This is a genomic window from Amycolatopsis silviterrae, from assembly GCF_042684085.1.
Taxonomy (GTDB): domain Bacteria; phylum Actinomycetota; class Actinomycetes; order Mycobacteriales; family Pseudonocardiaceae; genus Amycolatopsis; species Amycolatopsis silviterrae.
Window position 1 is genome coordinate 56,114 of sequence record NZ_JBHUKS010000042.1, and the last position, 45,411, is coordinate 101,524.

40 protein-coding genes (1 of these 40 running past the window's edge) are annotated in these 45,411 nt (G+C 69.3%); 19 read left to right on the forward strand and 21 right to left on the reverse strand.

Translation table 11 applies throughout. The annotated features are described in order from the left end of the window. From ACFSVL_RS46335 to ACFSVL_RS46345, 3 genes are all read right to left on the reverse strand, one after another. On the reverse strand, positions 1-1,264 hold the 5' portion of the coding sequence (locus ACFSVL_RS46335; RefSeq protein ID WP_378314512.1) for a S53 family peptidase. 377 nt of this gene lie to the left of the window's left edge; only the first 1,264 of its 1,641 coding nucleotides appear in the window; it begins with the start codon at positions 1,262-1,264; the stop codon falls past the left edge of the window. Positions 1,265-1,981: 717 nt separating this feature from the next. Beyond that, positions 1,982-2,659: a copper homeostasis protein CutC gene (locus tag ACFSVL_RS46340; RefSeq protein ID WP_378314514.1), complete on the reverse strand. Its 678-nt coding sequence runs from the start codon at positions 2,657-2,659 to the stop codon at positions 1,982-1,984. Between the two features lie 3 nt (positions 2,660-2,662). Next, positions 2,663-5,314, reverse strand: a complete 2,652-nt coding sequence (locus ACFSVL_RS46345; RefSeq protein WP_378314515.1) for a sensor histidine kinase — start codon at positions 5,312-5,314, stop codon at positions 2,663-2,665. Positions 5,315-5,574: 260 nt separating this feature from the next. On the opposite strand from ACFSVL_RS46345, the gene ACFSVL_RS46350 reads away from it, so the two are divergent. Continuing rightward, positions 5,575-6,471 (forward strand): ABC transporter substrate-binding protein, encoded by an 897-nt coding sequence (locus tag ACFSVL_RS46350; RefSeq protein WP_378314601.1) that lies wholly within the window; start codon positions 5,575-5,577, stop codon positions 6,469-6,471. A gap of 3 nt (positions 6,472-6,474) precedes the next feature. Here the strand turns inward: ACFSVL_RS46350 and ACFSVL_RS46355 are convergent, their stop codons facing one another. Then, entirely contained in the window at positions 6,475-7,092 is a 618-nt protein-coding gene (locus ACFSVL_RS46355) for an LppU/SCO3897 family protein (RefSeq protein WP_378314517.1), read from the reverse strand. A 78-nt stretch (positions 7,093-7,170) separates the two neighbouring features. Between ACFSVL_RS46355 and ACFSVL_RS46360 the strand changes: the two genes are divergently transcribed. Then, the gene (locus ACFSVL_RS46360; protein WP_378314519.1) at positions 7,171-8,817 is read left to right on the forward strand and encodes a DNA repair helicase XPB; all 1,647 of its coding nucleotides are present in this window, start codon (positions 7,171-7,173) and stop codon (positions 8,815-8,817) included. Between the two features lies 1 nt (position 8,818). On the opposite strand, the gene ACFSVL_RS46365 is transcribed toward ACFSVL_RS46360, so the two are convergent. Together ACFSVL_RS46365 and ACFSVL_RS46370 are read right to left on the reverse strand one after the other, a co-directional pair. Beyond that, positions 8,819-9,463 (reverse strand): response regulator transcription factor, encoded by a 645-nt coding sequence (locus ACFSVL_RS46365; RefSeq protein WP_378314521.1) that lies wholly within the window; start codon positions 9,461-9,463, stop codon positions 8,819-8,821. After that, positions 9,454-10,569, reverse strand: a complete 1,116-nt coding sequence (locus ACFSVL_RS46370) for a sensor histidine kinase (RefSeq protein ID WP_378314523.1) — start codon at positions 10,567-10,569, stop codon at positions 9,454-9,456. Before ACFSVL_RS46370 ends, ACFSVL_RS46365 begins: the two co-directional genes overlap by 10 nt. Before the next feature lie 135 nt (positions 10,570-10,704). Here ACFSVL_RS46370 and ACFSVL_RS46375 point away from each other — a divergent pair, with 135 nt between their 5' ends. Beyond that, positions 10,705-11,346 carry a DedA family protein gene (locus ACFSVL_RS46375; protein ID WP_378314525.1) on the forward strand — a complete coding sequence of 214 codons (642 nt, stop codon included), beginning with the start codon at positions 10,705-10,707 and terminating at the stop codon, positions 11,344-11,346. Between the two features lie 34 nt (positions 11,347-11,380). Here the strand turns inward: ACFSVL_RS46375 and ACFSVL_RS46380 are convergent, their stop codons facing one another. Together ACFSVL_RS46380 and ACFSVL_RS46385 are read right to left on the reverse strand one after the other, a co-directional pair. Continuing rightward, on the reverse strand, positions 11,381-12,064 hold the full coding sequence (locus tag ACFSVL_RS46380) for an NUDIX hydrolase (protein ID WP_378314603.1): 684 nt from the start codon (positions 12,062-12,064) through the stop codon (positions 11,381-11,383). A 363-nt stretch (positions 12,065-12,427) separates the two neighbouring features. Next, positions 12,428-13,144 carry an NUDIX hydrolase gene (locus tag ACFSVL_RS46385; protein WP_378314527.1) on the reverse strand — a complete coding sequence of 239 codons (717 nt, stop codon included), beginning with the start codon at positions 13,142-13,144 and terminating at the stop codon, positions 12,428-12,430. 233 nt (positions 13,145-13,377) lie between these two features. Between ACFSVL_RS46385 and ACFSVL_RS46390 the strand changes: the two genes are divergently transcribed. The 3 genes from ACFSVL_RS46390 (at position 13,378) to ACFSVL_RS46400 (ending at position 17,081) form a co-directional block, all read left to right on the forward strand. Continuing rightward, on the forward strand, positions 13,378-14,436 hold the full coding sequence (locus tag ACFSVL_RS46390) for a 5'-methylthioadenosine/S-adenosylhomocysteine nucleosidase family protein (protein ID WP_378314529.1): 1,059 nt from the start codon (positions 13,378-13,380) through the stop codon (positions 14,434-14,436). Then, positions 14,433-16,004 (forward strand): hypothetical protein, encoded by a 1,572-nt coding sequence (locus ACFSVL_RS46395; RefSeq protein WP_378314530.1) that lies wholly within the window; start codon positions 14,433-14,435, stop codon positions 16,002-16,004. The genes ACFSVL_RS46390 and ACFSVL_RS46395 overlap by 4 nt, the downstream gene beginning before the upstream one ends. 315 nt (positions 16,005-16,319) lie before the next feature. Continuing rightward, positions 16,320-17,081 carry a DUF4253 domain-containing protein gene (locus ACFSVL_RS46400; protein ID WP_378314532.1) on the forward strand — a complete coding sequence of 254 codons (762 nt, stop codon included), beginning with the start codon at positions 16,320-16,322 and terminating at the stop codon, positions 17,079-17,081. Between the two features lie 775 nt (positions 17,082-17,856). On the opposite strand, the gene ACFSVL_RS46405 is transcribed toward ACFSVL_RS46400, so the two are convergent. Then, entirely contained in the window at positions 17,857-18,432 is a 576-nt protein-coding gene (locus tag ACFSVL_RS46405; RefSeq protein WP_378314534.1) for a TetR/AcrR family transcriptional regulator, read from the reverse strand. A gap of 84 nt (positions 18,433-18,516) precedes the next feature. Between ACFSVL_RS46405 and ACFSVL_RS46410 the strand changes: the two genes are divergently transcribed. After that, positions 18,517-19,398 (forward strand): SDR family oxidoreductase, encoded by an 882-nt coding sequence (locus ACFSVL_RS46410; protein ID WP_378314536.1) that lies wholly within the window; start codon positions 18,517-18,519, stop codon positions 19,396-19,398. 186 nt (positions 19,399-19,584) lie between these two features. Further along, the gene (locus tag ACFSVL_RS46415) at positions 19,585-20,355 is read left to right on the forward strand and encodes a DUF72 domain-containing protein (protein WP_378314538.1); all 771 of its coding nucleotides are present in this window, start codon (positions 19,585-19,587) and stop codon (positions 20,353-20,355) included. Positions 20,356-20,702: 347 nt separating this feature from the next. On the opposite strand, the gene ACFSVL_RS46420 is transcribed toward ACFSVL_RS46415, so the two are convergent. Then, entirely contained in the window at positions 20,703-23,489 is a 2,787-nt protein-coding gene (locus ACFSVL_RS46420) for an AfsR/SARP family transcriptional regulator (protein ID WP_378314540.1), read from the reverse strand. A 67-nt stretch (positions 23,490-23,556) separates the two neighbouring features. On the opposite strand from ACFSVL_RS46420, the gene ACFSVL_RS46425 reads away from it, so the two are divergent. Together ACFSVL_RS46425 and ACFSVL_RS46430 are read left to right on the forward strand one after the other, a co-directional pair. Continuing rightward, positions 23,557-24,495, forward strand: a complete 939-nt coding sequence (locus ACFSVL_RS46425) for an o-succinylbenzoate synthase (RefSeq protein ID WP_378314542.1) — start codon at positions 23,557-23,559, stop codon at positions 24,493-24,495. 85 nt (positions 24,496-24,580) lie between these two features. Further along, a complete protein-coding gene (locus ACFSVL_RS46430) occupies positions 24,581-24,790 on the forward strand; it encodes a PspC domain-containing protein (protein ID WP_037807882.1) in 210 nt (69 codons plus the stop codon). Between the two features lie 67 nt (positions 24,791-24,857). Here ACFSVL_RS46430 and groL read toward each other — a convergent pair whose 3' ends face one another. The 4 genes from groL to ACFSVL_RS46450 form a co-directional block, all read right to left on the reverse strand. Next, positions 24,858-26,486 carry a chaperonin GroEL gene (gene groL, locus ACFSVL_RS46435; RefSeq protein WP_043827278.1) on the reverse strand — a complete coding sequence of 543 codons (1,629 nt, stop codon included), beginning with the start codon at positions 26,484-26,486 and terminating at the stop codon, positions 24,858-24,860. Between the two features lie 266 nt (positions 26,487-26,752). Beyond that, positions 26,753-28,576 carry a serine/threonine-protein kinase gene (locus ACFSVL_RS46440; protein WP_449224413.1) on the reverse strand — a complete coding sequence of 608 codons (1,824 nt, stop codon included), beginning with the start codon at positions 28,574-28,576 and terminating at the stop codon, positions 26,753-26,755. An 83-nt stretch (positions 28,577-28,659) separates the two neighbouring features. Beyond that, positions 28,660-28,863, reverse strand: a complete 204-nt coding sequence (locus ACFSVL_RS46445) for a cold-shock protein (RefSeq protein WP_009083993.1) — start codon at positions 28,861-28,863, stop codon at positions 28,660-28,662. Positions 28,864-28,967: 104 nt separating this feature from the next. Continuing rightward, positions 28,968-29,579, reverse strand: coding sequence for an AIM24 family protein (locus ACFSVL_RS46450; RefSeq protein WP_378314547.1), 612 nt, complete (start codon positions 29,577-29,579; stop codon positions 28,968-28,970). 134 nt (positions 29,580-29,713) lie between these two features. Between ACFSVL_RS46450 and moeA the strand changes: the two genes are divergently transcribed. Further along, positions 29,714-30,907 carry a molybdopterin molybdotransferase MoeA gene (moeA, locus tag ACFSVL_RS46455; protein WP_378314549.1) on the forward strand — a complete coding sequence of 398 codons (1,194 nt, stop codon included), beginning with the start codon at positions 29,714-29,716 and terminating at the stop codon, positions 30,905-30,907. 928 nt (positions 30,908-31,835) lie between these two features. On the opposite strand, the gene ACFSVL_RS46460 is transcribed toward moeA, so the two are convergent. Then, the gene (locus ACFSVL_RS46460) at positions 31,836-33,095 is read right to left on the reverse strand and encodes an MFS transporter (protein ID WP_378314551.1); all 1,260 of its coding nucleotides are present in this window, start codon (positions 33,093-33,095) and stop codon (positions 31,836-31,838) included. Beyond that, positions 33,092-33,637, reverse strand: a complete 546-nt coding sequence (locus ACFSVL_RS46465) for an ArsR/SmtB family transcription factor (RefSeq protein WP_378314552.1) — start codon at positions 33,635-33,637, stop codon at positions 33,092-33,094. The genes ACFSVL_RS46460 and ACFSVL_RS46465 overlap by 4 nt, the downstream gene beginning before the upstream one ends. Before the next feature lie 59 nt (positions 33,638-33,696). On the opposite strand from ACFSVL_RS46465, the gene ACFSVL_RS46470 reads away from it, so the two are divergent. Beyond that, positions 33,697-33,987: a GlsB/YeaQ/YmgE family stress response membrane protein gene (locus tag ACFSVL_RS46470; protein ID WP_378314554.1), complete on the forward strand. Its 291-nt coding sequence runs from the start codon at positions 33,697-33,699 to the stop codon at positions 33,985-33,987. 39 nt (positions 33,988-34,026) lie between these two features. Here the strand turns inward: ACFSVL_RS46470 and ACFSVL_RS46475 are convergent, their stop codons facing one another. Next, on the reverse strand, positions 34,027-34,203 hold the full coding sequence (locus tag ACFSVL_RS46475) for a hypothetical protein (RefSeq protein WP_378314556.1): 177 nt from the start codon (positions 34,201-34,203) through the stop codon (positions 34,027-34,029). A 225-nt stretch (positions 34,204-34,428) separates the two neighbouring features. On the opposite strand from ACFSVL_RS46475, the gene ACFSVL_RS46480 reads away from it, so the two are divergent. Together ACFSVL_RS46480 and pssA are read left to right on the forward strand one after the other, a co-directional pair. After that, positions 34,429-35,142, forward strand: a complete 714-nt coding sequence (locus tag ACFSVL_RS46480; RefSeq protein WP_378314558.1) for a phosphatidylserine decarboxylase — start codon at positions 34,429-34,431, stop codon at positions 35,140-35,142. Positions 35,143-35,144: 2 nt separating this feature from the next. Further along, positions 35,145-36,122 (forward strand): CDP-diacylglycerol--serine O-phosphatidyltransferase, encoded by a 978-nt coding sequence (pssA, locus tag ACFSVL_RS46485; protein ID WP_378314559.1) that lies wholly within the window; start codon positions 35,145-35,147, stop codon positions 36,120-36,122. Positions 36,123-36,132: 10 nt separating this feature from the next. Here pssA and ACFSVL_RS46490 read toward each other — a convergent pair whose 3' ends face one another. After that, positions 36,133-36,759, reverse strand: coding sequence for a winged helix-turn-helix transcriptional regulator (locus tag ACFSVL_RS46490; protein ID WP_378314561.1), 627 nt, complete (start codon positions 36,757-36,759; stop codon positions 36,133-36,135). Between the two features lie 67 nt (positions 36,760-36,826). Here ACFSVL_RS46490 and ACFSVL_RS46495 point away from each other — a divergent pair, with 67 nt between their 5' ends. Further along, positions 36,827-37,702: an alpha/beta fold hydrolase gene (locus tag ACFSVL_RS46495; protein WP_378314563.1), complete on the forward strand. Its 876-nt coding sequence runs from the start codon at positions 36,827-36,829 to the stop codon at positions 37,700-37,702. A 1-nt stretch (position 37,703) separates the two neighbouring features. On the opposite strand, the gene ACFSVL_RS46500 is transcribed toward ACFSVL_RS46495, so the two are convergent. After that, on the reverse strand, positions 37,704-38,234 hold the full coding sequence (locus ACFSVL_RS46500) for a GNAT family N-acetyltransferase (protein WP_378314565.1): 531 nt from the start codon (positions 38,232-38,234) through the stop codon (positions 37,704-37,706). Positions 38,235-38,294: 60 nt separating this feature from the next. Here ACFSVL_RS46500 and ACFSVL_RS46505 point away from each other — a divergent pair, with 60 nt between their 5' ends. Next, complete coding sequence (locus ACFSVL_RS46505) at positions 38,295-40,586, forward strand: AAA family ATPase (RefSeq protein WP_378314567.1); 2,292 nt, start codon at positions 38,295-38,297, stop codon at positions 40,584-40,586. Between the two features lie 197 nt (positions 40,587-40,783). On the opposite strand, the gene ACFSVL_RS46510 is transcribed toward ACFSVL_RS46505, so the two are convergent. Together ACFSVL_RS46510 and ACFSVL_RS46515 are read right to left on the reverse strand one after the other, a co-directional pair. After that, positions 40,784-41,440 carry a LytR C-terminal domain-containing protein gene (locus ACFSVL_RS46510; RefSeq protein ID WP_378314569.1) on the reverse strand — a complete coding sequence of 219 codons (657 nt, stop codon included), beginning with the start codon at positions 41,438-41,440 and terminating at the stop codon, positions 40,784-40,786. Further along, entirely contained in the window at positions 41,437-41,745 is a 309-nt protein-coding gene (locus ACFSVL_RS46515) for a DUF3263 domain-containing protein (protein ID WP_378314571.1), read from the reverse strand. The genes ACFSVL_RS46510 and ACFSVL_RS46515 overlap by 4 nt, the downstream gene beginning before the upstream one ends. Positions 41,746-41,884: 139 nt before the next feature. Here ACFSVL_RS46515 and ACFSVL_RS46520 point away from each other — a divergent pair, with 139 nt between their 5' ends. The 3 genes from ACFSVL_RS46520 to thiD all read left to right on the forward strand — a co-directional run bounded on the left by ACFSVL_RS46520 (position 41,885) and on the right by thiD (position 45,315). Further along, complete coding sequence (locus ACFSVL_RS46520; RefSeq protein ID WP_378314573.1) at positions 41,885-42,451, forward strand: peptide deformylase; 567 nt, start codon at positions 41,885-41,887, stop codon at positions 42,449-42,451. A 390-nt stretch (positions 42,452-42,841) separates the two neighbouring features. Further along, positions 42,842-44,485 (forward strand): phosphomethylpyrimidine synthase ThiC, encoded by a 1,644-nt coding sequence (thiC, locus tag ACFSVL_RS46525; protein WP_378314575.1) that lies wholly within the window; start codon positions 42,842-42,844, stop codon positions 44,483-44,485. Continuing rightward, positions 44,482-45,315, forward strand: coding sequence for a bifunctional hydroxymethylpyrimidine kinase/phosphomethylpyrimidine kinase (gene thiD, locus ACFSVL_RS46530; RefSeq protein ID WP_378314577.1), 834 nt, complete (start codon positions 44,482-44,484; stop codon positions 45,313-45,315). Before thiC ends, thiD begins: the two co-directional genes overlap by 4 nt. The last annotated feature ends 96 nt before the right edge of the window (positions 45,316-45,411 follow it).

Genomic DNA, 45,411 nt, shown 5'->3' on the forward strand with positions numbered 1-45,411 from the left:
CGGCGAAGATGGTCGAGATGCCACCGCCGCCAGCACCGCCCGAGGCGCCGTCATTCCACGTCGTCTCGCTGCTGTAGCCGTTCGAGGAGTTGACCGTCAGCTGCGTGCCGCCGACGCCGGAGACGTTCGGGCTCGACGCCGGGAAGTCCACGGCCTGCGCCTTGCTGCCGGTCTGGCGGGCGCAGTCGGTGGTGCCGTCGTCGCCCGCGGCAGCGAAGTAGCTGATGCCCTCGGCAGTACCGGTCGCGAGCGCCTTGTCGACGCTGTTGGCCGCGGCCGAACCTTCCGCCGCCTCGCACGAGCCCCACGAGATCGAGACGACGCTGACCTTCTTGTCCGACGCGATCTTCTGGTACATCGCCAGCTCGCCCGCGTTGGAGTTCGGGGCCTCGTACACGTAGTCGTTCGCCGGCGCGGCCAGCGCGTGCACGACCTCGATGTCCAGGTCGACCTCGGTCTCGCCGTCGCCAGGGCTGGAGTCGTAGTTGGCTCCGTTCACCGAAACCGTGCTGACCGTGCCGCCCTTGAGGCCGTACTTCGTGTCGTACGCGGTGATGTCCGACTTCTTGTACCCGTCGAACTCCACGAAACCGACATTCACCCCCGCCCCGGTCGCGGACATTCCGCTGGTGCCGTAGGCGGTCTTGAGGATGGTCGGCGTCACCGGCTTGACCGTGCGCGGTGCCTTCGCCGGCTTGGCGTGCTGCTTCACCGCGTGGTTGTCGAGACCGACCACCGAATCGACCACCGCGGACACCGAAGCGGGCAATTCCGGCGCGGCGTCGTTCGCGTAGAACTTCCGGCCGGTGACGGTGTCGGTGTAATTGCCGAGGCGAGTATGGAAGGCGGATTCCAGCTGTCCGGCAGTCGCCGAGAAGGTGATCGCCTGACGGTTTCCGGAAACCTCAATACCCTGCGCGCCGCTGCGCTTGAGGAAATTCACCGCCTGGTCGGCCTCGGCCCGCGTCGGACCGAACGCGGCGGTGAACTGCTCCGGCGAGAGGAAGTGGTGGTACTGCGGCGAGGCCGGGTCCTGCACGTCGGAAAGGAAGCGGGCCAGCGCCTGCTGGTTGTGCAGTTTGAGGGACAGAGCGGCGGGAATCTGCTGCTCAGCGGCCACATCGCCGGACCGCGCGCTGGCGGCGAGCGGTGCGGCGTTGCCGGAAAGGGCGACCAGCGGATCGGCGTTCGCGACGCCGGCCACGGACAGGCACAGCAGCGCCGGCAACGGGACCGCGGCGGCGACAAGCTTGCGCAAGCGCATGAGAATTCCTCTCGAGAGGCGGGGACCGGGCCGGCTAAATCGCGGTACCGACCCGTATCTCTGACCCTAAAAAACCCCTCGAAACAAAGAAACCTACTTTTGGCTGACCTATCGCGGCCGGTTTGTTTTCCCCTTGCGCCATTGATGACTGATTCCCGCCGCGATGCCCCGCTAAATCCGGAAACCACCGGACGTCGGAAGGCGGAAGCCGGGGACATTCCGGACCGGTTGCGCTCAGCCGCGCACTGTGGGTGTCAAGCGAAGAAGGGAACCTTACCGGAATTGGAATTCCCGGCGAGGTTCCCTTGCCCGGCCGTTTCCGGAGGTCCGTGAAGGACTCCATGGGGGAATCTGATTCCGTGAAGGAACCCTTCACGGACGTTCGAGCCCAATGCCAGGGTCTCAAGGCGGCGCGGGCTGGGAGCTGGGTGTGTCGTCTGTGAGGGGCACCTTGAGGGAATCTGATTCCTTCAGGGTGCCCCTCACAGACTTGAATAAACAGGCATTCTGGCACCAATCGGGCATTTCGCTGACGTTGGTGTCCTTTGTGGACGGTCGGCAAGCTGAGGCCGCCCGGCTCAAGTACCCGGCATTGGCGGCTAGGCCTCGACGGGCAGGGTGACTGCGCCACTCCCGCAGAGGTCCGTGAAAGACTCCTTGAGGGAATCAGATTCCCTCAAGGAGCCCTTCACGGACCTTCGAGCCTGCGGACGAGCGTCAGCCCTTGACCAGCTCGGCCCACTCACGCACCGCCGCCGCGTCCACCGGAGCGTCCCAACCGGACGGACGCACCGCACCGCCCACATGGAACCCGCGCACGCCGCCAGCCCGCAGCAAATGCACCTGCTGCGCCCGCAGCCCACCGCCGACCAGCAGCGCCGGGCCGTCCGTCCGACGCGCGAGCTGCTGCAGCACCGACAGTCCAGAAGCGACCCCGTTCGCGTGCCCCGCCGCCAGCACGGTGTCGCAGCCAAGCTCGGCCAGCACGTCGTACGCGGCGATCGGGTTCCGCGAACGGTCGATGGCCCGGTGGAACGTCCAGGGCCGTCCGTCGATCTCCTTCAGCAGCGAGCGGCACGCGTCGGCGTCGACCTCGCCGTCCTCGGTCAGGAAGCCGAACACGAACTCCTGCGCGCCCGCAGCCACCAGCCGGGCCGCCGAAGCGCACACCTCGTCGATCGCGCGGGCGTCGAAAGTGTTCTCCGCGCGCAGCATCACGCGCACCGGCAGGTCAGTGGCCGCGAGCACCTCGCGGACCGTCGCCTCGCTCGGGGTGAGTCCGTCGCTGGCCATGTCGGCGACAAGTTCGAGCCGGTCCGCTCCGCCCTCCTGCGCCCGCTCCGCGTCGTGGGAGCCCAGCGCGATCACTTCCAGCAGGGCGGTGTTCGAACTCATGCCTCATCCGTTTCGATCCAGTGGCGGGGTGGTCTCGTCCCCCCTGGCGTGCCTGCCGCGCCGGAAGCCGCCTTGCAGGCTCCTCATCCGCGCGCGCACCGCGTCGGGGGAAAGCGAGAGTATCGGCCGCTCCTCTTCCGTCGCTGCGGGGCCGCCCGCCACGTCGGCGACCCGCAGGAACGGCCAGGTGTCCTCGGCCCCGTCCTCTTGTTCCAGATGCTCCGGCGTCGGCCATTCCGGGGCCGCCTCGTCCGGGTCGTCGGTCGGGAACTCCGGCTCGGGCGGCGCTTCGTACGCGTGCTTCGGTTCCAGCTCCGGTTCGAACGCGGGCACTTCCGGCATCGGCGCGACGACGCGCGGCTCGGGCACCGCCGGTTCCTCCGCCGGTGCCGAGAGATCGAACCAGCGCGACAGCACGTCGCGATAGGCAGGCATCCGGTCCGTCGGCGCGTCAATTTCCAGATGCGACCGGGCTGGCTCGATGGGCCACGACGGGGCCTCCTCGACCACCGGCGCGCGGCGCAGCGGACCGGCGTCGTCGAGGGTCGGCGCGACCAGCTCGGCGGGCTCCTCCGGCTCTTCGACCGGCGTCAACGGCGCGAGCGGAGCCAGCAGCTCCGGCTCCGGCGCGGGTTCCGGTTCGATCGGCGCGGGCGGCTGCGGCAGCGGCGGGGCTTCGGTGATCAACGCTGCCGGAACGACGACCGTCGCGGTCAGACCGCGGTCCTCGGCCGGGCGCAGCGCCACCGCGATCGCGTGTCGTTCGGCCAGCGTCGCGACCACGAACAAGCCCATCCGGCGCGACACCTCGACGTCGACCTCCGGCGGATGCGCCAGCCGCGCGTTGGTGCGGTCGATCTCCGCCTGCGGCATGCCGGCACCGCGGTCAGTGATCTCGATCCGCCACGCCCCGTCCGGCGTCCGCGCGCTCTCCACGGTGACCGCCGACTGCGGACCCGAGTACCGAGTGGCGTTCTCCAGCAGCTCGGACACCACGTGCACCAGGTCGTTGACCGCGTCGCCGCGCACCGCGAGCGCGGGGGCCGGGCCGACCTCGATCCGCTGGTAATCCTCCACTTCGGACAGTGCGGCCCCGATGATCTCGTCGGCCACCACCGGTCCGCTGTCCTCGCGCACCAGGTCGGTACCGGACAGCACGAGCAGGTTCTCGCTGTTGCGCCGCATCCGGGTGGCGAGGTGGTCCAGCTCGAACAGCCCGCCGAGGGTGTCCGGGTCCTGTTCGCCGGCTTCCATCCGGTCGAGCACGGACAGCTGCCGCTCCACCAGATCCTGGCTGCGCTGCGACAGGTTGACGAACATCGCGTTCACGTTCTCGCGCAGCATCGCCTGTTCGGCGGCGAGCCGGACCGCCTCGCCGTGCACCGCGTCGAACGCGCGCGCGACCTGCCCGACTTCCTCGCGGGTGAAGATCGGCACCGGCGCGACCGCCGCCCGGTGCCGCAGGTTTTCCGGCGCGGGATCGGGCTCGGTGAGCAACCGCTGGACGGCTTCGGGCAGCCGATGGTCGGCGACCTCCAGCGCGGTGCGGCGCAGGATCCGCAGCGGCCGCAGCAGCGAGCGGGCAATCACGACCGACAGCACACCGGCGACCAACAGGACACCGATGACGATTCCGCCGTCCCAGATCGTCGACGCGCGGGCGCTGGCGGCGCGGGCGTCCGTCTTGTCCTGAAGCTGGACGAGCAGCGCCTGCTGCACCTGGTGGGCGAGATTGACCGTGTACGTCGCCGCGGTGTCCCACTGGTCCGCGTCCAGCCCGGAGAGCGACTGGTTGTTCTCCGTACGCGTGAGCGCCGACTCGACCATGTCGTTGCCGATGTCGACGACGATGCCGATCACCGTGTCCGAGTACATCCGCTGCTCGTCCGGAGTGGCGAAGGTGCGGTAGTCGCTGCGCGCGGCCGCGAGTTCGGCTTCCGCGCCGAGCAGCGCGCGCGTCCGGTCGCGGTTGAGCGTGCCCTGCGCGATCGCCGCGGACATGACCGCGCGCTTGACTGACATCTGGTCCTTGATCCGCGAGAGCGCATTTCCGGCCAGCCGCAGCCGCGCCAGGTCGGGTTCGGTGACGTCCGCCGCCGCGGTGTCGCTGATGTCGAGCAGACCGGAGATCAGCTCGCTGTAGGAGCGGAGCACCGCGTCGGCCGGATACGCCGAGTGTTCGGCCGAATACCGAAGGCCGCCAAGCACGCGCAGCCGGTCGTCGCTCTGCTGCAGATCGCCCGCCGCGGACTCGTCGAGCCGCGCCTTGCTGTCGGCGAGCGACCGCTCGAACGCGCCGATCGCCAGGTCGACCCGGGTGCGCTGGCCGACGAGGACGTCGGTGGCCCCCTTCCGGTCGCCCGCGACGAACCGCACCGTGACGTCGCGTTCCCGCTGCAGCTGGTGCACCACCTCGGCGACCGTCGTGTCGACCCGGCAGCGCGCGGCGAACTCGGCGAGCTGGCGGGCGTCGCGCAGGTCGCTGTTGACCCGCAGGCCGACCAGCACGACCACGGCCAGCGCGGGGATCAGCAGGACGACGAAGAGCTTGGTGCGCAGCCGCCAGTTCCGCAGCCGCCACCTGCCGCCGACCGGGCGCGAGGCAGCCGGATCCGTCGCGTCACCCGAACGGGGACGGTCGTCGCGACGGGTCACCTGTGCTTCCTTTTCCACCGCGGGGACCTCTGCCCACGGACGTCATCGGGCTCCGGCCAGAAACTACCGCTTGGTAGCTTCCGGGCACAAAGATCGGGAAGCCACCCTGGCGGGGGCACAGCCCTGCGGGCGATCGTATGGGCAGCGGCCCATACGATCCAGCACGAGGCAGAGATTCTCCCGGCAGGGGATGGCGAGTGAAAGCGACCGGTCTGAGGTTTGCGCTGGTGGCGACGTTGTTCGCACTCAGCGGCTGCTCCATGTTCGGATCCAGTGACGCTGGACAAGCGCAACCACCGGAACGCGCGACGCTGCGGGTCGGCGTCGCGAGCCCGATCGACACCGCCCCGCTGCGGATCGCCGTCGCGGCCGGAAAGTTCCGCCAGGCCGGGCTGAACGTCCAACTGGTGGAACTCGGCTCGGGCGACGGCGTGGAAAAACTGAAAGCCGGGCAAATCGATGTGACGTTCGGCAGCGACGTGTCCCTGTTCCGCGCCGCGGGCTCCGGCACCGCACTGCAATTGCAAGGCGAGGCGTACACGTTCGGCCGCACCACGATCGCGCTCGTCACGCTGCCCGGCTCCGAATACACCGAACCGACCGCGAAGAAATCGCCGAAAATCGCGGTGGACTCCCCCGACGACGTCGGCACGCTCACCGCGCGGTCGGTCCTCGGCACCGCGGGCGTCGACAAGGCGAAGATCCAGTTCGTGTCCCGGCCGTTCGGGCAGATGCCCGCCGCGCTGCAAGCCGGCGACGCGGACGCGGCGCTGATGGTCGAGCCGTACATCACCCGCGCGGAGAAGGAGCTGGGGGCGCAGATCCTCGCCGACGGTTCGACCGGCGCGACCCTCGATTTCCCCGCCTCGGGCTACGCCGCGACCGGTCAGTTCGCCGCGGCGAACCCGCGCACGCTGACGGCCTTCCGGAACGTCCTCACCCAGGCCCAGCTGGCCGCGTCCGATTCGGCGAAGGTGCGCGACGCGCTGCCGACCTTCTCCGACATCGACCAGACCACCGCCGCGCTGATCTCGCTCGGCAGCTACCCGACGACACTGTCCGCGACCCGGCTGCAGCGCGTGGCCGATCTCATGCACAGCTCCGGGCAGCTCGCCAACCGCCTGGACGTGGCGGCGATGCTGCCTAACGCGTTGTAGACCTCAGATGCTTGCCCCGGTCGGCTCCAGGCAGATCGTGCGCACCGGCGGCCCCGCGTAGACCAGCGACAGGTCCTTGTCGTCGCAGCTGGACGCCGACCGCTCGCCGTCGTGCACGACTGCGCGGGCCTCCGCCTTGGGATCGTCGCAGGCGACCTTGCCGACCTTCGACTCGTCCGAAACGTCGCGCACGCATTCGCCGGACGCGACGTTCAGCGCGAGGCACAGCGTCTGGGTCGGCCGGGTGGTGCTGCGGGTGGACAAGTACAGCTCGAACTGCACGTAGTCCTCGCCGCGGCAGGAGCCCCGGCCCTTGACGACGGTGTCGACGCGGTAGGTGGCGGCCCGTTCGGAGCAGTCGGCTCCGGTGTAGGTCTGCGTCTCCGAGCCCAGCGAGGACAGGTAGAGGCAACTGCCCGCGACCGGCGGCCCGGACGCGCGCACGACCGCGGCGAACCCGAACGCGCCGAGCGTGCCGAGCCCGAGCGCCACGACGACGAGGGCGGCGAAGAGCGCCTTCTGCTTGCCCGACACCCGTTTCGGGCCGCCCGGCACCGGCTGCTGCGGGAGCGGCTGGTACGGGTTCGCGGCCGGCGGCACGCCGAACGGTGGTGTGGTCACTGGGTCCCCTCCCGCGGCTTCGTCCCGTCATCTTGGCATCCCCGGGCCGCGGTCCGGCAGGGAACGTATAAAGGAGAGGTGACTGATGGCCCCCTGATCGTCCAGTCCGACAAAACCGTGCTGCTCGAGGTCGACAATCCGCGCGCCAACGACGCGCGGATCGCCATCGCGCCGTTCGCCGAACTGGAACGAGCGCCCGAGCACGTGCACACCTACCGGATCACGCCGCTCGCGTTGTGGAACGCGCGCGCGGCGGGCCACGACGCGGAACAGGTGGTGGACGCGCTCACCACGTACTCGCGCTTCCCGGTGCCGCAGCCGCTCTTGATCGACGTCGTGGACGTGATGGGCCGGTTCGGCCGGCTGCAGATCGCCAACCACCCGGCGCACGGCCTGGTGATGACCACGACCGACCGCGCGGTGCTGGAAGAGGTCTCGCGCAACAAGAAGATCAGCCCGATGCTGGGCTCGCGGATCGACGACGACACGGTCATCGTGCATCCGTCCGAGCGCGGGCGGCTCAAGCAGGCGCTGCTGAAGGTCGGCTGGCCCGCCGAGGACCTCGCGGGGTACGTGGACGGCGAAGCGCATCCGATCGACCTCGACGAGGGCGACTGGCACCTGCGCGACTACCAGCGGCAGGCGGCGGAAGCGTTCTGGGCGGGCGGTTCCGGCGTCGTCGTGCTGCCGTGCGGCGCGGGCAAGACGCTGGTCGGCGCGGCCGCGATGGCGCACGCCAAGGCGACCACGCTGATCCTCGTCACCAACACCGTCGCCGGGCGGCAGTGGAAGCGCGAACTGGTCGCGCGCACGTCGCTCACCGAGGACGAGATCGGCGAGTACTCCGGGGAGAAGAAGGAGATCCGGCCGGTCACCATCGCGACGTATCAGGTGGTCACGCGCAAGACGAAGGGCGAGTACAAGCATCTCGACCTGTTCGATTCGCGCGACTGGGGCCTGGTCGTCTACGACGAGGTGCACCTGCTGCCCGCGCCGGTGTTCCGGATGACGGCGGACCTGCAGTCGCGGCGGCGGCTCGGGCTCACCGCCACGCTGGTGCGCGAGGACGGCCGCGAGGGCGACGTGTTCTCGCTGATCGGCCCGAAGCGCTACGACGTGCCGTGGCGCGACATCGAGGCGCAGGGCTGGATCGCGCCCGCGGAGTGCACCGAGGTGCGGGTCACGCTGACCGAGTCCGAACGCCTGCAGTACGCCACCGCGGACTCCGACGAGCGGTACAAGCTGGCCGCCACCGCGATGACGAAGATACCGGTGATCCGGTCCATTGTGGACAAGCATGCCGGCGAGCCGACGCTGGTGATCGGCGCGTACCTCGACCAGCTGGAGATGCTGGGCGCGGAGCTGGAGGCCCCGGTGATCCAGGGCGCGACGAAGAACAAGGAGCGCGAGGAGCTGTTCGACAAGTTCCGCCGCGGCGAACTGCGCACGCTGGTCGTGTCCAAGGTGGCGAACTTCTCGATCGACCTGCCGGAAGCGTCGGTGGCGATCCAGGTGTCGGGCACGTTCGGCTCGCGGCAGGAGGAAGCACAACGGCTCGGCAGGCTGTTGCGTCCCAAGGGCGACGGACGGCAGGCGCACTTCTACTCGATCGTCTCGCGGGACACAGTGGACACGGAGTACGCCGCGCACCGGCAGCGGTTCCTGGCCGAACAGGGCTACGCGTACCACATTGTCGACGCGGAGGACCTGCGACGGCCGCTGTGATTCACGAGCCGAGGTAACGGAGAACGGCCAGCACGCGTCGGCTGTACCCCTTCGCTTGCGGCAGGTCGAGCTTGTCGAAGATCGCGTTCGCGTGCTTTTCGACGGCGCTCTGCGAGACGAACAGCAGCGTCGCGATGTTCGCGTTCGTGTGGCCCTGCGCCATTTTCTCCAGCACGTCGCGCTCGCGCGGGGTCAGCCGGGCGAGCGCGTCCTCGTGCGAGGTGCGGGCGACCAGCCGGCGCACCACCTCCGGGTCGAAGGCCGCGCCACCGGCACCGACCCGGTCCAGCGCGTCGAGGAAGTCGCCGACCTGAGCCACGCGGTCCTTGAGCAGGTAGCCGACGCGGCCACCGTCACCGCCGATCAGCTTGGCGGCGTAGCGTTTCTCGACGTACTGGGACAGCACGAGCACCCCGGTGCCCGGCCAGCGCTCGCGGATTTCGAGCGCCGCACGCAGGCCTTCGTCGGTGTGGGTCGGCGGCATGCGGACGTCGGTGACGACCACGTCCGGCAGGTGTTCGGCGGTCGCTTCGAGAAGCTTTTCGCCGTCGCCGACCGCGGCGACTACCTCATGGCCTTCCTCGGCCAGCAGCCGGACGAGGCCTTCTCTGAGCAAAGTCGCGTCCTCGGCCAGGATCACTCGCACGGCAGCGTCACCCGCACTACGGTCGGCCCGTTTTCGGGGCTCTGTACGGAGAATTCGCCATCCATCGCCGCTACCCGCCTAGCCAACCCGGATAACCCACCGCTCGTGCCGACTTTCGCACCGCCGCAACCGTCGTCGGTGATCTCGATTTCTCCACGGCGGACGTCAATAATGACCTTACTGGCGTTGGCGTGTTTGACAGCGTTGGTGACGGATTCCGAGGCCACGAAATAGACCACAGTCGCCAGCTCAGGTGACGGCTCATCAAGCGCGTAACGGAGATCGACCGGGATCGTCGCCCGTTCAGCCAGCGACTCCAGCGCTGCTTCAAGACCACTTTCGTCGAGCGCGATCGGGTACACGCGCCAGCTCACCTCTCGCAGCTCGCGCAACGCTTCCTGCGACTCCTCGTGCGCCTGCCGGACCAGCTCCGCCGCCTTGTCCGCGTCTTGCGCCCGGCGCGCCCGACCGAGCAGAACCCCCAGCGCGACCAGCCGTTGCTGCACGCCGTCATGCAGGTCCCGCTCGATCCGGCGGCGTTCCCCGTTGACCGCTTCGACCACTTCGCTCCGCGTCGTCGCCAGCTCGGACACCCTGCGGCGTAACAGTTCCTGACTGCTCGGCCCGAAGAACCGCCGCGCCAGTCGCCGATCGAGCGCGGCTACGCCGATCAGTCCCTGTACACAAAGGAATACCGCGATCGCGGCGAGAACTACGATCAGCAGCCAGTCCGACAGAGTTCCGGTGCCTTGCCCGCCAGGCGCGCGTCCGGTGATCAACTGCTCGAAGTAGAGGGCCGCGGCCACGACACCCGCGCCGATGCACACCCACACGCCCAACGCGAGCAGGCCGGTCAAGCCACGCGGAACGAGGTACTGGAGGGCGCGACGGCCGTCGTAATCGTCGCCGTTCCTGGTGTCGAAGAACCGCTGCAGCCTCGCGCGCTCGACTTCGGCAAGCCTGCGCGCGCCGCGGAAAACCCGCGGCCGCACCGCGGGCACGACGAGGAACGGCGCGGCGAGGACCACGTACGGCACCTCGATGAGCGCCGTCAACGCGCCTAGGCCGACGCCCGCCGCCCGGCGCGGCACTCGCGATCTGATCACGTTCGCCAGGCTAGCCAGTCCGAGGGGCACGGCGTACTGCGGTTTTCCGCATTTTTCCGGGTGGCCGACAGCAATGTGTTGCGCGCCTTGGCTTTCTACCTTCGAGAACGTCACTCCCCACCGGAAAGGACTTCCGTGAACCTCACACTCGCCGCCCCCGCCGAACCCCTCACCGGCCTAGCGGGTTGGGCCGTCGGACTGATGGATTCGCTCGGCGGTGTCGGTGCCGCGATCGTCGTCGGCCTCGACAACCTGTTCCCGCCCATCCCCAGCGAACTCGTCCTCCCGCTAGCCGGATTCTCCGCGAGCCGCGGCACGTTCAGCCTGGCCGGAGCCCTCTTCTGGACAACCCTGGGCTCGCTGGCCGGAGCCGTGCTCGTCTACTGGCTAGGCGCCCTGCTCGGCCGAGACCGCTGCCGGGCCCTGCTCAGCCGCCTGCCACTGATGAACGCCGCCGACTTCGACCGCACCGAGGCGTGGTTCACCCGGCACGGCGGAAAGGCGGTGTTCCTCGGCCGGATGGTGCCGATCTTCCGCAGCCTGATCTCGCTGCCGGCAGGCGTCGAACGGATGCCCTTCGGCCGCTTCCTGCTCCTGACGACGGCGGGCAGCCTGCTGTGGAACACCGCCTTCGTCGTGGCCGGCTACCTGCTCGGCGAGAGCTGGTCACTGGTCGACCGGTACGCCTCGGTGTTCCAGTACGCCGTGCTGGCCGCAGTAGCGATCGCAGTGGGCCTGTTCGTGGCAGTCCGGGTGCGCCGCGTCTCCCGTCGCTGATTTCTTTCCGCAGAAGCGCGGTGTGCGCCAGCCGTCACGGCTCCTGGCGCGCACCGGGTTTCGAGTGGTGTTCGCGCAGCAACGCGGGATACAGCTGGGTCGCCGTTCCCGCACGGTAGAGGTTCGCGCGGCGCCCGCCATCACTGGCCGCCTTGGCTCCTGCCGGAACGAGAAACCCGTCGGCCCGGGTGACCTTCCGGTGGAAATTCGAAGGGTCCAGTTCGGTGCCCCACACGGTCTCGTAGACCTCCCTCAGCTGCGTCACGGTGAACTCCGGCGGGCAGAACGTCGTCGCGAGCGTGGTGTGGGACAGCATGTCCCTGGCGTGCTCGACCGCGTCGGACAAGATCCGGTGGTGGTCGAACGCCAGCACCGCCGGATCCTCCAACAGGCCCGCGACCGGTTCCCAGCGGGCGGCGCGGGCGTCCCCGCCCGCGGTCGGGATCGGCAGATCCGGCATCAGCGCAACGTAGGCAACGGATACGACCCGGCCGCGCGGGTCGCGATCAGGACCGCCGTAACCGCGGAACTGCCGGACGTGCACCTGCTCGGCGGCCAACCCAGTCTCCTCCGCCAGTTCCCGCTGCGCAGCCTCGTCGAGGTTCTCGCCGTCTTCCAGGAACCCGCCGGGCAACGCGAGACGGCCGAAGAACGGCGGCTTGGCCCGCTCGACCACCAGCACCTGCAGTGCGTGTTCCCGCACAGTCAGCACGACCATGTCGACTGCCACCGCTGACCGGAACCTGTCCTTCGTGCTCACGCACCCGTCTCCATTCCTGTCATCTTGACCTAAAGTACCACGTTCCGCTACTGTCCACACGACGGATAGTACTTGTCATGGTGACCTTAAGGTGACGCGATCGTCGGCCCGCGTGGCGTACCGGCGCGTGACCATCTCGCGGGAGGACGGACCCATGAAGATCTTGTGCACCGTACGAACTCTTGCCGCTCTCGTGTTCTGGTCAGCCGGAGTCGGCTTCGCCCTCGGCGTCATCGTCAGCCAGCTCGTCCCCGCTTGAACGGCGCGAAATGGAACATCGCCGACCACCGACGGACGAATCGCCGCACCCGGCCCGGACGACTACCCAGCCCATGGCGAACTTCCCGCGCTTCGCAGGATCGGCGGATGCATGAGCCGCGCGCCGCCAGGCCGGTAGAGCGCGGCGGGCCGCCCCCCGTCACGCTTGGTCCGCTCGCCGGTAGACACCAGAAATCCGTCGACACTGGTGATCTTGCGGTGGAAGTTGCGCGAGTCGAGCTTATGGCCCCATACGGTCTCGTACACGTGGCGCAGCTCGCTGATGGTGAACGGCGCGGCGCAGAACGCGGCGCCGAGGGTCGTGTATTCCAGTTTGCTGCGGGCGCGTTCGACCGCGTCGGCGATGATCTCCCGATGGTCGAACGCCATGGCCACCTCGCTGTTCAGCACGGCGTCGACAGGTGTCCACCGCGCGGCGCGCGCGTCTCCGCCCGGCACGGGCAAGGGGAGGTTTGGCACAACAGCGAGATAGCAGACAGTCAGGACCCGGCCGCGCGGATCCCGGTCGGGCGCGCCATACGTGCGCATCTGCTCAAGATGCAGTGGACGCGGCTCGAGCCCGGTTTCCTCAGCGAGTTCGCGCGCGGCGGCGACTTCGAGATCTTCCTCCTTCGACGCGAGGAATCCCCCAGGCAGGGCGAACATGCCCCGGAACGGCTTGATAGCGCGTTCGACCAGCAGGATCTGCAGTCTGTCGTTGCGAACGGTGAGCACGGCCAGGTCAACAGCCACCGCCACCCGGGGAATCTGCCAGGACATGGCCGAACCCTAGCTTCTCGTCAACTTGACGCCAAGTGCGCGAGCCTCTACCCTCCTCCGATATCGTCAGCCTGACGGAAAGGGGTCTCCCACGGAACCACTTATCGGTCAGCAGGTTCGCGAAGCGACCGCACACGAAGCGGCCGCTCCCGGACAGAGCCGCGCCGCCGGCGGGAAAACTCGCTTCGGCACCGCGTCCGGAATTCTTCCGACTCCGCCAGTTCCTGGTATTGGTGAGTAAAACAGTGGTGAATTCGACGCCGACCGTCGTTGTCCTGACGGCTATTCCGGTCGAGCACGAAGCAATGACGGAAACCATGGTCTCGCTCCGGCAGGAAACCCATTCCGCCGGAACGATCTTCCACGCGGGCCTCCTGCTGAACAGTCCATGGCGGGTGATGCTGACCCGGACCGGTCAGGGAAATCAGCAGGCCGCGGTCATCGCCGAACGCGCGATTTCGCACTACCGGCCAGATCTGGTGATGATGGTCGGCGTGGCAGGCGGGCTCCACACGGACCTCTCGCTCGGCGATGTCGTAGTGGCTGAAAAGGTTTATGCCGTGCACGGCGGCAAGGCGGTCGACGCCGGATTCCAGGCACGCCCGCGGGTGTGGTTCCCCCACCATGGACACGTCCAGCGGGCAGAACTGGTCGCCAGCGAGAACACCTGGCAGAACGCGCTCCCTGACCGGCCCGAAGCGAAAGCCGTCGTCCGGCCGATCGCTTCGGGCGAAGTCGTGCTCGACTCGCCCGATTCACCGTATGCGCGACATCTCAAAACGCACTACGGCGACGCGGCCGCGGTAGAAATGGAAGGTGCCGGAGTCGCGCTCGCCGGCCAGCTCAACGCATCAGTACCGACGGTTGTCGTGCGGGGCATCAGCGACCACGCTGACGGCCGAAAGGAACATGCCGACCGGGGCGGCGGACAGCGACGGGCAGCGCGCAACGCGGCGACGTTCGCCGTAGCGCTGCTCGCCGAACTCAACCCGCGCGGTCGCTCGTTGCGCGAACAGTTGCTGTACGGGACTTCCGATGAACAAAACGCGGCTGCCCGTCAACTGCATGGCAGCGGCAATCCGGACGTAGTCCCGTTGCTCGTAGAAGGTTTCTACGCAACTTTGGATCATGAAGTGAGCTGCCGGATCATCCGCGCGCTTGGCAGCACGGGAACCGCTCGCGCCAAAGCTGCCCTATTACAGCTGAATCCCCGGTACCACATCGAACAGCTCGAAATTCAGGACGCTCTCAACGTGCCGGGGGAACAATCAGAAGGAGACGAACTCCCGTGAGACGACAACAGTGGCCGCTATGGCCGGCGGCAGTCGTGCTGACGACAGCTGTCGCCGGGTGCACCTCTTCCCCGGGCACAGATCCGGCCGCCTCCGAAGCCGCGTGCGTTCGCGACAAGACGCCGTACTCGGTTAATGCCAGCAGATATGCGGACGTCGGCAAACTGGACAGCGCCAACGGCACTAGCCGGCCATTCGTGATTGTTCTCGACGAACAACACGCGTCGAGAGTCGGACAGGTCGAGATCGCCATCATGCTCAACCGCCTCTACCACCAGGACCACCTGCGCCGCCTCGCGCTCGAGGGCTCGGTCGTGGAGAAGAAGGCACCGGATGTCGGGTGGTTCACGTCCAAACCGGACGCCGGGACCCGGACGGCGGTCGCCTTGCAACTGCTCCGCGAGGGAGAGGTGAGCGCGGCCGACTTCGCCGCGATGGCGCTGCCCGGTTTCATCGAGCAGCCGATCGAAAAGTCCGACCAGTACGACGTCGAACTGTCGACGAAGGCCAACCAATCGCTGACCGGGTATCTGGTCGCCATTGCCGCGACGACGATGACATCCGACCAGAACCTCAAGGCCAACGATCTGCTCGACCAGAAAAAAGACGAAGAGGCCATCAAGTTCATCATCGGCACCAGCCCTTGGGCCAGTCAGCGGTACCAGGTGGTCAAACGCCTCACGCCGATCGTGACCAATGAGGAGATGCAACGCCTCGCCGCCGAACTGGAACAGAAGGCCACCGAGGTGAACGCCGATGTCACGGCCTATCGCGCTGATCTCCAAGAGGCCAAGAAGTTCTTCGACGTCACGGTGCAGCGCAGCAACGCGATGGCCGAGAACACGATAAAACTCGCCGCTGACAGCGTAGGCGAATGCGCGCCGATCGCCGTGGACATCGGTGCCGCCCACACCACTGAGGTCGCGGATTTCCTCCGCCGCAAGAATATGTCGTATGCGGCCGTCTCTCCGGCGTCTCTGTCGACGAATGCCAACAGCGGTGCCATCACCCGGGACGCCCTTCACCGCAAAGGCGACGGCAAGTCCGTCGACCCGGCGGGCGGCGTCGGGTCCTTCCTCGACGGCAGGCACAAGCCCCCGCCCGTCGTCGACCAGGACTGGTTCAAGGAGAAGGCCGACCTCGCGTACGCCTCGGTGGTGCTCGCCAGGGCGGCGGGCGGCGGCATGCAGCCCCCCTTCGGCCTCGACGAGGGCAAACTCGGCCTGGGCGGCGGTGCCATTCCGCCGAGCATCAAGATCGACTTGCCCAGCATTCAGCTCGTACCGCGCGACGACAAGTCGGGGACTGACGTGCTCTTCAAAGTCACCATGACGAAACAAAACCTGACCCTGTGGATGAAGGCCGGCGTCGTCGCGAAGCCGACAGACCCGTCCGGCCAGGAAAGCCTGGAGGCAGCTCTCAAACGCATGCGGGACGAACTCTCCAAGAAGGCCACGCCCGAGGAAGACCCGAAGGGCAAGGTAACGGTCTCCGGCTTGAGCGGCGATGTCAACGGCGCTGTCGGGAGGTCCAAGGAGGAGGTCTCAGCCACCAAGCTCGCGGGCTGAATGAGGGGCGAACTCACGCGGGCACAGGCAGTCGCGATGGAACAGCGGTGCACCAACGTCCCGCCGCGAAAAGACCATCAGGTCACCTCGCGACTGCCCCGCGTGCCACCCCGCTTAGTCGAACGCGGCCGGTACTGCCCGATCCATCGTCAATCCCGATCAGCACGACGTCGCCCAGCCGCGAACCGACCCACCGGCAGCCAGCGGCCGTCTGTCGTGCCACCCGAACGGATGAACGACCGGCACCTGGAAATTGTCGGCGATTCGAACTACTGTTCGATATGCAGGACCGAACACCAGTTCGAGGGGAAGCTCATGACGATCGCACCGTTCCGCCCCGGCGTCGGGGCACCGCCGGTCCAGACCTTGCCGCCAGGGCGCTGGCACGGGCGCATCTGGGTGTCGGAGGAGCCGCTCACGCGGCCGCAGCGGTACTTGAGCTGTGTCGCGGAGTTCGAGCGCTCGGGCCTGTGGCCGGTGCTGATCCCGCCCGACCAGCGCTTCACCGCCCGCGGCGAAGACTGGCTGGACGACCGCGGCCGCCTCGCCCCCGCCGGCCACCGCGTCGACAACGCCGACCCCGCCGAAGTCCTGGCCCGCTGGTGGGACGGCTCTTGTTGCGACGGTGCCTGCCTGCGCCCGTTCGGCACCCGCTTCCCCGGGCTGGCGAAACGCTCGCACCGCCGCTCGGACCCGCTGGCCGAGGCAGGCAACACCGGCTCGATCCTGGCCGCCCGCACCCCGCACCGCCTAGGCCTGGTGCAAGCCGACCGCCCCGCCGACGTCCCGGCCCTCATCGGCTGGACCGGGATGATCAAGGCGACAGATCAGGTCGCGGAACTGTCCGCGGTCCTGCGCAGCTGGGAAGACCGCTTCGGCGCGACCCTGGTGACGCTGGGCTTCGACACGCTCGAACTGTCGGTCTCGGCCCCACCCCGAACCCACGCCAGGGCACTGACGGTGGCGGCCGAGCACCGTGCTTTCAGCCTGCCCACGTACCTCGCCCAGCCAGGAAACCTGCGGGAGTACGCGACGTCGCTGGTACAGAGCCGCCGCTGGAGGTTCTCGTGGGCCTGAGGAGGTGAGGACCCGGGGCGGAGCCCGCCCAGGAGCGGGACGGATCACCCCGATACCGCAACGAATCTGGCGACTCCGGCGAAGCCGGGCAGTTCCAGCACGGCCCGGCGGGGTTCGGCGGAACTGCCAGGCTCGGCGCGGCCCAGCGGGGTTCGGCAGAACCTGACAGGTTCGCGCGACCCGAAAGGCTCGACGGAGCCTGGCGGACCCGGCGCGGCTCGGCGAGTTCGGCGCGGCCTGGCGAACCCGGCGCGGCCTGGCGAGTTCGGCACGGCTCGGCGAACCCGGCACGGCTCGGCGAGTTCGGCGCGGCCTGGCGAACCCGGCACGGCTCGGCGAACCCGGCGCGGCCTGGCGAACCGGCACGGCTCGGCGAACCCGGCGCGGCCTGGCGAACCGGCACGGCTCGGCGAACCCGGCGCGGCCTGGCGAACCGGCACGGCTCGGCGAACCCGGCGCGGCTCGGCGAGTTCGGCACAGCCTGATGGCTGCGACATGGCCCGCTGGATTCGCCGCGCCCCGAGTGATTCCGCACGGCTTAACTGCGGCGCGGCCTGGCCGATCCGGTGCGACCCGACGGGCGCGGCGCAGCCCACGGATCCCGCTGACCTCGCGGACCTGGCTGAACATCCCGGCTCAGCCTGGTTGATTCGCGCACTTCCCCGCGCCCGCCCGCTCTCCCCGAGCCGCATAGCCCCGCCCTCGGCACGACCACGCCTCCGACCCCGCGGGCACCGGCGGCAAGACGAAGCACACGCCCAGCTCATCGGCTTCGTCACTCCAGCGACGCCGCAGCCACCCGCAGCTCCCGCAGCGCAGCCAGCGCATGACGCGCAAGACCGTCCTCATCACCCTCAGCCTCGGACCACCGCGTATAGCCCCGCTTGAAAGCAAGCACCCCCAACTCAGCCGCAAGATGCGCGATCGGGTCAGCAACTCCCCGAGCGACCAGCGCGGCAGACATCGCCGCCGCGAGGCCGACGTTCTTGAGGGCGTCCCGTTCCTGCAGTTCGGTACTCGCCGCCACCGCGGCCTTAAGACGCGGGCCGAGTTCGCGGTTCGCCGGGCCCATGGCACCGGACGCGCGTTCGAGGCCAGCCGCGACCGCCTCCAGCGGGCTGCAAGAAGCGGGTGCCTCGGCGATGCCCTCGGCTAGCAGCCGGCTCAGCGTCTCCTGCCCGGCGACCAGCAACTCGCGCTTGTCGGAGAAGTGCCGGAAGAACGTGCTCTTGGTGACGCCCGCGCGTTCAGCGATCTGCGCGACGGTGGTCTCGTCGTACCCCTGCTCGGTGAACAGGTCGACAGCCGCCACGACCAGTCGTTGAGTCGTCTCCGGTTGCCATCGGGCCATGGGTCCATCTTAGGTGACGGGACAAGAGTCCCATCACTGTGTATGGTGACGGGACAAAGGTCTCATCACCATCGGGAGAGTCTCATGCAGGTTTTCGTCACCGGCGGCACGGGCACCATCGGTTCGCCGGTCGTGGCCCAGCTGCTCGCCAGCGGGCACACCGTTCTCGCGCTGGCTCGCTCGGACAAGTCCGCACAGGCCCTCACCGACGCCGGTGCGGAAGTGCTGCGCGGCCAGCTCGCGGATCTCGACGTCCTGCGAGCAGGTGCCGCGCAGTCCGACGGCGTGATCAGCCTGGCGTTCGGCAGCGACTACAGCACCGAGGAAGCGCTTGCCCGGTCGATCGCCGAGGAGAGCGCCGCCATGGCCGCGCTGGGAGAAGAACTGGTCGGCAGCGAACGGCCGATCGTCACCGTCTCGGGCACGCCGTGGGTGCCCGGCCGCGCTGCTACCGAAGCCGATCCGCTGCCGACCGACGGACCGGTGGGCGGCCGCGGCAGTTCGGTCAACGCGTTGCTGGCGCTGGCTTCCCGAGGCGTGCGCGCGACGGCGGTCCGCATGCCGCGCACGGTCCACAACGACGGCAAGGGCGGGTTCGCCGGGCTGCTCACCGAGCAGGCGCGCCGCACCGGTGTGGCCGGCTATCCCGGCGACGGCACCCAACGCTGGCCAGCCGTGCACGCACTCGACGCGGCGGTCTTGTTCCGTCTGGCGCTCGAGTCGGCACCGGCTGGAACGGCCTGGCACGCAGTCGCCGACGAGGGTGACGCCGTCCGTGACATCGCGGCCGTCATCGGCAGGAGGCTCGGCCTGCCGACCAATTCGGTGCCGCAGGAGGACTTCGGTCCGTTCGGTCCGATCTTCGCCATGGACCAGCCCGCTACCAGCGTCCGCACCCGCGAAGTCCTTGGCTGGCAGCCGAAGCACCCGAGCCTGCTTGAGGACCTGGAGCGCATCCAGCCGTGACCCCTCGGGCAACGAGGTCAACTAGTCGGGACACTGGTCCTAAGTTTTAGCCCGCTTGTCCGAAAAGTGTTTACCGCGACCGTCCGCGCGGGAACCCGTGAGCCGGTGAGCGAGGTCGGTCAGATCCGGGTGGGCACGTCCGGCTGGCGATATCCGCCGTGGCGTGGCGCGTTCTACCCGTCGGGTATGAGACAGCGGCGGGAACTTGAGTACCTCTCCCGCCGGACGAACGCCGTCGAGATCAACGGGTCCTTCTACTCGCTGCAGCGCCCGGAGCGATACCTCGGCTGGCACGCCGAAACCCCGGCCGGGTTTCTGTTCGCGGTGAAGGGCGGCCGGTTCATCACGCATCTCAAACAGTTGCGCGACGTCGAAACCGCGCTCGCCAACTTCTACGCGTCCGGCGTCCTGGCGCTCGCCGACAAGCTGGGGCCGTTCCTCTGGCAGCTCCCCGCGCGGCTGGTCTTCGACCCTGATCGCGTCGCCACCTTCCTCGGGCAGCTCCCGCGCAGCACCGGCGAGGCAGCCGCGCTCGGGGCGAAGCATGACGACAAGCTCAAGTCCCGAGCGTTTCTGGAATCTGGTCCAGACCGGCCGGTGCGGCACGCGCTGGAGGTGCGTCACCCCAGCTTCACCACGCACGAAGCACTTGATCTGCTCAAGAAACACCGGGTAGCGCTGGTGACCGCCGACGCCGCCGCGCCGTGGCCGTACCGGGAGGACCAGACCACTGACTTCAGTTACGTCCGGCTGCACGGCGCGGAAACCCTCTACACCAGCAATTACTCCGACGGGGCACTGCGCGACTGGGCCGCGAAGATCACCGAGTGGCACGACGGCGGCCGCCGAGACGTTCACGTCTACTTCGACAACGACAGCGAAGCCGCCGCCCCGCACAACGCCGTCGCACTCACCCGGTTGCTTGGCCTCGCGACCGAAACCGGCCCGGGACAGTGAGCGGACAGTGAGCGCACTTCGGTTGGGTGGCGGTAGGGCCGCCGGTGGTCTACGTGCTGCCGCTGGGGGTCGGCACGCGGACCACCGCGCCCGGCTGCCCGCGAAGTGACTGGCAGATGAACATTGCGCCAAACAGCCGAAGCTGGTCCCGCGCCAGGCTGACAGCCAGCGAACGCGCGACTAGCCCAGTCCGCACTGGATAGCGCGGTCAGCAGCCGAAGCTAGCCCGCGCCAAGCCGACAGCCCACCAACGCGCGACCAGCCCCGCCCAAAGCCGCCCGCACCGGATAGCGCGGTCAGCAGCCAAAACTGGCCCCACACCAAGCCGACAACCAGCGACCGCGCGACTACCCCCGCACCAAAGCCGCCAGTTGCGCCCGCACCCGGTCCACGTCGGGGTGGTCCAGCGTGGTCAGCAGGCGAACCGCGCGCAGCCAGCAGTCGCGGGCCGCGGCGGTGCGGCCGTAGCGCAGGTGTGCGGTGCCCAGTTCGGACAGCACATCCGCGGCCTCGTACTCCTCATCCATCGCGAAGAACATGTCGACGGCTTCGGACAGGCACTCGATTCCCTCCACGTGCCTGCCCAAACCCAGCAACGCACGCGCCCGCGCGGCCAGCGAAAACCGGCCCTGCGGCAGATCGTCCGGCGGCACCAAAGCCAGCGCCTCGTCGGCCAGCGACAGCGCCTGCGGGTAGTCGCCCATCATCGCGCACAGGTCGCCCAAAGCACGCAAAACGTTCGCCTCCACCGAGGTGAACCCCAGCTCCCGCGTGATTTCCAGCGCACGCAGGCCATGCCGGTAAGCCTCGGGGAAATCCTCGATGTCCTGCGCGGTCATCGCGAGGTTGTAACGCGCTCGCGCCTCGCCCGGCAGTGAGCCCAGTTCCAGCTGCACGGCCAGCGCCTGCTCCAGGTATTCGCGCGCCAGTACGTACCTCCTGGCGACCCCTTCGATCACGCCGAGTCCATTGAGGACCGCCGCCTCGCCGTGGCGTTCCCCGGAATTCCGCGCTGCCCGCAAGCCGATCTCGTAGACGTATCGCCATTCGTCGACCCGGGCGCGTCCGGCGAAATAGGTGAACAGCGACCACGCCAGCCGCCAGCACTGCGCGTATCGGCCGATCCGGAATGCCCACTGGATCGTCGAGATCAGGTTCCCGTGTTCCTCGCCGAACCACGCCAATGCCCGGTGAAAGTCCGCGAACTCCAGCGCACCGGCGGACGGCACCGGCCCGATTTCGTCCATCAGCTGCTGCGGCCGCATCGCCGTGGCCGCGTTCCGCGCGGACGAAATGAACCAGTCGAGCAGTCGCGCACTGGCCGCCGCGCGCTCGGCGTCGTCGTCCTCCTGCTCCGACAATTCGATCGCATAGGCGCGAATCAGATCGTGGAACTGGTATCGACCCGGCTTCGGCTGGGTGAGCAGGTGTGTGGACACGAGCGTGTCGAGCGCGCTGCGAGTGTCCGCTTCGGACCGTCCGTTGAGGGCGACCGCCATGCCCAGCGACAAATCCGGGCCGACCGACATTGCCAGCAAACGCAGCAGCCGTGCCGCAGCCGGGCACAAAACCCGGTAGGAGTACGAGAAAACCGTGCGGATATTGGTTTCGTCGCCGTCGCCGAGATCGAAGGTGCTCAACCGGCCGGCGTCCGAGGGCAGCGCTCTGACGAACTCGTCCAGCGGCAGTCGCGGGAACTGCGCCGCTCGCACGGCGAGAATCCGGATCGCCAACGGAAGCCCGCCGCAGTACTCGACAAAACGGCCCGCTGCCACCGGATCCTCGTGTACCCGCTCGACCCCGATCGCCGAGGCAAGCAGCTCCACCGCTTCCTCACTGTCCAATTCAGACAGTGCGATCCGCCGGGCACCGTGTGTCGCGACCAGCCCGCGCAGCTGCCATCGGCTCGTCACCACGACCAGACAGCCCGGGCCCGGCAGCAGCGAACGCACCTGCTCCGTGCTGTTCGCGTTGTCCAGCACCACCAGCAGCCGTCGGCCAGTGGTGTAGGTGCGCCAGGTCGCCGCGCGTTCGTCCAAACCGGACGGAATCCGGTCGGCGGGCACGCCAAGCGCGATCAGCATGGTCTCCAGCGCGGCGGTCGGCGACACCGGCGCACCCGGGCCGTAGCCACGCAGGTCGAGAAACACCTGGCCGCCGGTGAAACGGTCGGCGATCTGGTGTGCGAAGTGGACGGACAGCGTCGTTTTCCCTTGCCCGCCCATGCCTTCCACCGAGGCGATCGGCGTGGAGGTGCCGTCGTCCAGGGCTTCCGGCAGCAACGCGCGCAGGGCTTTCAAATCCGCCGCTCGACCGGCGAACGCCCCGAGGTCGGCCGGAAGCTGGTGCGGCACATGGGGTTCCAGCGGCGTCCGGAACCGGGGGCCTTCGTCGCCGCCCAGGACGAGCCGGTGCGCCCGCTGCAGTCCGGCACCAGGGTCCAAGCCCAGCTCCTCGGCCAGCAACGCGCTGATCCGCCGGTGCACTTCAAGCGCCTCAGCCTGCCGTCCGGAGCGGAGCAGCGCGTACATCAGCTGCTCGTGCGGCCGTTCCCGCAGCGGGTTTTCGCGGGTCAACCGCTCCAGTTCGGGCACGACGGTGTCGTACTCGCCGACGGTCAGCAGCGTCTCGGCCCACAGCTCACGCACCCGCGTGCGCTCCTCGGCGAGCTGGCCGACCTCGTCCCGGTGCAGCGCGTCCGACTCCACGTTCTGCAGCGCCGACCCCCGCCACTGCCCCAGCGCGTCCTCGAAGTACCCCGCCGCCCGCCGGTGTTCCCCGCGCTCCGCCGCGCTGCGCCCCCTGGCCGCGAGCTGCCGAAACCTGCCGAGGTCCACCGCGTTCTCGTCGACTTCCAACAGGTAGCCGCCGCGTTCGGTACGGATCGCCGCTCCGTCGCCGAGCGCCCGGCGCAGCCGCAGGACATACGTCTGCAGCGCGCCCTTCGACCGACGCTGGTCGTCGCCCCACAGCCAGTGGCTGAGCACGTCGACCGACACGAGCCGGTTGGCCCGCAGCAGCAGTCCGGCGAGCACGATCAGCGGGCGGCTGCCGCCCAGCGGCACCACCTGGTCCCCGGCCAGCACCTCGGCCGGGCCGAGCACCCGGAAGTCGAGGCCGTCCACACGTTCCATTGTGGCGTTGAGACGGCCCCCGCGGCACCTCGGTTCCGCCGCGGCCGCGATGGCATGATCGGCAGTCATGCAGGTTTACGCGCTCCCGCTGCACACCCAGTTCCGGGACATCACCGTCCGTGAAGGACTGTTGCTCCGCGGCCCCGCCGGCTGGGGCGAGTTCTGCCCGTTCGCTGACTATTCGGACATCGAGAGCGTGCCCTGGCTCTCCGCCGCGCTCGAAGCGAGCGAAGAAGGCTGGCCGGAGCCGGTCCGCGATCGCGTCGAGGTGAACGCGACCGTCCCGATCATGCCGCCGGAACGCGCGTATGAGCTGGTCCGCGCCTCCGGCTGCCGCACGGCGAAGGTGAAGGTCGCCGACAAACGCGCGACGCTGGCCGAGGACTGCGCCCGCATCGAAGCGGTGCGCGACGCGCTGGGTCCGTCCGGCGCGATCCGCGTCGACGCCAACACGGCATGGGATGTCGACACCGCGGTGCATGCGCTCGGCGAACTGGACCGCGCGGCCGGTGGACTGGAGTATGCCGAGCAGCCATGCCCCACGATCGACGACCTGGCCGCCGTCCGCCGCCGCGTGTCGGTGCGGATCGCGGCCGACGAGTCGATCCGCCGCGCTGAAGACCCGCTGAAGGTCGCGGTCGCCGGAGCCGCCGACATCGCCGTGCTCAAGGTCGCCCCGCTCGGCGGCGTGCGGCGCGCGCTGGAGGTCGCGGAGGCGTGCGGGCTGCCGTGCGTGGTGTCGTCGGCGGTCGAGACGAGCGTCGGGCTGGCCGCCGGGCTCGCGCTCGCCGGAGCCTTGCCGGAGCTGGACTTCGCCTGCGGGCTCGGCACGATGTCGTTGCTGCGGGGGGACGTCTGCACCGCCACGCTGTCCCCTGTGGACGGTTACCTTCCGGTGCCGCGACAGGCCCCGGAACCCGACGCCTACGCCGAGTTCGCCGCCTCGCCCGAGGTGACGGCGGCGTGGCTGGACCGGTTCGAGCGGGTCCGGAAGATCCGCGGCTAAGGGGCGGTTCAGGGTCGCGGCCCCGGGGCTATCTCCGGGGCGTTCCCGGATGTGCGGCGGGTCCCGGTCGCGGAGTATTGCTGGCATGACGGACAACGTGCAGGCCGCACCGGCCAAGAAGATCTTCCGCAGCCGCTCCGACCGCATGCTCACCGGCGTGTGCGGCGGCTGGGCCAACTACCTCAACGTCGACCCCTCGATGGTGCGCATCGCCGCGGTCGCCGGGGCCGTGCTCTCGGCCGGGGTGATCCTCCCGGTCTACGCCGCGGCCGCGGTCCTGACCCCGGAAGACTGAGCCCAGGAATGGGCGAAGCCCGGCCCACCGCGAGGGTGAACCGGGCTTCGCCGGAAAGCAGCCGAACTCAGAAGTCCATGCCACCCATGCCGCCGGACGGGTCGGCCGGAGCGGCAGCAGCCTTCTCCGGCTTGTCCGCGACGACAGCCTCGGTGGTCAGGAACAGCGCCGCGATCGAAGCGGCGTTCTGCAGCGCGGAGCGGGTGACCTTCGTCGGGTCCGGCACGCCGGCCGCGAGCAGGTCCTCGTACTCGCCGGTGGCGGCGTTCAGGCCGTGGCCCTGCGGCAGGCCCTTGACCTTCTCCGCCACGACGCCGCCCTCGAGACCGGCGTTGATCGCGATCTGCTTGAGCGGAGCCTCGACGGCGACCTTGACGATGTTCGCGCCAGTGGCCTCGTCACCGGTCAGCTTCAGGCCCGCGAAAGCGGCCTCGGCAGCCTGGATCAGGGCCACGCCGCCGCCGGCGACGATGCCCTCTTCCACGGCGGCCTTGGCGTTGCGCACCGCGTCCTCGATGCGGTGCTTGCGCTCCTTCAGCTCGACCTCGGTCGCGGCGCCGGCCTTGATGACGGCCACGCCGCCGGCCAGCTTCGCGAGCCGCTCCTGCAGCTTCTCGCGGTCGTAGTCCGAGTCGGAGTTCTCGATCTCCGCGCGGATCTGGTTGACGCGACCCTGGATCTGGTCGGCGTCGCCAGCGCCCTCGACGATGGTGGTCTCGTCGCGGGTGATGACGGCCTTGCGGGCACGGCCCAGCAGCGACAGGTCCGCGTTCTCCAGCTTGAGGCCGACGTCCTCGGAGATGACCTGGCCACCGGTCAGGATCGCGATGTCCTGCAGGATCGCCTTGCGGCGGTCACCGAAGCCAGGCGCCTTGACGGCGACGGACTTGAAGGTGCCACGGATCTTGTTGACCACCAGGGTCGCCAGGGCTTCGCCCTCGACGTCCTCGGCGATGATCAGCAGCGGCTTGCCGGACTGGATGACCTTCTCCAGCAGCGGCAGAACGTCCTTGACGTTCGAGATCTTGGAACCGAAGAGCAGGACGTACGGGTCCTCCAGCTCGGCTTCCTGGCGCTCCGGGTCGGTCACGAAGTAACCGGACACGTAGCCCTTGTCGAAGCGCATGCCCTCGGTCAGCTCAAGCTCGAGCCCGAAGGTATTGCTCTCCTCGACGGTGACGACGCCTTCCTTGCCGACCTTGTCCAGCGCCTCGGCGATCAGCTCGCCGATGGTGCGGTCAGCGGCCGAGATCGAGGCGGTAGCAGCGATCTGCTCCTTGGTCTCGATCTGGACGGCGGCCTTGTGCAGCTGCTCGGTGATGGCCTCGACGGCCGCCTCGATGCCGCGCTTCAGCGAGATCGGGTCGGCGCCGGCCGCGACGTTGCGCAGGCCCTCGCGCACGAGCGCCTGGGCGAGCACGGTCGCGGTGGTGGTGCCGTCACCCGCGACGTCGTCGGTCTTCTTGGCAACTTCCTTGACGAGCTCGGCCCCGATCTTCTCCCACGGGTCCTCGAGCTCGATCTCCTTGGCGATGGAGACACCGTCGTTGGTGATCGTCGGCGCGCCCCACTTCTTTTCGAGCACGACGTTCCGGCCCCGCGGGCCGAGGGTCACCTTGACGGCTTCGGCGAGGGTGTTCAAGCCGCGCTCAAGACCGCGGCGGGCGTCCTCGTCGAACGCGATCAGTTTGGCCATTGCGGTGTGGTCCTCCGGTATTGGGCGCTACCGCCGCGCTGTCTCCAGCGGCGGCAGCAGGACACGTCCTCGGCCAGGCTCGGTGCCCGCGACGGACGACTGACCGGTGGGTCAGCCTCACCGTCCCGACCTTCAGGCAGGCGGTCGGTGACCGCTCGCCTAGCACTCGACGGCGTCGAGTGCCAATGCCGTGTTTAGCACTCTCCGGGGTCGAGTGCAAGGAGCGCAGGTCAGCGTCGGTGCCCTGGTGGAGCGGCTCCGCCGGCTCAGCGGCTCGGCTGGATGTGAATCGACGACGGCGGCGGGCGCAGCGACGACGGACCGCCGCTCTGCGAGCCGCCCGGACCGACCGGGATGTTGGGCGCGGACGACGTCGGAGCGGTGCCGCCGCTGCCGCCGTCGTCGCCGCCGAAGAGGAAGATCGCGCCGACGACCAGCCCTGCCACGACGAGCACCCCGAGCGCGATCCACAGCCACTTCAGGCCGCCGCTCTTGGGCTGTGCTTCGAACGCGCCCGCGCCGCCCGCCGGGGACGGCGGACGGAGCCGCATCGGGTCGCCGAAGGCCTGCTGGTTCGGATGGCCCTGCTGCGGCGGCTGACCGGGGTAGCCGCCGGGCTGGTTCGGCTGGTTCGGGTAGCCGCTGTAGCCGGGCGGGGGGCCTTGCTGAGCTGGCTGGCCTGGCTGTCCGGGGCCGGGTTGGCCGGGCTGACCGGGGTAGCCGTAGCCGGGCGGGGGGCCTGCCGGGGCCTGGCCGGGATAGCCCTGTTGTCCAGGCTGCGGCTGACCGGGCTGGCCCGGCTGGCCCGCTTGCGGCTGGCCGGGGTGACCGGGCTGCGGCTGTCCCGGCTGCGGTTGGCCAGGCTGCGGTTGACCGGGCTGTGCTGGATAGCCGGGAGGAGGCTGGTTGCCGTAACCGGCGGGGCCGCCGTAGCCGCCCTGAGCGGCGTATCCGGCTTGGCCGGGCTGCTGACCGCCCCAAGCGCCAGGAGCACCCGGCGCACCGGCACCGGGAGCACCCGGTCCAGCCTGCGCGCCCTGCCCCGCAGCCCCAGGCCCTCCAGGCTGGCCGGGGCCACCAGGGCCGCCCTGCCCAGCCGGTCCACCAGCACCCGGGCCACCAGCACCAGGCCCGCCAGCTCCGACCGGACCACCGGCCGCTCCGCCAGGTCCCTGCTGTCCCTGCTGTCCTTGCTGCATGCCCGCTCCCTCCGGCAGTCCGTTCGGCCGGGCCGGACCCGGCGGGGTGTCCGAGGCCGCGAGCGGGCCGAGCGCCACCCGGGCCGCGGCGATCATCGCGACGCAGTTGGGGTAGCGGTCGTTCGGGCTTTTCGCCATGCCCTTGCGGATGACGTCGTCCACGGCGGCGGGGAGCGCGACCACGCTCGCCACCGACGGCGGTTCCCCGCCGAGGTGGCCCTTGATGACGGTGGGGACGTCGCCGCGGAACGGCGGGTTGCCGGTGAGGCAGGCGAACAGCACGCAGGTGAGCGCGTACTGGTCGGTGCGGCCGTCGAGCGGTTCGCCGCGCAGGTGCTCGGGCGCGGCGTAGGTGGGCGAGCCGAGGAAGTCGCCGCCGCGGGTGCGGTGGCCGGTGGCGCCGCGGCGGGTGAGGCCGAAGTCGGCGACGTAGACGTGCTCGCGGGACGTCTCGCGGCTGGTGACGAGCACGTTGGCCGGTTTGACGTCGAGGTGCACGAGGCCGTGGTTGTGCAGGGTGTCGAGGGCGTCGGCGACCTGGTCGAGCAGGGTGAGCGCGCGAGCGGGGCTGATCGGGCCCGCGGACATGATGCCGGCGAGATCGCCGCCGTCGACCATCCGCATGGCGATGTAGAGCATGCCGTCGAGTTCGCCGAAGTCGTACAGCGGGACGACGTTGGCGTGGTCGATCGCGGAGGTGTTGCGTGCCTCGTCGACGAACCGTTCGCGGAACTCGGCGTCCGCGCCGAGGTGGTCACCGATGACCTTCAGCGCCACCTTGCGGCCGAGCCGCGTGTCCGTGGCCTGGTAGGTCACGCTCATGCCGCCCTTGCCGAGCACCGAGTCGATGCGGTAGTGGCCCAGCTGGCGACCGGTGAGGTCCCCCGACACGTCGCCTGTCACGCAGCGCAGCTTAACGCGCCGGTATCCGCAGCCACTGCCGGTTCGCCCAACCGGTCAGCGGACTTGCCTCGCTAGACCTTGCGGACGTCCGCGGCCTGGCTTCGGCCGTCGCGGCCGGACTGGACTTCGAACTCCACCCGATCGCCCTCGTCGAGAGTGCGGAATCCGTCGGCTTGGATGGCCGAATAGTGGACGAACACGTCCGGTCCCTCGGGGGATTCGATGAACCCGTAGCCCTTTTCCGAGTTGAACCACTTGACGGTGCCGACTGCCACGGCGCCCTCCCTGGGGACAAGAAATCGCTGTCCATCAGCGTGCGAAGTGGAGTTCACGCTACCGGAATCAGCGCTCCCGGCAATGGGGTAATCGGCAGATTCCGTTACGCCTGCGCTACTCGCCGGTTGCGCGATTGGACGAGCACGGTTCCCGGTCCGGCGAAATCGAGGACGAGCCCTTCGCCGGTGCGCAGCGACTGCGGACCGCTCGGATCGAGCGCGCGCAGCCGGCATTGCAGGGTGTCGGGATAGGCGAGGAGATAGTCCGGGCGCACGGTCACGATCTCGCCGCGGCCGAGGTCGAACGAGTCCACCGGGCCGGGCGCGGTGAGCAGGAGCGGACCGCGGCCGCTGTAGTGCTCGAGGAACCCGGAATCGGCGCCGAACAGCTGCTGCAGCGGGGCCCAGTTCTGGTCGACGCGGACCGTGCTCGGCCGGGCGAGCACGCCTTCGCGGTGCACCGACCAGCCGGTGGACCCGGTGAGTTCGAGCGGGTAGACGTCGCCGGGGCCGAGCGGGGCCAGGTCGACCCAGCCGCCTTCGGGCGGCGCGGTGAACACCGAACGACCGCCCTTGCGGCCGCGGTTCTGGTTCGCCTCGGTGATGTTGAAGCTGCTGGCCAGCAACGATTCCGCGGCGGCCTGCACGGCTTCGCCGGGGGCGAGCAGCACGCGGGCGACGCCGAACCCTGGCGTGTGCCTGGTGTGGACGCGCATGTCAGCGGGGAGTCGCGAGCGCGGCGCGCCCTGGCTGGTGACGGACCCGAAACTGCATCAGAACTCTCCCCGTGCTCCCCGACTTGTGCCGGGAGAGTGTTGCACGACGGGCAGCAAGAGGGAGGATGGTCCGCGTGATCTCCGTCGACGCCTACCGCGAGACCGTGACCGAACTCCTCGGCCGCGCTCCGGTCATCACCGTTCCCGTGGCCGAAGCAGCAGGGCTCGTCGTAGCCCGCGACGTGCCCGCCGACGTCTCGCTGCCGCCGTTCGACAACTCCGCGATGGACGGGTACGCAGTGCGCGCCGCGGACGTCGCCGAGGTGCCGGTGACGCTGCCGGTGGCGGACGACATCCCGGCGGGGCGGATCGACGTCGAACCACTCAAATCGGGTACCGCTCAGCGGATCATGACCGGCGCGCCGCTGCCGCCGGGCGCGGACGCGATCGTGATGGTCGAGGACACCGACCGCGGCACCACGGACGTCCGGATCTCCCGTGCGGCCGTGGAAGGCAACCACATCCGCCGGATCGGCGAGGACGTCACGAAGGGCACCATCGCGCTGCGCGAGGGCACCGTGCTGAGCCACGCGCACCTCGGTCTTGCCGCCGCGGTCGGCTTGGCGGAGCTCGCGGTGTACCGGCCGTTGTCGGTGCTGGTGGTGTCGACCGGCACAGAGCTGGTGGAGGCTCCGAACCCGTTGCAGCACGGGCAAATCTACGAATCGAACAGTGTCATGCTGGCGGCGGCGCTGCGCGGGCTTGGCTGCCAGGTCGAGGTCGTGCGCAGTGTGGTGGACGATGTGGCGGAATTCCGCAAGATCATCGAGCCGCGGTTGGAATCGGTGGACCTGCTGCTCACGTCGGGCGGGGTGTCGGCTGGCGCGTACGAGGTGGTGAAGGACGCGCTGACCGGGCAGGGCGTGGAGTTCCAGAAGATCGCGATGCAGCCGGGCGGACCGCAGGGTTGCGGCCGGTGGAACGGCGTGCCGGTCGTGACGCTGCCGGGGAATCCGGTGAGCGTGCTGGTGTCATTCGAGGCGTTCCTGCGCCCGGCGGTGCTGTCGGCCATGGGCCATTCGGACGTGGACCGGCGGCGGGTGCGGGCGCGGTTGACCGAGGACATGACGTCCCCCGCTGGCCGACGGCAGTTCCGGCGGGGGTTCTATACGCCGGTCCTCGGTGAGGTGACCGGGGTGGTCGGGCCGCGGGGTGGACCGGGGTCGCATTTGCTGGCGGCGTTCACGCAGGCGAACTGCTTGATCGTGCTGCCGGAGGAGGTTTCGGCGGCTTCGGAGGGGGATGAGGTTGAGGTGCTGCTGCTTTAGTTTCCGGGGACGGCGGGATGCGGTACTGGCGGCAGTCCTGGCGCTTGGGACGGTTCCGACGTCCGGTCTTCGACGTTCCGCCCATGGCTCCGGCAGCCACGCTTCACAGCGGGGCAGTTGATCGCCACCCTGTTCCCGCAAGCACAAGCAGACCGCATGTTCCCCGGATCAGCGGCCGGTCGGCCGATCCAGCCCGACCTATGCGCAAACATCCCAAGGCGGTCCGTGAAGGGACCCTTGAGGGAAGCTGATTCCCATGCCAGGGACTTAACGGCGCGCGATAGGTGTTGTTGAGGCTCGTCTGCCCAGATCGAAGAGGCCCGCCAGGGGCCAGTGCTGCTCTCGGCGGACGAGCGAGCGCGGGGTTTGGTCGTCCGATGCTAGGACTTAAGGCAGCGTTATGGGTGCGACTGAGGCGTGTCCGCCCCAGTCCGAAGCGACTGACGGACCGGGCCAGCTTGCTACAGGCCTGCGCGGGCGGCGGGAACCGGGTGCGTTGTCCGTGAAGGACTCCTTGAGGGAATCTGATTCCCTCAAGGAGCCCTTCACGGACTTGAAGAAACGGGCATATTGTCATTACTCGGGCATATCGCCGACGTAAGTGTCCTTTATGGATGGTCGACAGGCTGAAGCCGCTCGACCTAAGTGCCCGGCATTGGTTTGGCCGTCCGCGAGGGGCCCCTTCACGGACTCTGATTCCCCCAGGGTTCCCCTCACGGACCCTCGAATATGGCCATACAGGCATAAATCAGGCTTTTCGGCGGCTCTGGCGTCCTTTGTGGATGGTCCAGCAGACGTGGCCACCCGGCTTACGCCCCTGGCCCGGGACCCAGGTTCCCTCAAGGGGCCCCTCACGGACCTGAAGATGCAGCCCGCCAGCCCCGCCAGCGCAGCCCCCACCCATCCCGGGGGACGGCCCTTGCCCAGTCTATCGACCCCCACCGACAACCCCCGCCCCTTCAACCGGGCTGTCCACAGCAAGCGTGACTTGGGGAAAGTCCCGTGCCCGCCGCAGCGGTCCCATCAGCAGCACCCCCAGCGAAGCCACCTGGACGCCCACCATCGCGAACATCGCCGTCCGCACCCCGGCCGTCTGCCCGAGCGTTCCGCCCAGCAGAGCGCCAAGCGGGATTGTGCCGTAGTTGACCATCGCCGAACTCGCGCTGATCCGCCCATAGAGGTGGCGCGGGCAGTACCGCTGCCGGAACGTCGCGCCCAGCACGTTCGATCCCACCACGCCCGCCGCGATTCCCGCGCCCGCGAGGACGAACAGCGTCAAGCCCCATCCGGGCTGGGCTAAGGGGCCGAGGAGCATTGCCGGCACCACCAGCGTCTCGCACCACAGAAATCCCCGCGCGGTGCCGGTTCGCCGGGCGACCCGGCTCACCAAGGTCGCGCCGAGCACCCCGCCGACCTCGCCCAGGGCGAGCACAAGCCCGACGACACCTGGGCCCTGCCCCAAGTCCTCGACCAGAAACACCACTGCCACCGCGAAAAACCCGTTCAGCGCCAGGTTGGCGACACCGCCGGACAGCACCAGAACCCGTAAATACGGGTCCCGGATCACGATTCGCATGCCCTCGGCGATTTCGGTGCGCAAGCGCGTTCGCGGGCGCGGCGGTGGTTCGTCCGCGCGCACGAAACGCAGGCACAGTGCGGAAAACCCGAAACTCAACGCATCCACGAGCACACCGCTGACCGGCCCGAAGACCGTCGCCAGCAGCCCGGCCAAACCAGGGCCGCCCACTTGCGCCGCGGATTCCGCACCCTGGAGCCGGACGTTGGCCCCCAGCAGATCAGCATCGTCCACAACGGACGGCAGGAAAGCCCGATAGGCCAGAGAGAAGAATACTTTCGCGAAACCACCGACCAGAGCAGCAATCAAAAGGACCGTGAAGGAAAGCAGCCCGAAAGCCCACGAGAGCGGCACCGCGAGAAAGGCCGCCATCTGGATAACGTCGCAGACCAGCATCACCCGGCGTTTGGGCCATCGATCGACCCAAGCCCCGGCAGGCAGGCCCACCGCGAGCCACGGCAGCCAAGCCGCAGCAGTCAGCGAAGCGACCTCGAACGTCGAGGCGTGCAGCACCAGCAACGCCACCAACGGAACCGACGCACTGGCCACCGCGCTGCCGACCGTGCTGACCGTCTGCCCAGTCCACAATAGACGGAACGCGGCATTCCTCACGGCTGCGCTCTGAAACCACGCCCGAACACGAACACCGGCTGCCGTTCCGAAGAAGGATCCTCCGCCGCCTTCGCACCGAACTCCGCGAACAACGCCGCCATCCGATCATTCAGCTCCGCCAATTCCGATGGCGTCAACCGCATCCACGCGTCATTGGAAAACCACGCGTCACGCCATTCCGCAGGAGCCGTCTCCAGTTCCGAAAGCCAGCCCCGCGACAGTGTCATCTGCCGATCGAGGCTCACCGACTCCGCGACCTCCGCCACCGGATCCCCGGCGAAGTCCGAAGTGGCCCACGAGAGCGTGCCCGACGGACGTCGCCACCATCGCTCTCGCCGGTCCCGCGCCAGTTCCGGCGCTTCGACCACCAACGCGGCCCCGGAAAGCACCTTCAGGTGGTGACTCACATTGCCCACCGCCTGCCCGGTTTTCTCCGCGAGCACGGACGCGGTGGCCGGACCGTCGAGCTTCAGCATGTCCAGCAGGCGGCGGCGCAGCGGATGCGACATCGCGGCCAGCACCTGGGAATCGTGGACCTCCATGTTGCACAAGAGTAGTTGTACAACATCTCTTGTGCAATACCCGAAGGTAGGCTCAGCACATGGGCATCATCCTGTGGATCGTCTTCGGCGCACTCGTCGGCTGGGTCGCGAATCTCGTGGTCGGCGGCCGGGAACGGCAGCGGCAGGGCTGCCTGGTCAGCGTGCTCGTCGGCGTGGTCGGTGCGGCGCTCGGCGGATTCGCCTACCGGCTCGCCACCGGTGAGCAGCAGCACTTCGAGTTCGATTTCCCGAGCTTCGGCGTCGCCATCCTCGGCGCGATCGCGCTGCTGCTGGTGTTGCGGCTGGTCAGCGCCGCGAGCGGGAACCGCCGTGATCGTGACCGCTGGTAACGGTTTCCCGACAATCCGTCAGAACGCACTGGTCGCGGACTAAACTGATCCGTTCCGCGCCCGGGTGCGTGCTTCGTCGGGGGACGCATGCACCCGGGCGGCGTCCCGCACGATCCGAGCGGCGTGAACAGGGTCGACGAGCTGCGGCACCGGGGCCGAAAGGACATCCCGGCGCCAGGCTCGCAGCAGCTGCGCGAGCAGATCGGGTACCGCCATCGTCCACCTCGCCAGGTCGGCCCGGGCACCGGTCCCGAGCGGCGTCAACTACCCGGTGTTATCGGATTGTTCGACGCGTCGTTACCGGTTTGTGGTCGCGCCCACCCGCGCCGGGGCAACCCTTACAACCAGGGGCCGCCGGGTCCGCCGCAGGCGGGCGGTAGCGTGGGGAAGCCTAAATCGGACCCTTACACCGACCGAGACGAACAGCGGGGAACTCGACCCATGAGCGGCCAGCCCACCGGTAACCCCCTCGCGCACGCTGTCCAGCTGGCCCGCGAGACGTTCCCGCCGATGCACCCGGCTGGACGGCCGTTCCTTTTCGGCGGCCTCGCCGCGACGCTCGTGCTGCGCCGGTTCTCCAAGCGCCTCGGCGTGGTCGGCGCGCTCGCCACCGCGGGCATGACGGCGTTCTTCCGCGAGCCGAAGCGCGTGCCCCCGATGCGGGACAACGTCGCGATCTCGGCCGCCGACGGCACCGTCTCGCTCATCGAGGAAGCGGTCCCGCCCGCCGAACTCGGCCTGCCCGCCGAGCCGCGGATGCGGGTGAGCGTGTTCCTTTCCGTCTACGACGTGCACGTCCAGCGCACCCCCGCGACGGGCGTGATCTCTAAGGTCGCGTACAAGCCGGGCAAGTTCCTTTCCGCCGACCTCGACAAGGCGAGCGAGGTCAACGAGCGCAATTCGCTGGTGCTGCACACGGCCGACGGCCACGAGCTTGTCGTCGTGCAGATCGCCGGGCTGGTCGCGCGCCGGATCCGGTGCGACGTCCGCGAGGGCGACAAGGTGGCCGCCGGCGAGACCTACGGGATCATCCGCTTCGGTTCGCGCGTCGACACCTACCTGCCGCCGGGCAGCCGGGTCGTGGTGGCCAAGGGCCAGCGCACCGTCGGCGGCGAAACCGTGCTCGCCGAGCTGCCGGCGCTGGGAGAAGGCTGACCATGGTCCGCGTGACCACCCCGGGAATCCGGCTGCTGCCGAACGCCATCACCGTGCTCGCGCTCTGCGCCGGGCTGTCCGCGGTGCAGTTCGCCCTCACCGGCAACTACGCCATGGCGATCGGCTCGATCGGCATCGCCGCCGTCCTCGACAGCCTCGACGGCCGCATCGCCCGCCTGCTCGACGCGACGTCCAAAATGGGCGCCGAACTCGACTCGCTGTCCGACGGCATCTCGTTCGGCGTCGCGCCCGCGCTGGTGCTCTACGTCTGGCAGTCGCACGGCGACCGCATCGGCTGGGTCGCGTCGCTGATCTTCGCGGTCTGCATGATCCTGCGGCTCGCCCGCTTCAACACGCTGCTCGACGACACCGACCAGCCGCCGTACGCCGCCGAGTTCTTCGTCGGCGTGCCCGCGCCGGCCGGCGGGCTGGTCGCGATGCTGCCGCTCATCGCCACGCTGCAGTGGGGCGAGGGCTGGTGGTCCGAGCAGTACGTGGTGCTGGTGTGGACCATCGCGGTCGCCGTCCTGCTGATCAGCCGCATTCCGACCCTGTCGCTGAAGACCGTGAAGGCCCCGGCGAAGGCGATCGCGCCGATTTTGGTCGGCGTCGGCCTGCTGGCCGCCGCGATCATCGTGTTCCCGCTGGTGGCGCTGGCGGTCGCGCTGGTGCTGTACCTGCTGCACATCCCGTATTCGGTCTACCGGCACCGCTGGCTCGCCGCGCACCCGGAGGCCTGGGAGGTGCCGCCGAGGGAACGCCGCGCGATCCGTCGCGCACGCAGCCACCGCCGGCTGCGGCTGCGCCCTGCGTCGGGCCGGGTCGCCGGCGCGGCGATGCGCGCGGTGCGGCTGCCGCGGACGAACTCGGACGTCGTGCGGACCCGGAATCTGCGCGATCGGGACCACGGCAGCTCGGCCACTTCCGGGCCGGGTCAGCGTCGCCGCAGCTGGCGCCGGATCGGCATTCGGCGCAGGTAGGGGCGGTAGCTCAGGCGGCGAAAACGGCGCGAACGACGGATTCGTCGCCGTCGATCTCAATCAGCCCGAGCGCGCGAGCGTCGTCGAGAGCAAGTGCACCAGCCGCAAGGCCGAGCACGCACGCTGGTTCGGCGCGGACGGTGGCGTCGAGGTCGCGGCCGTCATGCGGACCGACTTCGACACCGGACCGCGTCGCCCGGAGCTGGAAGAGCGGACCGCCGATCTCAAGGCCGACCGTCGCCGCACGCCGCGTCTTGATCCGGGCGTCGAGCAGGACGGGAACGGCGAGGGCGAGCCACTCGGGGCGGAAGGAGTCGCCCTCGGACCCGCGGACCATCAGCGGCGTTGACCAGCGGATCAGGCTCTCGACCGGCTCCCGCAGCTCGGCACCCCACGGCGTGAGGGCGTACTCGACCGCGCTGCCCGCACCCGCCAGCCGCCGCTCGACCACGCCCGCGGTTTCGAGGTCGCGGAGCCGGTCGGCGAGCAGGTTGGTCGCGATGCCGGGGAGGCCGTCGATCAGGTCCCGGTAGCGGGCGGGCGCGATCAGCAACTGGCGGACGATGAGCAGATTCCACCGGTCGCCGACGACGTCGAGAGAGCGGGCGAGCCCGCAGTACTGACCGTAGCCGCGCATCGTATCCCTCTGCTTGATTTTTTCCAGCATCCTTGACAAACTCAAGCTTATCGCAAGGGGGTCCGCCATGGCTGAGAACGCACGACCCGCCTGGGTCGACGACGAGCTGTTCCCGTTCAAAAGCCGCTTCGTCGGCATCGACGGGCACACCGTGCACTACGTCGACGAGGGATCCGGCCCCACGCTGCTGCTCCTGCACGGCAATCCGACCTGGTCGTTCCTCTGGCGCGACACGATCCGCGCACTGCGCGACGACTTCCGGTGCGTCGCCCTCGACTACCCGGGTTTCGGGCTGTCGACGCCGAAGCCCGGCTACCGCTACCTGCCCGAGGAACACGCGGACGTGGTCACCGGCTTCGTCGACGCGCTCGGCCTCACCGGGGCCACGCTGGTCGGCCAGGACTGGGGCGGCCCGATCGGCTTGGCCGCCGCACAGCGCCGCCCGGGTGTCTTCGACCGGCTGGTGCTCGTCAACGCCTGGGCCTGGCCGGTCAACGGAGACCCGTACTTCGAGGCCTTCGGCCGCCTCGCCGGCGGACCGCCGATGCGCTTCCTGGCCCGGCAGCTCAACCTCGTCGTCAAGGCGTTCATCCCGATGGGCCACCGAAAGCGGAAGCCGACCGCGTCCGAGCTGGCCCACTACGAACGCGCGATGGACACCCCCGCGCGACGGCAGGCGTCTGGCGTGCTCCCCAGCCGGATCCTCGCCAGCCGCGCCTTCTTCGCCGAGGTCGAGGCGGGGCTTGGCGACCTCGCCGCACTGCCGACCCTGATCGTGTGGGGCAACGCCCAAGTCGGCTTCCGGCCCCGGGAGCGCGAGCGGCTGGAGGCGGCCTTTCCGAACCATCAGACGGTGGCGTTCGATGGGGTGGGGCTTTACGTGCAGTCCGACGTGCCGGAGGAGTTCGTGGCCGCGGTTCGCGACTGGTCGGCGACGCGGTAATTCATCCAGAGGTGCGCACGTGCCGATGCCCGTTGAAGGGGAAGTCCGGCGGCGCGGGTGGCAGCACGTCGTGGAGAACGTAGCCGCACTTCTCCGCTACTCGGCAGGAAGCTGTGTTGTCCTCGGCGTGCAACAGCTCTAGGCGGGTTAGCCGGACGAATTGCTGCGTGTTCAGTGCCCACCGCGACACGGTTTCCAGCGCGCGGGCAGCGATGCCGCGGCCTCGGACTTCAGCGGCCGTCCAGTACCCGACCTCGGCGGTGCCGGCGGCCCTGGCCTTCACGATGACGTGGCCGAGGGGCAGGTCATCGTCAGCCACCACCGCGAAGCTGAACCGCGCTGCGGAGGCCCAGCCGGACGCTTGGCGCTCCAGCCAGCGTTCGGCAGCTGCCTCGTCGGCCAGCGAAGTGGTCAGCCAGCGGCGCAGCTGCGGATCACGATGGGCGGCCACCAGCGCTGTCCGATCATCCGGCCGCCACGGGCGCAGCCGCACGGCGGGCGAGGAGTCGGGGATCGGCAGAATGATCGGCACAGTCGCCCATTCTGCGCTGTCGAGGCGATTCCTCGCGGCCAGTTCATTAGGGTGAACAGCGTGAGCGATCCGCAGATCACCCTGACCGTCCGGCACACGCCGTCCGCGCTTGACGCTCGGCGGGGGGTGGTCCGGCTGCATCCGGAGGTGCTCGACGCGCTCGGCCTGCGGGCCTGGGACGCCGTGCACCTCACCGGCGCGCGGCGCAGTGCCGCGCTGGCCGCGCCCGCTGCCGAGGAGGCGACGCCGGGGGTCGTGCTGACCGACGACGTCACCATGTCGAACCTCGGCGTCTCCGAGGGCGGCGAGATCGTCGTCTCGCCCGCCGAGGTCACCGCCGCGCGCACGGTCACCGTGTCCGGGTCTCGGCTGGCCTCGGTTTCGGTGTCGCCGCAGACGTTGCGGCTCGCGCTCACCGGCAAGGTGCTCACCCGCGGTGACGCGGTTTCCCTGTTGCCGCAAGACCTCGCGCCCGCGCCTGGGTCGGACGTCGCCGCGGTGCGCGGGCAGTTGTCCCGCGTGATCGGGGCGACCTGGACCAACGAGCTGCTCACCGTGACGGCGACCGAACCGGCTGGTGTGGTCGTCGTCGGACCGTCCACTGTGGTCAGCTGGCGGGACGGCGCGCGCACCGGCGCCCCGACCAGCGGCGAGCAGCCCGTGCGCACCGCGACCGCGCTCGTCCGCACCACAGCCGTCACCGCGGCCGAGGATTACCTCGAAGCGGAGATCGTCGAAGAGGTCGTCACCGAGGCTCGCGAGGACGAACTGGACGAGCCGGTGCCGGTCGCTGATCTGGTCGGGGCCGAGGGCGCGGCGCGCAAGCTGGCGGAGTGGTTCGATCTGGCGTTCCACCGGCCGGAACTCCTGGCGCGGCTGGGCACTTCGGCGCATCTGGGCGTGTTGCTGTCCGGGCCGGAGGGTGTCGGCAAGGCCACGCTGGTGCGGTCGGTCGCCGCCGCGGAGAAGGTGCGCGTGGTGTCGCTGACCGCGCCGAATATCGCGGTGCTGGAACCGAATGCGGCACACCGTTCGCTGCGCGAGGCCATCGACCGAGCCGCGGACGGCGACGGTCCGGGCGTCCTGCTGATCAACGACATCGACGCGCTGCTCCCGGCCACCCAGCCGCCGCCGGTGGCCACTGTGGTGCTGGAGGAACTGCGCGCCGCGCTGCGCCGGGACGGGCTCGCCGTGGTGGCCACGACCGCGCGCGCCGAGTCCGTGGACCCGCGGCTGCGTGGTGCCGACCTGCTCGACCGTGAGCTGGGGCTGCCGCTGCCGGAAGCGAAAACGCGCGTCGAGCTGCTGCGGATCCTGCTGCGTGACGTGCCCGTCGAATCCGGTGCCGACCTCGGCGTGCTCGCCGAACGAACCCCCGGTTTCGTCGCCGCCGACCTCCTCGCGCTGCGCCGGGACGCGGCGTTGCGGGCCGCGCTGCGCCAGCGGGACGTCGAGGAACCCAAGATCTCCCAGCAGGATCTGCTCGACGCGCTGGCCACCGTCCGGCCGATCTCGCTGTCCACTTCGGACAACCTGGCCACCGGCGGGCTGACCCTCGACGACGTCGGAAACATGACCTCGGTCAAGGAAGCGCTCACCGAAACCGTGCTGTGGCCGCTGCGCTATCCGGATTCGTTCGCCCGGCTCGGCATCGAACCGCCGCGCGGCGTGCTGCTGTACGGCCCGCCCGGCGGCGGCAAGACGTTCCTGGTCCGGGCGCTGGCCGGCACCGGCGCGCTGAACGTGTTCGCGATCAAGGGCGCGGAGCTGCTGGACAAATGGGTCGGCGAGTCGGAACGCGCGGTCCGCGACCTCTTCCGCCGGGCCGCCGACGCCGCCCCCTCGCTGATCTTCCTCGACGAAATCGACGCGCTCGCCCCGCGCCGCGGCCAGTCGTCCGACTCCGGCGTGGCCGACCGCGTGGTCGCCGCGCTGCTCACCGAACTGGACGGCGTGGAGCCGATGCGCGAGGTCGTCGTGCTGGGCGCGACGAACCGGCCCGAGCTGGTCGACCCGGCGTTGCTGCGTCCCGGCCGTCTGGAGCGGCGGATCTACGTGCCGCCGCCGGACGCGGAATCGCGCGCCGCGATCCTTGCCTCGACGGCGAAGCACACCCCGCTGGCGTCCGATGTGGACCTCGCGGCCACCGCGGAGACGCTGGAGGGCTACTCGGCCGCCGACTGCGCCGCGCTGATCCGGGAGGCGGCGCTGACGGCGATGCGCGAATCGCTGGAGGCGCGCGAGGTGACCGCGGCGCATCTGGCCAAGGCTCGCGAGGCGGTGCGGCCTTCGCTGGATGCCGCGCAGCTGGCGACGCTTGAGGCTTACGCGCAGGCGCAGCAGGAACGCTGAGCTGCGCACTGCCGAAGGTCCGTGAGGGCCACCCTGAGGGAATCTGATTCCCCCAGGGTTCCCCTCACGGCCCGCCGCACCGAACGCGGGCCAGCCGAGGCAGCCCACCGGACAACGCCCGCGCAGCAGCGCAGCCAAGCACTCCGCACAGGAAAAGCCCGCGCCGCAGCGCGGGCCGTCACCGGTATCGGGGCAGGTCAGCCCTTCTGTTTGGGCTGGTAGTCCTTCGTGATGATCACTATCACGCCGGGGCTGGAGTTCTGGATGCCCGCGAACCGGGGCTGGGCCTGGAAGCCGAACTCCTTGGCCAGCTGCTTCGCGGCGGCTTCCTCGTCGGTGCCCGGCCGGAAGTAGGCCGTGGTCGCCGGGATGTTGCCTTGGGAGTAGTTGCCGACCTCGGCGACGTTCCAGCCCGAGCTGCGGAAGTCGGCGGCGGCCTGTTCGGCGAGGTGCTTGATCAGCGAGTTGTTGTAGACCCGCAGGGTGACCCACTTGTTGGTGGCCTGCTGGTCCGGACCGGCCTGGCCCGGCTGTCCTGGCTGCTGGCCCGGCTGGCCGCCGGGCTGTCCGGCCTGGCTCGACGCCGGGGCCGAGGACGCCGCGGACGACGAGGCCGGAGCCGAAGAGGCGGGCGACGACGGCGCGGAGCTGGGCGCCGAGGACGACGGCTGCGGGTTCGACGACGACTCGCCACCGGGCGAGGTGGGCTCGCCGGACGTGCTCGGCCCGGCGTTCTGGTCGCCGCCGGTGTTGAGCACGGTGACCCCGCCGATGACGGCGGCGACCACCGCGACCCCGATCAGCGCGACCCCCGCGGCCTTCAACGGCCGGGACAGTCCCGAGAAGACGCTCATGACAGCTCGATCCCCAACCGGCGGGCCCCGCGTTTGCGCTGACGGGCGGCGCGCGTCTTGCGCAGCCGCTTGACCAGCATCGGATCGGCGGCGACCGCCTCCGGCTTGGCCAGCAGCGTGTTCAGCAACTGGTAGTAACGGGTGGAGGACAGTCCGAAGCGCTCCCGGATGGCGTTCTCCTTCGCCCCGGCGTGGCGCCACCACTGCCGTTCGAACGCGAGAATGTCCAGCTCGCGCTCGGTAAGGCCACCGACAGTCTCCGGCGGCGACGGCTGGTTTCCAGCCATCGACTCCGCGGCGTCCATGCGGTCCTCGCAATCGGTGTCGGCAGTCCTTCCGCGGGCGTCATTCAACCACGGAACCCATGCTCGACATGGGCATCCGACACGGCGCGTCACGGTCCGATCCAGGTGTACCAGAAGGGTCCGACTAAACTCGGCGTCCGTGACCGTCCACCCCATCTGCATCGCCGGCGAACCCGTGCTGCACCAGCCCACGCGCGAGATCACCGAGTTCGACGACAAGCTGGCCACCCTCGTCGAGGACATGTTCGAGACCATGTACGCGGCCGAGGGCGTCGGCCTCGCGGCCAACCAGATCGGGCTCGACCTGCGGCTGTTCGTATACGACTGCCCGGACGACGAGGGCACCGAGCACCGCGGCGTGGTGGTCAACCCGAAGCTGGAGACCTCGGAGATCCCGGAGACGATGCCGGACCCGGACGACGACTGGGAGGGCTGCCTGTCCGCCCCCGGCGAGTCGTACCCGACCGGACGCGCCACGTGGGCCAAGGTGACCGGCTTCGACGTCGAGGGCAATCCGATCGAGGTCGAGGGCACCGGCTACTTCGCGCGCTGCCTCCAGCATGAGACCGATCACCTCGACGGCTTTATCTATCTGGACCGTCTCGTCGGCCGCCACGCGCGCGCGGCGAAGAAGATGCTGAAGAAGAACAAGTGGGGCGTCCCCGGCCTGACCTGGCTGCCCCCGAAGGAACCCGCCGACGCCTGACCCACTCCGATCCGCCCGCTTCGCAGACTCCGCGACCACAACCCCCGAGATCGCGCTGGTTTCTGGACTGAGCGATTTCGACGGCCCCCCGGGCCGGCGAAATCGGGAGGGAAGAAACCAGCTCCCCGGCGATCTCGGCGCCACGGCGGAGCCGGGGCAATCAAACACAGCGTGGCGACTGTCAAAACACAGCCAGCCACAGCTGCCCTCAAACCCTTGTGTCCGACCGAGGTGCCATGGCATGGTCGGACAAGCAACCTCAACCGAATGCAACGCGGGAGCTCGCGCCTTGGCGGGCTGAGAGGGTGGCTGGTGTCCATCTCGCGGACACCCGGCGTCACCGACCGCATGAACCTGACCGGGTAATGCCGGCGTAGGGAGTGAACGTCGTTGACGACGCTGGAAAACCAGGGTGCCATCGCCCCGTCCGTCACCACCGGGCCGATCACCGGCTCGCACAAGGTCTATCACCGCACCGAATCCGGATTGCGGGTTCCGGCGCGGCGGATCGACCTGTCGAACGGGGAGCACTTCGACGTGTACGACACGTCCGGGCCCTATACCGATCCGGACGCGAACATCGATGTCCACAAAGGACTCCACCCGCTCCGGTCCGGCTGGGCTGACGGGCGGGAGCACAACACCCAGCTCGGCTGGGCCAAAGCCGGGGTGATCACCCGGGAAATGGAGTTCATCGCCGCGCGCGAACGCTGTACGCCGGAGTTCGTGCGGGACGAGGTCGCCCGCGGTCGTGCGGTGATTCCGGTCAACCGCAAGCATCCGGAGACCGAGCCGATGATCATCGGCAAGAACTTCCTGGTGAAGATCAACGCCAACATGGGAAACTCGGCCGTCTGGTCCTCTGTGGAGGAAGAGGTCGACAAGATGGTGTGGGCCACCCGCTGGGGCGCGGACACCATCATGGATCTTTCCACCGGCAAGCGGATTCACGAGACGCGCGAGTGGATCGTGCGCAATTCGCCGGTCCCGGTCGGCACCGTGCCGATCTACCAGGCGCTGGAAAAGGTCAACGGGGAGCCGGAAAAGCTCACCTGGGAGATCTACCGCGACACCATCATCGAGCAGTGCGAGCAGGGCGTCGACTACGTGACGGTGCACGCGGGCGTGCTGCTGCGCTACATCCCGCTCACCGCGCGCCGGGTCACCGGCATCGTCAGCCGCGGCGGGTCGATCATGGCCGCCTGGTGTCTCGCGCACCACCAGGAATCCTTCCTGTACACGCATTTCTCCGAGCTGTGCGAGATCCTGCGCGAGTACGACGTCACGTTCTCGCTCGGCGACGGCCTCCGTCCCGGCTCGATCGCGGACGCCAACGACCGCGCCCAGTTCGCCGAACTCGAAACGCTCGGCGAGCTGACGCACATCGCGCGGGAGCACGACGTGCAGGTGATGATCGAGGGCCCCGGCCACGTGCCGATGCACAAGATCAAGGAAAACGTTGAGCTGGAGGAAAAGCTCACCGGCGAGGCGCCGTTCTACACGCTCGGCCCGCTCGCGACCGACATCGCGCCGGCGTACGACCACATCACCTCGGCGATCGGCGCGGCGCAGATCGGCTGGTACGGCACGGCGATGCTGTGCTATGTCACGCCGAAGGAGCACCTCGGCCTGCCCAACCGCGACGACGTGAAGACCGGCGTGATCACGTACAAGATCGCCGCGCACGCCGCCGACCTGGCCAAGGGCCACCAGTACGCGCAGGACTGGGACGACGAATTGTCGAAGGCCCGCTTCGAATTCCGGTGGAACGACCAGTTCAACCTGTCGCTCGACCCGGACACCGCGCGAGCTTTCCACGACGAGACGCTTCCCGCGGAACCGGCGAAGACCGCGCATTTCTGCTCGATGTGCGGGCCGAAGTTCTGCTCGATGCGCATCACCCAGGACGTGCGCAAGTACGCCGAGGAACACGGTCTGTCCTCTGTGGAGGCGATCGAGGCGGGCATGGCCGAGAAGTCCGCGGAGTTTTCCGAGCAGGGCAACAAGGTCTACCTGCCCGTGGTCAACCAATGACAAGCACGCCCCGCACCGCCCTCACCATCGCCGGATCCGATTCCGGCGGTGGTGCGGGCGTGCAGGCGGACCTGCGCACGTTCTTCGCCAACGGAGTACACGGACTGGTCGCGCTCACCGCGGTCACCGTGCAGAATTCGCTTGGCGTGCAAGGGTTCTCCGAGATCCCGGTCGACGTCGTCACCGCGCAGATCAAAGCGGTCGCCGAGGACATGGGCGTCAACGCGGCGAAGACCGGCATGCTCGCCACCGCGGAAATCATTCAGGCGGTGGCGAAAACCCTGGACGAAGTCCACATTGGACGGTCCACGGACACGCCGTTCGTGGTCGATCCGGTGGCCGCTTCGATGACCGGTCACGCGCTGCTGCGCGAAGAAGCGCTGGAAGCGATTCGGACGGAATTGTTCCCGCGTGCCACGCTCATCACGCCGAACCTCGACGAGGTGCGGCTGCTCACCGGTGTCACGGTCACCGACGCCACGAGCCAGCGCACTGCAGCGGAATCGTTGCTGGAGTTCGGTTCCCAGTGGGTTCTGGTAAAGGGCGGCCACCTCTACGAGGCTGCTGACTGCGTAGACCTGCTCACCGACGGCTCGGCGGTCATCGAGCTGAGCGGACCGCGCATCGACACCGAAAACACCCACGGCGGCGGCGACACCATGGCGTCGGCGATCACCTCGTCGCTCGCGAAGGGCTCGGACGTGCCCACCGCGGTCGCCGAGGCGAAACGGTTCATCGAACGCTGCGTCCAGGAGGCGTATCCGCTCGGTGCCGGCGTCGGCCCGGTCTCCCCCTTCTGGCGGCTCGCCAGTGCCACACTGGCGGAATGAGCGAGACACCCGAAGCGTTGTGGGCGCGGCTGCCGCTTGAGGTCCAGTACGAGGTCGACGGCCTGGTCGCCGAGCACCGCACCGCTTCGGCGGTCA

What these genes read in the sequence shown, in the direction of transcription:
- ACFSVL_RS46340 (WP_378314514.1), bottom strand. Translation starts at nt 2,659, where the DNA reads ATGAGTTCGAACACCGCCCTGCTGGAAGTGATCGCGCTGGGCTCCCAC.
- ACFSVL_RS46350 (WP_378314601.1), top strand. Translation starts at nt 5,575, where the DNA reads ATGTTCGGATCCAGTGACGCTGGACAAGCGCAACCACCGGAACGCGCG.
- ACFSVL_RS46380 (WP_378314603.1), bottom strand. Translation starts at nt 12,064, where the DNA reads ATGGTCGTGCTGACTGTGCGGGAACACGCACTGCAGGTGCTGGTGGTC.
- ACFSVL_RS46385 (WP_378314527.1), bottom strand. Translation starts at nt 13,144, where the DNA reads ATGTCCTGGCAGATTCCCCGGGTGGCGGTGGCTGTTGACCTGGCCGTG.
- ACFSVL_RS46400 (WP_378314532.1), top strand. Translation starts at nt 16,320, where the DNA reads ATGACGATCGCACCGTTCCGCCCCGGCGTCGGGGCACCGCCGGTCCAG.
- ACFSVL_RS46405 (WP_378314534.1), bottom strand. Translation starts at nt 18,432, where the DNA reads ATGGCCCGATGGCAACCGGAGACGACTCAACGACTGGTCGTGGCGGCT.
- ACFSVL_RS46410 (WP_378314536.1), top strand. Translation starts at nt 18,517, where the DNA reads ATGCAGGTTTTCGTCACCGGCGGCACGGGCACCATCGGTTCGCCGGTC.
- ACFSVL_RS46415 (WP_378314538.1), top strand. Translation starts at nt 19,585, where the DNA reads ATGAGACAGCGGCGGGAACTTGAGTACCTCTCCCGCCGGACGAACGCC.
- ACFSVL_RS46420 (WP_378314540.1), bottom strand. Translation starts at nt 23,489, where the DNA reads ATGGAACGTGTGGACGGCCTCGACTTCCGGGTGCTCGGCCCGGCCGAG.
- ACFSVL_RS46425 (WP_378314542.1), top strand. Translation starts at nt 23,557, where the DNA reads ATGCAGGTTTACGCGCTCCCGCTGCACACCCAGTTCCGGGACATCACC.
- ACFSVL_RS46430 (WP_037807882.1), top strand. Translation starts at nt 24,581, where the DNA reads ATGACGGACAACGTGCAGGCCGCACCGGCCAAGAAGATCTTCCGCAGC.
- groL (WP_043827278.1), bottom strand. Translation starts at nt 26,486, where the DNA reads ATGGCCAAACTGATCGCGTTCGACGAGGACGCCCGCCGCGGTCTTGAG.
- ACFSVL_RS46450 (WP_378314547.1), bottom strand. Translation starts at nt 29,579, where the DNA reads ATGCGCGTCCACACCAGGCACACGCCAGGGTTCGGCGTCGCCCGCGTG.
- ACFSVL_RS46465 (WP_378314552.1), bottom strand. Translation starts at nt 33,637, where the DNA reads ATGGAGGTCCACGATTCCCAGGTGCTGGCCGCGATGTCGCATCCGCTG.
- ACFSVL_RS46470 (WP_378314554.1), top strand. Translation starts at nt 33,697, where the DNA reads ATGGGCATCATCCTGTGGATCGTCTTCGGCGCACTCGTCGGCTGGGTC.
- ACFSVL_RS46475 (WP_378314556.1), bottom strand. Translation starts at nt 34,203, where the DNA reads ATGGCGGTACCCGATCTGCTCGCGCAGCTGCTGCGAGCCTGGCGCCGG.
- ACFSVL_RS46480 (WP_378314558.1), top strand. Translation starts at nt 34,429, where the DNA reads ATGAGCGGCCAGCCCACCGGTAACCCCCTCGCGCACGCTGTCCAGCTG.
- pssA (WP_378314559.1), top strand. Translation starts at nt 35,145, where the DNA reads ATGGTCCGCGTGACCACCCCGGGAATCCGGCTGCTGCCGAACGCCATC.
- ACFSVL_RS46490 (WP_378314561.1), bottom strand. Translation starts at nt 36,759, where the DNA reads ATGCGCGGCTACGGTCAGTACTGCGGGCTCGCCCGCTCTCTCGACGTC.
- ACFSVL_RS46495 (WP_378314563.1), top strand. Translation starts at nt 36,827, where the DNA reads ATGGCTGAGAACGCACGACCCGCCTGGGTCGACGACGAGCTGTTCCCG.
- ACFSVL_RS46510 (WP_378314569.1), bottom strand. Translation starts at nt 41,440, where the DNA reads ATGAGCGTCTTCTCGGGACTGTCCCGGCCGTTGAAGGCCGCGGGGGTC.
- ACFSVL_RS46515 (WP_378314571.1), bottom strand. Translation starts at nt 41,745, where the DNA reads ATGGACGCCGCGGAGTCGATGGCTGGAAACCAGCCGTCGCCGCCGGAG.
- thiD (WP_378314577.1), top strand. Translation starts at nt 44,482, where the DNA reads ATGACAAGCACGCCCCGCACCGCCCTCACCATCGCCGGATCCGATTCC.